The organism is Streptomyces sp. NPDC057010, from assembly GCF_042673805.1.
Lineage (GTDB): Bacteria > Actinomycetota > Actinomycetes > Streptomycetales > Streptomycetaceae > Streptomyces.
The window spans coordinates 111911-157432 of sequence record NZ_JBHUSC010000012.1; the positions used below are offsets into that span (position 1 = coordinate 111911).

41 protein-coding genes and 1 riboswitch (1 of these 42 running past the window's edge) are annotated in these 45522 nt (G+C 72.7%); of the genes, 22 read left to right on the forward strand and 19 right to left on the reverse strand.

The features are described from left to right. A protein-coding gene (locus tag ACFTXQ_RS14775; RefSeq protein WP_382640516.1) for a bifunctional 5,10-methylenetetrahydrofolate dehydrogenase/5,10-methenyltetrahydrofolate cyclohydrolase crosses the window boundary here: on the reverse strand, positions 1-493 show its 5' portion. It extends 353 nt beyond the left edge of the window; only the first 493 of its 846 coding nucleotides appear in the window; it begins with the start codon at positions 491-493; the stop codon falls past the left edge of the window. A gap of 60 nt (positions 494-553) precedes the next feature. Then, positions 554-656, reverse strand: a riboswitch (ZMP/ZTP riboswitch). 66 nt (positions 657-722) lie between these two features. Here ACFTXQ_RS14775 and ACFTXQ_RS14780 point away from each other — a divergent pair. Together ACFTXQ_RS14780 and ACFTXQ_RS14785 are read left to right on the forward strand one after the other, a co-directional pair. Beyond that, positions 723-1484, forward strand: a complete 762-nt coding sequence (locus ACFTXQ_RS14780; protein ID WP_382640408.1) for a methyltransferase domain-containing protein — start codon at positions 723-725, stop codon at positions 1482-1484. Between the two features lie 214 nt (positions 1485-1698). Beyond that, positions 1699-3300, forward strand: coding sequence for an RNA polymerase sigma factor (locus ACFTXQ_RS14785; protein WP_382640410.1), 1602 nt, complete (start codon positions 1699-1701; stop codon positions 3298-3300). A gap of 4 nt (positions 3301-3304) precedes the next feature. Here ACFTXQ_RS14785 and ACFTXQ_RS14790 read toward each other — a convergent pair whose 3' ends face one another. The 6 genes from ACFTXQ_RS14790 to ACFTXQ_RS14815 all read right to left on the reverse strand — a co-directional run bounded on the left by ACFTXQ_RS14790 (position 3305) and on the right by ACFTXQ_RS14815 (position 10971). Then, entirely contained in the window at positions 3305-5116 is a 1812-nt protein-coding gene (locus ACFTXQ_RS14790) for a hypothetical protein (protein ID WP_382640413.1), read from the reverse strand. Positions 5117-5147: 31 nt separating this feature from the next. Then, the gene (locus ACFTXQ_RS14795) at positions 5148-6209 is read right to left on the reverse strand and encodes an ATP-binding protein (protein WP_382640416.1); all 1062 of its coding nucleotides are present in this window, start codon (positions 6207-6209) and stop codon (positions 5148-5150) included. Between the two features lie 96 nt (positions 6210-6305). Beyond that, positions 6306-6755 carry an SRPBCC family protein gene (locus ACFTXQ_RS14800; RefSeq protein ID WP_382640419.1) on the reverse strand — a complete coding sequence of 150 codons (450 nt, stop codon included), beginning with the start codon at positions 6753-6755 and terminating at the stop codon, positions 6306-6308. A gap of 42 nt (positions 6756-6797) precedes the next feature. Beyond that, positions 6798-8225 carry an amino acid permease gene (locus ACFTXQ_RS14805; RefSeq protein WP_382640422.1) on the reverse strand — a complete coding sequence of 476 codons (1428 nt, stop codon included), beginning with the start codon at positions 8223-8225 and terminating at the stop codon, positions 6798-6800. Positions 8226-8300: 75 nt separating this feature from the next. Continuing rightward, positions 8301-10415: a phage holin family protein gene (locus ACFTXQ_RS14810; RefSeq protein WP_382640425.1), complete on the reverse strand. Its 2115-nt coding sequence runs from the start codon at positions 10413-10415 to the stop codon at positions 8301-8303. A gap of 151 nt (positions 10416-10566) precedes the next feature. Further along, positions 10567-10971, reverse strand: a complete 405-nt coding sequence (locus tag ACFTXQ_RS14815; RefSeq protein WP_382640427.1) for a hypothetical protein — start codon at positions 10969-10971, stop codon at positions 10567-10569. A gap of 116 nt (positions 10972-11087) precedes the next feature. On the opposite strand from ACFTXQ_RS14815, the gene ACFTXQ_RS14820 reads away from it, so the two are divergent. Both ACFTXQ_RS14820 and ACFTXQ_RS14825 read left to right on the forward strand, forming a co-directional pair. Further along, positions 11088-11876, forward strand: a complete 789-nt coding sequence (locus ACFTXQ_RS14820) for an MBL fold metallo-hydrolase (RefSeq protein WP_382640518.1) — start codon at positions 11088-11090, stop codon at positions 11874-11876. Further along, complete coding sequence (locus ACFTXQ_RS14825; RefSeq protein ID WP_382640430.1) at positions 11873-12523, forward strand: DedA family protein; 651 nt, start codon at positions 11873-11875, stop codon at positions 12521-12523. Before ACFTXQ_RS14820 ends, ACFTXQ_RS14825 begins: the two co-directional genes overlap by 4 nt. Before the next feature lie 26 nt (positions 12524-12549). Here the strand turns inward: ACFTXQ_RS14825 and ACFTXQ_RS14830 are convergent, their stop codons facing one another. Next, positions 12550-13455: a LysR family transcriptional regulator gene (locus ACFTXQ_RS14830; RefSeq protein WP_382640433.1), complete on the reverse strand. Its 906-nt coding sequence runs from the start codon at positions 13453-13455 to the stop codon at positions 12550-12552. Positions 13456-13611: 156 nt separating this feature from the next. Here ACFTXQ_RS14830 and ACFTXQ_RS14835 point away from each other — a divergent pair, with 156 nt between their 5' ends. Then, positions 13612-14157 carry a dihydrofolate reductase family protein gene (locus ACFTXQ_RS14835; RefSeq protein WP_382640435.1) on the forward strand — a complete coding sequence of 182 codons (546 nt, stop codon included), beginning with the start codon at positions 13612-13614 and terminating at the stop codon, positions 14155-14157. A 15-nt stretch (positions 14158-14172) separates the two neighbouring features. Here ACFTXQ_RS14835 and ACFTXQ_RS14840 read toward each other — a convergent pair whose 3' ends face one another. Beyond that, positions 14173-15399: a serine hydrolase domain-containing protein gene (locus ACFTXQ_RS14840; RefSeq protein WP_382640438.1), complete on the reverse strand. Its 1227-nt coding sequence runs from the start codon at positions 15397-15399 to the stop codon at positions 14173-14175. Positions 15400-15613: 214 nt separating this feature from the next. Here ACFTXQ_RS14840 and ACFTXQ_RS14845 point away from each other — a divergent pair, with 214 nt between their 5' ends. Further along, positions 15614-16390, forward strand: coding sequence for a MerR family transcriptional regulator (locus tag ACFTXQ_RS14845; RefSeq protein ID WP_382640441.1), 777 nt, complete (start codon positions 15614-15616; stop codon positions 16388-16390). Positions 16391-16426: 36 nt separating this feature from the next. Here ACFTXQ_RS14845 and ACFTXQ_RS14850 read toward each other — a convergent pair whose 3' ends face one another. The 3 genes from ACFTXQ_RS14850 to ACFTXQ_RS14860 all read right to left on the reverse strand — a co-directional run bounded on the left by ACFTXQ_RS14850 (position 16427) and on the right by ACFTXQ_RS14860 (position 19560). Continuing rightward, the gene (locus ACFTXQ_RS14850) at positions 16427-17608 is read right to left on the reverse strand and encodes an MBL fold metallo-hydrolase (protein WP_382640444.1); all 1182 of its coding nucleotides are present in this window, start codon (positions 17606-17608) and stop codon (positions 16427-16429) included. Between the two features lie 29 nt (positions 17609-17637). Further along, on the reverse strand, positions 17638-18855 hold the full coding sequence (locus ACFTXQ_RS14855) for an aminotransferase class I/II-fold pyridoxal phosphate-dependent enzyme (RefSeq protein ID WP_382640447.1): 1218 nt from the start codon (positions 18853-18855) through the stop codon (positions 17638-17640). A 132-nt stretch (positions 18856-18987) separates the two neighbouring features. Then, complete coding sequence (locus tag ACFTXQ_RS14860) at positions 18988-19560, reverse strand: TIGR03086 family metal-binding protein (protein ID WP_382640450.1); 573 nt, start codon at positions 19558-19560, stop codon at positions 18988-18990. A 210-nt stretch (positions 19561-19770) separates the two neighbouring features. Here ACFTXQ_RS14860 and ACFTXQ_RS14865 point away from each other — a divergent pair, with 210 nt between their 5' ends. Then, positions 19771-20589 carry a class I SAM-dependent methyltransferase gene (locus tag ACFTXQ_RS14865; protein WP_382640453.1) on the forward strand — a complete coding sequence of 273 codons (819 nt, stop codon included), beginning with the start codon at positions 19771-19773 and terminating at the stop codon, positions 20587-20589. A 94-nt stretch (positions 20590-20683) separates the two neighbouring features. After that, positions 20684-21211: a hypothetical protein gene (locus tag ACFTXQ_RS14870; RefSeq protein WP_382640456.1), complete on the forward strand. Its 528-nt coding sequence runs from the start codon at positions 20684-20686 to the stop codon at positions 21209-21211. 31 nt (positions 21212-21242) lie between these two features. Here ACFTXQ_RS14870 and ACFTXQ_RS14875 read toward each other — a convergent pair whose 3' ends face one another. After that, on the reverse strand, positions 21243-23210 hold the full coding sequence (locus tag ACFTXQ_RS14875; RefSeq protein ID WP_382640458.1) for a DUF5107 domain-containing protein: 1968 nt from the start codon (positions 23208-23210) through the stop codon (positions 21243-21245). Between the two features lie 85 nt (positions 23211-23295). After that, entirely contained in the window at positions 23296-23853 is a 558-nt protein-coding gene (locus tag ACFTXQ_RS14880; protein WP_382640461.1) for a GNAT family N-acetyltransferase, read from the reverse strand. Between the two features lie 35 nt (positions 23854-23888). On the opposite strand from ACFTXQ_RS14880, the gene ACFTXQ_RS14885 reads away from it, so the two are divergent. Further along, positions 23889-24671: a hypothetical protein gene (locus ACFTXQ_RS14885; protein WP_382640463.1), complete on the forward strand. Its 783-nt coding sequence runs from the start codon at positions 23889-23891 to the stop codon at positions 24669-24671. A 61-nt stretch (positions 24672-24732) separates the two neighbouring features. Then, positions 24733-25275, forward strand: a complete 543-nt coding sequence (locus ACFTXQ_RS14890) for a hypothetical protein (protein ID WP_382640465.1) — start codon at positions 24733-24735, stop codon at positions 25273-25275. A 6-nt stretch (positions 25276-25281) separates the two neighbouring features. Here ACFTXQ_RS14890 and ACFTXQ_RS14895 read toward each other — a convergent pair whose 3' ends face one another. The 4 genes from ACFTXQ_RS14895 to ACFTXQ_RS14910 all read right to left on the reverse strand — a co-directional run bounded on the left by ACFTXQ_RS14895 (position 25282) and on the right by ACFTXQ_RS14910 (position 30099). Further along, positions 25282-27267: a prolyl oligopeptidase family serine peptidase gene (locus ACFTXQ_RS14895; protein ID WP_382640467.1), complete on the reverse strand. Its 1986-nt coding sequence runs from the start codon at positions 27265-27267 to the stop codon at positions 25282-25284. A 13-nt stretch (positions 27268-27280) separates the two neighbouring features. Beyond that, a complete protein-coding gene (locus tag ACFTXQ_RS14900; RefSeq protein WP_382640470.1) occupies positions 27281-28642 on the reverse strand; it encodes a M20/M25/M40 family metallo-hydrolase in 1362 nt (453 codons plus the stop codon). A gap of 1 nt (position 28643) precedes the next feature. After that, a complete protein-coding gene (locus ACFTXQ_RS14905; RefSeq protein ID WP_382640473.1) occupies positions 28644-29477 on the reverse strand; it encodes a M55 family metallopeptidase in 834 nt (277 codons plus the stop codon). Between the two features lie 178 nt (positions 29478-29655). After that, positions 29656-30099 (reverse strand): SRPBCC family protein, encoded by a 444-nt coding sequence (locus ACFTXQ_RS14910; protein ID WP_382640475.1) that lies wholly within the window; start codon positions 30097-30099, stop codon positions 29656-29658. Between the two features lie 159 nt (positions 30100-30258). On the opposite strand from ACFTXQ_RS14910, the gene ACFTXQ_RS14915 reads away from it, so the two are divergent. The 3 genes from ACFTXQ_RS14915 to ACFTXQ_RS14925 all read left to right on the forward strand — a co-directional run bounded on the left by ACFTXQ_RS14915 (position 30259) and on the right by ACFTXQ_RS14925 (position 33427). After that, positions 30259-31290 (forward strand): Rv2578c family radical SAM protein, encoded by a 1032-nt coding sequence (locus tag ACFTXQ_RS14915; RefSeq protein WP_382640478.1) that lies wholly within the window; start codon positions 30259-30261, stop codon positions 31288-31290. A 112-nt stretch (positions 31291-31402) separates the two neighbouring features. Beyond that, positions 31403-32971: an alpha/beta hydrolase gene (locus ACFTXQ_RS14920; protein WP_382640481.1), complete on the forward strand. Its 1569-nt coding sequence runs from the start codon at positions 31403-31405 to the stop codon at positions 32969-32971. A 24-nt stretch (positions 32972-32995) separates the two neighbouring features. Further along, entirely contained in the window at positions 32996-33427 is a 432-nt protein-coding gene (locus ACFTXQ_RS14925) for a RidA family protein (RefSeq protein ID WP_382640484.1), read from the forward strand. Here the strand turns inward: ACFTXQ_RS14925 and ACFTXQ_RS14930 are convergent. Continuing rightward, complete coding sequence (locus ACFTXQ_RS14930; RefSeq protein WP_382640487.1) at positions 33424-33987, reverse strand: adenylosuccinate lyase; 564 nt, start codon at positions 33985-33987, stop codon at positions 33424-33426. The two genes, ACFTXQ_RS14925 and ACFTXQ_RS14930, sit on opposite strands and share 4 nt — an antisense overlap. A 392-nt stretch (positions 33988-34379) precedes the next feature. Between ACFTXQ_RS14930 and ACFTXQ_RS14935 the strand changes: the two genes are divergently transcribed. The 9 genes from ACFTXQ_RS14935 to pssA all read left to right on the forward strand — a co-directional run bounded on the left by ACFTXQ_RS14935 (position 34380) and on the right by pssA (position 45488). Continuing rightward, on the forward strand, positions 34380-36176 hold the full coding sequence (locus tag ACFTXQ_RS14935) for a 3-hydroxyacyl-CoA dehydrogenase family protein (protein WP_382640490.1): 1797 nt from the start codon (positions 34380-34382) through the stop codon (positions 36174-36176). Positions 36177-36369: 193 nt separating this feature from the next. Further along, complete coding sequence (locus ACFTXQ_RS14940) at positions 36370-37185, forward strand: TetR family transcriptional regulator (protein WP_382640493.1); 816 nt, start codon at positions 36370-36372, stop codon at positions 37183-37185. 411 nt (positions 37186-37596) lie between these two features. Then, positions 37597-38934 carry a crotonyl-CoA carboxylase/reductase gene (ccrA, locus tag ACFTXQ_RS14945; protein ID WP_382640496.1) on the forward strand — a complete coding sequence of 446 codons (1338 nt, stop codon included), beginning with the start codon at positions 37597-37599 and terminating at the stop codon, positions 38932-38934. A gap of 22 nt (positions 38935-38956) precedes the next feature. Further along, positions 38957-41026 carry a protein meaA gene (locus ACFTXQ_RS14950; RefSeq protein WP_382640497.1) on the forward strand — a complete coding sequence of 690 codons (2070 nt, stop codon included), beginning with the start codon at positions 38957-38959 and terminating at the stop codon, positions 41024-41026. Beyond that, on the forward strand, positions 41023-41997 hold the full coding sequence (locus tag ACFTXQ_RS14955) for an HpcH/HpaI aldolase/citrate lyase family protein (RefSeq protein WP_382640500.1): 975 nt from the start codon (positions 41023-41025) through the stop codon (positions 41995-41997). Before ACFTXQ_RS14950 ends, ACFTXQ_RS14955 begins: the two co-directional genes overlap by 4 nt. Positions 41998-42077: 80 nt before the next feature. Then, on the forward strand, positions 42078-42590 hold the full coding sequence (locus tag ACFTXQ_RS14960; RefSeq protein ID WP_382640502.1) for a MaoC family dehydratase: 513 nt from the start codon (positions 42078-42080) through the stop codon (positions 42588-42590). A 2-nt stretch (positions 42591-42592) separates the two neighbouring features. After that, positions 42593-43798, forward strand: a complete 1206-nt coding sequence (locus ACFTXQ_RS14965; protein ID WP_382640504.1) for an acyl-CoA dehydrogenase family protein — start codon at positions 42593-42595, stop codon at positions 43796-43798. A 186-nt stretch (positions 43799-43984) separates the two neighbouring features. Next, a complete protein-coding gene (locus ACFTXQ_RS14970) occupies positions 43985-44641 on the forward strand; it encodes a phosphatidylserine decarboxylase (protein ID WP_179176697.1) in 657 nt (218 codons plus the stop codon). Between the two features lie 64 nt (positions 44642-44705). Next, a complete protein-coding gene (gene pssA, locus ACFTXQ_RS14975) occupies positions 44706-45488 on the forward strand; it encodes a CDP-diacylglycerol--serine O-phosphatidyltransferase (protein WP_382640521.1) in 783 nt (260 codons plus the stop codon). The last annotated feature ends 34 nt before the right edge of the window (positions 45489-45522 follow it).

Consider the following 45522-nt stretch of genomic DNA (forward strand, 5'->3'; position numbering starts at 1 on the left):
TCGCGCTGCGGCCGACGACCACGGCGTGCTTGCCGGTCAGGTCCACGTCGTACTCCTCCAGCAGGCGCATGATGCCGCCGGGGGTGCAGGAGACGAAGCCCGGCAGGCCGAAGCCCATGGCGGCGAAGGAGTGCATGGTGACCCCGTCGACGTCCTTGCCGGGGGCGATGGCCTCGAAGGCGGCGCGCTCGTCGATGTGGTGCGGGACGGGGTGCTGGAGCAGGATGCCGCTGATCTCCGGGTCCTCGGAGAGCGCCGTGAGGGCGGCCACCAGTTCCTCGGTGGTGGTCTCGGCGGGGAGCTCCACGTGGCGGGAGGTGATGCCGGCCTTGGCGCAACGGTTCTGCTTCATGCGTACGTACGTGACGGACGCGGGGTCCTCGCCGACCAGCACGGTCGCGAGGCAGGGCGCGGTGCCGGTGCGCTCGGTGATCTTCGCCGCGTGGGCGGCGGTCTGCTCCGAGATGCGGCGGGCGAGGGCGGTGCCGTCCATGAGCTGGGCGGAGGCAGTCTGGGCAGTCGTCACGGAATCTCCTGAACGTCGCTGCGGATCGCGGTTCGCCCAGGCGCGCGGCAGTCGACGTACCGGAGGTGCGCGGGTACGCCGGGCCGCTCCCCGGTGGTGATCCACCCGAACGCCAGTCACGGCCCGGCGTCCACTGTAGTCGACGCGGTCGGCTTATCCGGTGGATGACCGGAGCCCGGCCTGGGACGATCCAGGTATGACGCGTACTTTCGACCACCTCGTAGCCGAGGCCGAATCCGTGTCCGTGGACGGCTGGGACTTCTCCTGGCTCGACGGCCGGGCGACCGAGCAGCGCCCCTCCTGGGGCTATCAGGGCCTGCTCCGTGATCGCCTGGCCACGGTCCGTTCCGCCCTCGACATCCAGACCGGCGGCGGCGAGGTCCTCGCCGGGGCCGGCCCCCTGCCCCCGCTGACGGCGGCCACCGAGTCCTGGCCGCCCAACATCGACAAGGCGACCCGGCTGCTGCACCCGCTCGGCGCGGTGGTGGTCGCGGACTCCGACGAGCCGCCGCTGCCCTTCGGGGACGAGGCCTTCGAGCTGGTCGCCAGCCGGCATCCGGTGACCATCTGGTGGGACGAGATCGCCCGGGTGCTGACCCCGGGGGGCACCTACCTGTCCCAGCAGGTCGGCCCGGCGAGCGTCTTCGAGCTCGTCGAGTACTTCCTCGGCCCCCAGCCGGAGGAGGTCCGGCGCGGCCGGCACCCCGACGACGCGGTCGCCGACGCCACCAAGGCCGGCCTCGAAGTCGTCGATCTGCGGTCCGAGCGGCTGCGTACGGAGTTCCACGACATCGGAGCCGTGATCTACTTTCTCCGGAAGGTGATCTGGATGGTGCCCGGCTTCACGGTCGGGCAGTACCGGGACCGGTTGCGCGAGCTGCACGAACGCATCGAACGCGAAGGCCCGTTCGTCGCACACACCGCCCGCTTCCTCATCGAAGCCCGCAAAACGGGCTGACGGGGAGGCGGACGGATCCGGCCCGGATCGGGTTGCGCGGCCACAGCGTGGCGCAGGTCACTCAATTCAGCGCGTAACGAATCGACTCGGGCATGCGATGAACCGACAGGTGTCCTCGCGCGGCCCGGAATACAGACCCCCCTCGGGTCTGTTTCCCGAGTTCGCGCGATGATGTCCCGCCCACCCCTTATCTGTTCGCAACGAGAGGCTCCTTGTGTCGCTCAGCCCGTCCCGTACGTTCCCTCCGGAGATCGCCGAATCCGAGGCCCTCGTCGCGCTCGTCGAGCGCGGCCGCGAGCAGGGTCACATCAACGGTGACGACGTGCGCCAGGCCTTCGAGGCCGGCCGCATCCCGGTGGACCAGTGGAAGCGGGTCCTGCGCAGCCTGAACCAGGTCCTGGACGAGGAGGGTGTCGCCCTCCACGTCAGCGCCGCTCCCGCCACGAAGGCTGCCGCCAAGAAGCCCCGCAAGGCGGCCGCCGCCCCCGCCCGCACCGTGGCCAAGAAGGCCGCCGCCGCGCCGCGCCCCATCGGTGCGCGCAAGACGGCCGCCACGGCCGTGACGACGACCACGACCACGGCCACCGCTGCGGCGATATCCGCACCGCAGGCCGGCGCCGTCGAGGACGAGGCGACGGCCGAGGCCGCCGCCGAGCCGAAGAAGCGCACGGTCAAGAAGACCGCCACCGCGAAGAAGACCGCCACGAAGAAGACGGCGGCGAAGAAGACCACCGCCAAGGACGCCGACGACGCCGAGGCCCCCGTGGCCGAGGGCGAGGACTGGGCTGCCGAGGACCTCGTCGACGAGGCCGAGGAGGAGACCCCCAAGGCCGGCGGCACGCAGGGCTTCGTCCTGTCCGACGACGACGAGGACGACGCGCCGGCGCAGACGGTCATGGTGGCCGGCGCCACCGCCGACCCCGTCAAGGACTACCTGAAGCTGATCGGCAAGGTGCCGCTCCTCAACGCCGAGCAGGAGGTCGAGCTCGCCAAGCGCATCGAGGCGGGCCTGTTCTCCGAGTACAAGCTCGAAGAGGAGGAGGACCACAAGCCCGCGTTCAAGCGCGAGCTGGAGATCCTCGTCGAGGACGGCCGCCGGGCGAAGAACCACCTGCTGGAGGCCAACCTCCGCCTCGTGGTCTCCCTCGCCAAGCGCTACACCGGCCGCGGCATGCTCTTCCTGGACCTGATCCAGGAGGGCAACGTCGGTCTGATCCGCGCCGTGGAGAAGTTCGACTACACCAAGGGCTTCAAGTTCTCCACGTACGCGACGTGGTGGATCCGGCAGGCGATCACGCGCGCCATGGCCGACCAGTCGCGCACGATCCGCATCCCCGTCCACATGGTCGAGATCATCAACAAGCTCGCCCGCGTGCAGCGCCAGATGCTCCAGGACCTCGGCCGGGAGCCCACTCCGGAGGAGCTGGGCAAGGAGCTCGACATGACCCCGGAGAAGGTCATCGAGGTCCAGAAGTACGGCCGCGAGCCGATCTCCCTGCACACCCCCCTGGGTGAGGAGGGCGACAGCGAGTTCGGTGACCTCATCGAGGACTCCGAGGCCGTCGTGCCCGCGGACGCGGTCTCCTTCACCTTCCTCCAGGAGCAGCTCCAGTCCATCCTGGGCACGCTCTCCGAGCGCGAGGCGGGCGTGGTCTCCATGCGCTACGGCCTCAACGACGGCCAGCCGAAGACCCTGGACGAGATCGGCCGCGTGTACGGGGTCACCCGCGAGCGCATCCGCCAGATCGAGTCCAAGACCATGTCGAAGCTGCGCCACCCGTCGCGTTCCCAGGTCCTGCGCGACTACCTCGACTAAGAGCTCAGGCCAGGCGGAAGACCGGCCCCCGGGGTGTGAACGGCAGGGAGGCACCCTGCGGAATCAGGAAGGCGTGCTCGCGCCGGATCCGCAGGGTGTCGCACCACCCGTCCGTGATCACCAGCACCGGGGCTCCGGGCGGGAAGTCCTCCGCCCGCTGGAGCAGGTCGATGCCCGGCTGCAGCTCGGTGCCGCCCCGGCCCCGCACCTTCACCCGGCCGGCGATCTCGGTCGGCGGCAGATAGCCCGCGTCGTACGGCGCCGCGTCGCAGAACACGACGCGGGCGGCCGGTACGTCGCGGGCTTCCGCGTACGAGGCGATGGCGCCCAGCGCCTTGCCGAGCAGGGCGGAGTCCATCGATCCGGAGGTGTCGAGCACCACCCCGAAGGTGCAGCGGGCGACCTCCTCGGGCGGGTGGTACCGGCCCGCGCGCGGGATGTCGGGGGTGGAGGCCTGGCGGCGTGCGGGGCGCGCGAAGGACCGTACGGGCTCGGGGCGCGGTACGTACTCGTCGAACCAGCGGGCGAGGCGGGCGTCCCAGGGCACGGGAGGGTGGGCCAGGGCCCGGATCTCCTCGACCAGTCCGGCGGGCAGCAGCCCTCTGTCCCCGCCCGCGTGCAGGTCGAAGCCCTGGAGCAGACCGCGCCGGTAGAACTCGTCCAGATCCGCGTACGGGCGCCCCGCGCCGTGTGCGAGCGGCTCGCCCAGGATGTCGCCCGCGCCCTTGCCGCGCAGGGTGGCGAGGCGGCGCATCCGGCGCAGGTCGGTGGCGATGCGGTCGTAGACCTCCTCGACGGAGAGCCCCATGAGCGCCGGGTCGTACAGCAGTCCCCCGGGCATGCTGCCGACCCCCATCTCCACGAGCCAGCCGTTGACCACGTAGTCCGCGGCGACGTTGTGCAGGTACGGGTCGCGGCCGCCGCGGCGCTCGCCGTGGCGCAGGGCGGCGTGCAGCATCTCGTGGGCGAGGATGAACCGCCACTCCTCGTCCTCGAAGGTGCGCAGCGGGTTGATGTAGATCTCCCCGGCGGTGGCGCTGACGGCGGCGATGGAGATGGCCTGGGCGCGGGCCAGCTCGGCGTCGGCGACGAGGGTCAGACCCGCGGCCAGCCCGCCGAGCAGCGGGTAGGAGGAGACGAACCAGCTCAGCGCCCGGTCCCAGGGGCGCTGCGCCACGCGCTCGCCGGTGATCCGGTCGCGGCGGCCGCCCGCCACGTCCATGGCGGCGGAGACGCTGCGGGTGAGGGCGGCGGCGAAGGCCGTCTCCCAGTCGGGGACCCGGTGGATGCGCGAGCGGTTCCACTTCAGCAGCCACTGGTCGGACTCCCGGCCTGCCGTGCCGCAGAGGTCGAGGGCGGGCGGGATGCCGTCGCGGCGCCAGCGGGCGGCGAGCTGCTCCTCGTCCCCTCCGGGGTACTCGGCGGGGAGGTGGTCGGGGGCCCGGCCGGCCGGGAAGGTCAGCAGGAAGCGGTTGACGACGGTGCAGCGCGCGGCCCGGTCGTAGGGGTCGGGCTGGGTGCGGTCGTCGTCCTCGGCGGCCGGGACGTGGCCGAAGCCGAGGTGCAGGAGGCAGTGGGCGAGTGCCCAGGCCCACTCGGCGGGCTCGGCCCGGCGGGTGGGGTGGGCGTGGACGTGGCCGTTGGAGTCGACGGCGGCCAGGCCTTCGGTCGGGCACAGCCGGCAGTTCGGGCGGCGGCAGAACTCGACCTCCAGGGCAGCGAAGGCCGGGTTCCGCTTGACCAGGGCAAGCCCTTCGGCGAAGGCCTCGGTGGCGGGATCGGGCTTGGCTTCCTTGCCACGCGCCCCCCGGCTCACGCGCCGACCCCCGCGCGGCAGCACAGGCGGTTCATCGGCGGGCCTCGACCAGGCGCGGCATGTCCCGGGCAGCCTCCACGAGGAACCAGCCGGGCAGCACGGGCAGGCCGTCGGCGTCGTCGGCGATGACGGTCTGGGCCACCTCGACGGAGATCTCGGCGAGCTGCACGAGCAGCGATTTGAAGCGGTACGCGGACTGCCGCATCGCGGGCGAGACGTGTTCCTTCTGCGCCGGGAGCTCCTTGAGCAGGCGGCCGCGGAAGGCCTCGGCGAGGTAGTACAGCAGGTCCCGGTCCTCCGGGCGGGGCGGCCAGTTCGCGTCGCCCTTCATGATCGCCTCGATGCCGAAGGTGTGCCGGACGATCTTGGCGTAGCCGCAGAAGGAGACGGCGTGCGCGGGGGTGAGGGTGCCGTGCGCGATCACCTTGAGGGTCTGCTCGTCCAGGTCGGGCCCGAAGGAGTGCAGGGCGTCGGAGAGCATGTGCCAGGAGCGCGGGGTGGAGAACGCCTCCTCGGTCTTGGGCGGCTGCGACCAGAGGTGGTCGGGGCGGTCGGTGAGGTAGTCGGTGATCCAGGGGTGGATGCCGTGTTCGCCGGCCCAGACCAGCCAGTCCTCGGCGGACGCCTGGAGGTGGACGTGGGTCAGCCGGTTCACGAGGGCCGAGGCGATGGGCCGGGCCAGCGCGTTGTCCGTGGCCCGGTTGCCGGCGCCGATCACGATGGAGCCGGCGGGCAGCTCGTAGGAGCCGATGCGCCGGTCCAGGATCAGGGAGTAGAAGGCCTTCTGGACGTCCGGGCTCGCGGCGTTGAGCTCGTCGAGGAAGAGGCAGTACGGCTCGTCGCGGGCGATGGCCTCGGGCGGGCAGAAGACGGAGCGGCCGTCACGGATCTGCGGGACGCCGATCAGGTCCTCGGGGGCGAGCTGCGTACCGAGGAGGCTCACGCACTCCAGGCCGAGCGAGTCGGCGAACTTCCGGACGAGCGAGGACTTGCCGATGCCGGGCGCCCCCCACAGGAACACGGGCCGCACGGTGGCGAGTCCGAGGAGCAGTTCGGGGATCCGGGCGGGGGTGACGGTGACGGCAGCCTGCACGAGCGTGGATGTCCTCGGGAGTTCGGGTACGTGGTGCGCCCAGTGTGGGCGCACCACCGGTTCGAGGCATCCGGTTTTCCCCGGGCCCGCCGCCCGTCAGCCCGCGGAGTGCTCCAGCAGGTGCTTCAGTTTCTCCTCGCTGCGGGGCATCTCCTTGCGGAGCATGGGCTTGACCGCGAGGGGGACGAGGGCCCTGCCCAGGCCGTGGCCCTCGAAGTCGACGGACAGGGTGACGCGGGAGCGGGTGCCGTTGTCGAGGGGTTCGATCCTGCCCCGTACGTCCGGCCGGACCGGGCCGTCGACGCCCTGGACGTGCCAGCTGCGCGGCGCGTCGAGTTCCGTGTACTCCACGGTGGTGGGGATGCGCCGCTTGCCGACCTGCCGGGTGACGAGGACCCGCGAGCCGACGTGGACGGGGAGGTCGCCCATGGGAACGGCGGACACGGCGCTGTCCTGCCACTCGGGCAGGTGCGTGGGGTCCGTCACGTAGGCGTAGACGTCCTCGGGGCGGCGGTCGATGTCGATGGTGTTGCTGATCGCGGACATGGCGACCCCTTAGAGCCCCCCTGGCTGGCGTCTCCTTCCAAATTACCCCGCGGGTGAAACGGTCGCGCGCTGCCTGCGGGCGGCCATCACGGCGTACACGAGGACGCCCGCGAAGAGGAACAGCACGCCCTGGTAGACGGCCGCGTAGCCGGAGCCGGCGACCAGCCACATCGAGAAGGCGAAGGCCAGGCAGGCGAGGGCGGCGTCGCGGACGAGGCGGGCGCGGTGGACCCGCTCCGCCCGGCCCGAGAGCAGGAAGTAGATCTGCGCGGCGGTGGAGAGCAGGTAGGGGACGGTCGCCGTGAAGGTGGTGACCAGGACCAGGATCTCGAAGACGCCCGCCGAGCCGGCGCCCTTGCCGGGAAACGCGCTGTTGTAGACGGTCAGCGCCGAGGCGAGCAGGACGGTGACGATGACGCCGGCCACCGGGACGCCGCGCTTCTTCGTCTCGAAGGCCTTCGGGAAGAGTCCGTCCTTGGCGGCCGCGTACGGGGTCTGCGCGCTGAGCAGGGTCCAGCCGTTGAGGGCGCCGACCATCGAGACCACGGCGGCGCAGGCGACCAGCGTGCCGCCCCAGCTTCCGCCGAACATCGCGTTGACGGCGTCGGTGAAGGGGGCCTCGGAGGAGACCAGCTTCTCGTGGGCGACCAGGCCGAAGACGGAGAGGGTGCCGAGCAGGTAGACGGTGGCGGCGCCGACGGTGCCCAGGATGGTGGCCCGGCCGACGTTGCGGGCGGGGTCGCGGACCTCGCCGGCGCTGACGGCGGCGGATTCGACGCCCAGGTAGCTGAAGAGCAGGATCGCGGCGGAGGCGGAGACGGCGCCGACCGCGCTCTGGTCGGTGGCGCGGAAGGGCCCGAGGTTGGCCGGGTCGAAGAAGAAGAGCCCGCCGACGGCCACGAGCAGCAGCGGGGCGAACTTCAGGACGGTGGAGACGAGTTGGACGGCGCCGACGTAGCGGGTGCCGGCCAGGTTGGCGAGCGCCGGGAGCCACTGCACGGCGAGGGCGGCCAGGCACGTGGACCACGTGTGGGCGCCGATGGCCGGAAAGAGCACGGAGAGGTAGCCGACGGCCGCCACGGCCAGGGCGGCGTTGGAGACCCAGGTCGTGATCCAGTAGCTCCAGGCGGCGAGGAATCCGGCGAAGTCGCCGAAGGCGGCGCGGGCGTAGACGTACGGGCCGCCGGTCTGCGGGTGCCGTCGGGCGAGGCGGCCGAAGACGAGGGCGAGGGCGACCGCGCCGAGGGTGAGCACGGCGAAGGCGACGAGGCTGATCGTGCCGTAGGGGGCCACCGCGGCGGGGAGCAGGAAGATCCCGCCGCCGATGATGTTGCCCATGACCAGGCAGGTGGCGATCGGCAGGCCGAACCGCCGGTCGCGCTGCGGGGCGGCTCCGCCGGGTGCGGTGGGCGCGCCGGTCGCGGGGGTCCGGCTGCCGGTCGCGAGGGGCGGGGCTTCGGTGCTGGTCATCGGTGGTGCGCCTCGGGTCGTCTCACATGGTGGGCAGGTCAACCCATGGTTGACCACCGCGAAGTCCGCACCAAATCAACGGGTTTCGTCCCGTACGGATCCCCTCACGGAAGGAAGGCTTCCGCCATGCGCCCGCTCCGGCCGGGGATTCTCCTGCGGCCGTGGCTGCGGGCCCACCGGAACCTGGGGGCCGTCCGCCTCCCGCAGCCAGCGCCGCAGTACGCCGTGCACCGCCTCTGCGCCCACCAGCCGTTCGCCCGGCTCCGACAGCTCCGTCGGCCACATCAGGAACGGGTGCCCCTGCTCCCCGCCCAGCCCGCCGTGCGAGCCGATCTGCTCCTCGAAGGCGTGCACGGAGCCGGTCGCCGGGTCGTACGCCGAGTTCACCATGACGTCGGCCACGTGCGGGAAGCCGTCGGTCCGCCGGACCGCCCCGGCCGCGCCGGGCCCGAACGGAGCCAGCAGTTCCTCCGCCTCCCCGGGGACGTCGAGGCGGGCCTGCGCCCCGCCCGGGCCCAGCACCACCCCGTCGACCAGCAGGAAGCCCACGCCCGGGTGGTTGGCCAGGGTCGCCAGCAGGGCCGGGTGCGTGCGGTCGATCCACTCGCGCGAGGCCCGGCCGGGAACGTCCGGGAAGGAGACCAGCCCGAGGTTTCCCGAGGCCAGCACCACCGGGTCGGACCCGGGCCGCGGGTGGGCCTCCTCGTCCTCCTCCACCGGCCGGTGGAGCGCCGCCAGGACGGCGGTCCGCGCCTCGGCGCCGCTGCGCGTGCGGCCGGCCCGGCGCGGGACCGGCAGCCCGCAGCCCGCCCGGACCAGGTCCTTCAGCGTCAGCCCGTACCGGGCGAGGAAGGTCTCGCCCGGGCTCTGGCCGTGGTCGGAGAGCAGCACGATCCGGTAGTCGCGCGGCGCGTGGTCGGCGACCCTGGCGATCAGGGCGAGGCTCCGGTCCAGGCGGGCCAGCACCTGGTCGGTGTCCCGGCCGCGCGGGCCGGAGTGGTGGGCCACCTCGTCGTAGGCGACGAGGTCGGCGTAGACCGCGGCGCGGCCGGCCAGCATGTCCCCGATCACCGCCGCGACGACCACGTCCCGTTCCACGACGGTAGCGAAGGCGCGGATCAGCGGGTACAGCCCGCCGCGGGCCACGCGCGGCCGGTCCCCGCGGATCCGCGCGCGCAGCGACTGGCCGATCTCCCGGCCGGCCTCGGCGACGAAGGACAGGGCGGTGCGGACGGCGTTGGCCGGATCGGAGAAGTACGCGAAGTAGCCCGCGCGGGAGCGGTTCGCCCGGCCCCGGCGGGCGGAGACCGACAGGACGAGGGCCAGCTGGTCCGCGCCCCCGCTGAACAGGTTGCCCCGGCTGGCCCCGTCGAGGGTGAGCAGCCCGCCGTCCCCGGTGCGCGCGATGGCGCGCCGCTGGAGTTCGGCGGCGCTGGTGGGCCGGTTGCAGACCATCACCTCGCCGGTGTCCTTCTCGTACCAGCGGAAGGCGGGCACGTCGAAGGTGGAACCGTGGAGGATGCCGAGCTGGCTGGCGCCGGTCTGGCTCGACCAGTCGGTGTACCAGGCGGTGAGGCGGTGGCTGCGGTCCAGCCAGCCGGCGGCGGTCGGCATCAGGCCGCCGGCGCAGGCGTGGCGCAGCACCTCGTGGCCGACCCCGTCGAGCTGGATGAAGACCAGCCCGGGCGCTGCCTCGCCGGCGCCGGGCGCCCCGGCCCGCAGCCGGCGTCGGCGCCGCCGGTCGGCGAGCCGGTAGAGGCGCCGCCGGTAGGCGTCGTCGTCGCGGACCGCGAGCGCGGTGGAGGTCGCCGAGGCCACGGCGGACATCACGGCGGCCACGACCACGGCGGTCTCGGGGGCCACCTGGCCGCCGCCGGAGGGGATCAGGTCGAGGGCCATGAGCAGCAGCGAGCCGTTGAGGAAGAAGACGAGCAGTCCGAGCACGAGCGCGGGCACGAGCAGCAGGGCCCGTACGAGCAGGGGCCAGACCAGCGCGCTCAGCAGGCCGAAGGCTCCGGCGCCCCAGGCGGCGGTGAGGCCGATCCGGGTGATGCTGTCGCCGTCGCCGGACTGGAGCCGGAAGTCCGGCAGGATGCCGGCCAGCGCGAGCATGGTCAGCGTCGACGCCGCCCAGACGAGGACCACGCGTATGAGGGCGCCGCCCGCGGTCCGCCACCGTCCTCGCAACACGCCGCACCCGCCTCACCGATCCGGCCCACGACGCGCCCGCGAGCCCCCGTCCCGCCTCCCAGGCTCGCACAGCCGGGGCGGTGGGGCGGGGCGACACGGGTGGCGCACGGGCGCGCGGCCGGGGGCGGAAAGCAGGCGTCGGCGCTGAGCGTCAGGTGCCGTCGTAGCCGGCGGTCGGCATGGACAGCCGGCGGTGCACCTCGGCCTTCATCGCGGGGGTGTAGCGGGGCTCCTCGTGCCCGGCGGTCTCCAGCCGTACGCCGCGCCGCTCGCACTCGGCGGTGAACTCCTCTACGGAGCGCAGCGCGCGGGCCAGCACCCGGTGGTTGGCGGCGACGAACAGGTCGACCTGCCCTGCGTCGATGTCGGACCACAGCCCGCAGTGGTCGGGGCGCAGCCCGTAGACGAGCAGGTGGCGCGTCACGACGTAGCCGCGGTCGGCGGCCCAGCGCGCGCACATGGCGTGCTGGCTGCGGGTGTCCACGGCGAAGGGGTCGGCATCGAGGTCTTCGAGCGGGGCCAGGCTGGCGATCGCGGCCACGCGCAGCTCTTCCATGCCGCCCGACCCTACTCCGATCCGCCGCCGGGGAGGAGGGGGCGGTGGGCACCGGTTCCGGGCGGCTGGGCGGGGCAGGATCTAGGCTCGTGGCGAGGCGTGTGGAGGGAGGGCCGGTGCCGGTGGAGATCACCTGGTGGGGGCATGCCACGTGCACGGTGGAGGACTCCGGGGTGCGGGTGCTGACGGACCCGCTGTTCGCCCGGCGGCTCGCGCACCTGCGGCGGCGGCGCGGGGCGGTGCCCCCGCCGGAGGCGGCGGTGGCGGACGTGGTGCTGGTGTCGCACCTGCACGCCGACCACATGCACCTGCCGTCGCTGGCCGCGCTGGCGCCCGGGACGCGGCTGCTGGTGCCGCGGGGCGCGCGCCGGGCGGTGCCGGGGCTGGCCCGGCTCGCGGGGGTGCGGGGGCTGTCGGTGACGGAGGTCGCGCCGGGCGAGGAGGTCGCCGTGCGGGGCGGTGCGCGCGGTGGCGTACGGGTACGGGCGGTCAGTGCCCGGCACGACGGTCGGCGGCTGCCGTTCGGGCCGCAGCTCGCACCCGCCCTCGGGTACGTGGTCCGGGGCGCGGCGCGGACGTACTTCGCCGGGGACACCGGGCTGTTCGACGCCATGGCCGAGGAGGTGGGGCCGGTGGACGTGGCCCTGCTGCCGGTGGGCGGCTGGGGCCCGTACCTGGGGCCGGGCCACCTTGACGCGGGGCGGGCGGCGCGGGCGCTGGCCGATCTGGCTCCGGCGGCGGCGCTCCCGGTGCACTACGGGACGTACTGGCCGATCGGGCTGAACGCGGTGCGGCCGCACGAATTCCACGCGCCGGGCGAGGAGTTCGTACGGTACGCGCGGCGGCTCGCGCCGAAGGTGACGGTCCGGGTCCCCGGCCACGGCGAGCGGGTGCGGCTGCCGTGACGTGGCGGGACATCGCGGCGGCGGCCGGGCAGGTCCCGCCGGAGACCACCCAGCAGGCGGTGGGCTACCCGGCGTTGTTCGTGCTGGTGGCGCTGGGCGCGCTGGTGCCGGTGATCCCGACGGGGGCGCTGGTGAGTTCGGCGGCGGTGGTGGCGTTCCATCACCGGTCCTTGCCGTTCGGGGTGTTGCTGGTCTTCGCGGTGGCGGCGCTGGCGGCGTTCACGGGGGACATCGCGCTGTACTGGCTGGGCCGGCGCGGGGTGCGCTCGCGCAACGGTTCGCGGTGGCTGGAGGCGTTGCGCGGCCGGGCCACGCCCGAGCGGCTGGAGCAGGCGCAGACGAAGCTGGACGAGCACGGGGTGCTGGTCCTGGTGGTGTCCCGGCTGGTCCCGGCCGGGCGGATCCCGGTGATGCTGGCCTGCCTGCTGGCGCAGTGGCCGCTGCGCCGCTTCGCCCGGGGCGACGCCCCGGCCTGCCTCGCCTGGGCGGCGACGTACGGCCTGATCGGCATCCTCGGCGGTTCCCTCTTCGCGGAGCCGTGGAAGGGGGTGGCCCTGGCGGTCGGCCTGACACTGCTCATCAGCGCGGGCCCCGCGCTGTGGCGCCGGATCCGGTCCCCTCGGACGGAGAGCCGGAACCCTCTGTGAACCCGGGTTACTTCGGGCGCCGGCGGTCAGCGGACGGGGGTGGCGAGCTCGTGCACGACGTCGAGGTAGGCCGAGGCGGCGGGGCTCAGGCCGGTGCGCGGCCACAGGAAGCCGTATTCGATCGGTGGGGCGTCGCGCAGCGGGACGAAGGACAGGCCGGGGCGGGAGTGGAAGTCCTTGGCGCGCAGCGCCACCGTGCTGACGCCGGCGCCCATGCTGACGTGGACCAGCACCTCGGGCCAGAACTGGGTCGCCGGTCCCTGTTTGATCGGCCGGCCCGACGGGGTTCTTCGCGGGAAGTAGTGGTCCATCCAGTACTCGGGGACGTGTTCCGAGGCGATCGTGACCAGCGTTGCGTCGCCGAGGTCTTCCAGCGAGACGGCCTCCATGCCGGCGAAGGGGTGGTCCACGGGCACCATCAGCCCGCGCGGCTCGGCGAACATCAGCGGCCCCTGGACGATGTCGGGCTCCTCGATGGGGAACTCGGTGAGCTGCAGGTCCACCTCGTCGGCCCGCATGCGGCCGAGCGGGTCGACGAGCTGGATCTCCTCGATCTCCACCACGCTGTCCGGATGGCGCGCGCGGAACAGGTCGGCGGCCTTGACGACCAGGTTGCCGCACCACGGCGCGCTGAAGCCGACACGCACCACGCCCTTGATGCGCACTCCGCCGGTCGTCGCGATCGCCTGCGCCAGCCCGGCGGCGATCCGGTCGTACGCGGGGCGCAGGTCATCGCGCAGCTGCTTGCCCAGCGCGGTCAGCGTCACCTTGCGACTGTTGCGTTCGAACAGTCGTCCGCCGACGCGGCGTTCGAGCCTGCGGATGATCTGGCTGATCCGGCCGGTCGTGACGTGCAGACGCTCGGCGGTGCGCCCGAAGTGCAGCTCCTCGGCGAGTGTGAGGAACGCTTCGAGCTCCACCCTTTCCAGCATGCCCACCCCTTGATCGTTGAGCCGCGCTCAACCGAGCGTGGCGCCGTTGTGTCTTGTTGCACCGCTTGCGGATCTCGCACGCTGAAGAGGTCGCGTCCGACGGCCACCCGGGACCTCGGAGCGGATTCCCCCCTGCTGCGAAACGGAGACTTCCGCATGAGCAAGGTCGTTGTGGTCATGTACATCACGATGGACGGCGTGGTCGAGGACCCCGCCTGGACCGGCCCGTTCTGGAACGACGAGCACGCCAAGTATCAGAACGGCCAACTGCGCGCGAGCCGCGCCCTGCTGCTGGGGCGAGCGACCTACGAGAGCTTCGCCGAGGCGTGGGCTCCGCGCGACGAGTCGGACGAGTTCACCGCGCGGATGAACAGCATCCCCAAGTACGTCGCCACCACCACGCTGCGGACGGCGGCCTGGAACGCGGCGGTCATCGACGGCGACGTCATCGAACAGGTGGCCAAGCTCAAGGCCGAGCCGGGCGCCGACCTGCTGGTCTACGGCAGCGTCACGCTCGTCAACAAGCTCATCGAGCACGACCTGGTCGACGAGCTCAAGTTGTTCCTCCACCCGGTGACCCTCGGCACCGGCAAGCGCCTGTTCGCGGACGGCCTCACCCCGAAGACCTGGACGCTCGCGGGCGCCCAGTCCTTCAGCTCGGGCGCGCTCGTCCTCGACTACCGCCCGGCACAGCCGGCCTGACGGTCGAGCTCGTTTTCAGTCGATGGCCTGGTAGAGCGTGGTCCAGAAGTCGTTCATGGCACGCGGGGAATCCGGGGTGGACAGTCCGACCTGGGTGAGCAGGACTCCGGTGACCTGGTTGGTCCTGTCTGCGTAGGCGCTGGTGCCGGTACCGCCGAACCAGCCGAACTGGCCGATGGGCGCGTAGTCGCCGCGGTAGGTGCGCACCGCCATCCCGAAGCCCCAGCCGCCGTGCGACCCCTGGCCGGACGACAGGTGGGCGACGTTGCCGAACATGGTCTCCCGGGCGACCAGTTGCCCGTGCGAGAGACGGTTGGTGGTCATCAGCTCGACGGCGGCCCGGGACAGGATCCGTTCACTCCCGTGCATCCCGTGGTTCAGCAGCATCCGGAAGTAGGCGTGGTAGTCGTCGGCGGTGGAGACCAGCCCGCCGCCGGCGCCCTGGAACGCGGGAGGCACACTGGACCTCCCCCCTGCCGCCTCGTCCCACACGATGAACTCGCCGGTCTGCGGGTCGGGCCCGTACAGGGGCGGCAGTCGGTCGATCTTGTCGGCGGGCACGTGGAAGGCGGTGTCGTTCATCCCCAGCGGATCGAGGACGCGTTCGCGCAGGAACGCCTCCAACGGCCGTCCCGTGACCCTGGAGACCAGCACACCGACCACCTCGTTGCTGAGGTCGTACTGCCACCGCACTCCGGGCTGGTACTGCAGCGGCAGCTCGCCGAGGCGGCGCATCCACTCGTCCGGCTCGGGCGCGGGCCCGGATGCCACGCTGTAGTCGAGACGCTCGAAGGTCGCGGCCCTGATCGGGGAAGCCATCGATTCGAAGTCCACTCCGAGCCCGAACGTGGAGGTCAGCAGGTCCCGTACGGTGATCGGCCGCTGCGCCGGCACGGTGTCGTCCAGCGGTCCGTCAGGCCGCCTCAACACCCGGCGGTCGGCGAGTTCGGGCAGCCACTGGTCCACCGGCTCGTCCAGCCGCAGCCGGCACTCGTCGAGCAGGATCATCGCCGCCGCCATCGTGACCGGTTTGGACGTGGACGCCATCCGGAAGATCGTGTCCCGGCGCATCGGCAAGCCACCGTCATGACGCATCGTCCCGATCGCTTCGACGTGCGTCCGGCCGCCGCGGCTGACCAGCGCGACGAGGCCGGGGATCTTCTTGGACTCGACATGCCGTGCCAGCACCTCGCGCAGTCGGCGCAGCCCTGCGTCGGAGAAGCCGCTGCTGCTCGTTCCCATGATGAATCTCCTGTTCACGGTGGTGGTTCCGACGGCGGCCCCGGAGGCCGCCTGGCCCTTCGAGCGGCCACGTGAACAGCCTGCAACCTTGACCCAAGGTCAAGGTCAACCCCCTGCGGTGCGGGCTATCCTCGGTCCTGTGATCGTCCGGACTTCCCGGCCGACGCGGTGCGCGAGACCGCAGCCGCCCACGATCTGGAGGTGCCCTGACCCGATGGCAGACGGGCTCACGATCGGTCAGGCGGCGGCCTTCGTCGGTGTCACGATCAAGACCGTGCGGCACTATCACCGGCTCGGCCTGGTCGCCGAGCCGGATCGCGACGGTTCCGGCTACCGCCGTTACCGGTCGGGCGAGCTGTTCCAGCTGGTCCAGGTCCGGACCCTGGCCGCGGCCGGCGTGCCGCTGGGCGAGATCGGTGACCTGCTCGACGCCGATCCCAAGACGTTCGCCGCCACCCTGGACGAGGTCCATCACCAGCTCACCGAACGGATCGAAGACCTGATCGCGCGCCGCGACAGGCTGCACCGACTCGACCACGGCGACCGGGCCCTGCTGCCCGACCGGGCCTGCAGGGTCCTGGACCGGCTCGCCGGACTCGACTTCAGTGCCGACTACGTGGCTGGTCAACGGGAGGCTCTGGTGCTGGCCCGGGCGCTGGTCCCGGAGCTCTTCGACAGCTTCCTGACCCGGCTCGAACATTCGCTTGACGATCCCGAGTCCGTCGAGCTGACCAAGCGCGGTTGGGATGCGAGGGCTTGGGATCCGGACGACCCCCGGATCGAGGAACTGGCGTCCGCGCTGGCCGACAAGCTGCTGACCAACCGCGCGCTGCTGGTGATGCCGGCCGGGTTTCGGAACCAGTCCGACGCCGTCTCCCGGTACGGAATGGTCAACCACCACCGGGAGGACCAGTCGCCGTCCATCGCCCGGTTGAACGCGCTGGTCGAGGCGAACCTGCGCGCAGCCGGCATCGCCGTTCCGCATCAGTGACGGCTGCCGTACCGGTCCTGCGCCTCGGCCTCGTGGTCAGTCCAGGGTGCGGGAGGCGCCGATCGGGAGGTCCCAGAGGGCGTCGCGGGGCAGGCCGGCGCGGGACCAGGCGGCCCGGACGCGGCTGAGGGGTTCCATGACGGGCTCGGCGGAGAGGACGAAGGTGGCCCAGTGCATGGGGGCCATGCGGCGCGCGCCGAGGTCGAGGCAGGCCCGGACGGCCTCTTCGGGGTCGGCGTGGACGTCGCTGAGCCACCAGCGCGGGGCGTAGGCCCCGATCGGCAGGAGGGCGAGGTCAATGCCGGGGTGTCGGCGGCCGATCTCGGCGAACCAGTGGCCGTAGCCGGTGTCGCCCGCGAAGTAGAGCCGCTTCGGTTCGGGGCTCCGGGTGTCGGTGAGGATCCAGCCGCCCCACAGGGACCGGCAGGTGTCGATCAGGGACCGCTTCGACCAGTGGTGCGCCGGAACGAACTCGAAGCGTACGCCGTCCAGTTCGGCCGCCTCCCACCAGTCGAGCTCGGTGACCTCGGTGAAGCCGCGGCGGCGGAACCAGCCGGCCAGGCCGGCCGGGACGAAGAGGGCGGTGTGCCGGGGCAGCCGCTTGAGGGTGGGGGCGTCGAGGTGGTCGTAGTGGTTGTGGCTGATGACCACCGCGTCCACCGGCGGCAGATCCGCCCAGCGCACCCCGACGGGGGTCATCCGGCTCGGCGTGCCGAGGATCCGCCGCGACCAGACGGGGTCGGTCAGCACGGTCAGCCCTCCGGTCCGCAGCACCCAGCTGGCGTGGCCGGCCCAGGTGACGGAGACGGTGCCGGGCGCTGCCGCGGGCAGCGGGGCGGGCGCGTACGGCAGGTCGGGGATCCCCCGCAGCCCCTCGGGACCGGGCCGGAAGGCGCCCTCCCGGGCGAGCCGGGCGAAGGCGCGGACGCCGGGCAGCGGCGTGGTGAGCCGGTCCGCGAAGGACCGCGGCCAGCGCCGGTGCTCCCCGAGCGGCCGGACAGGGGCGGGGGCCGGGGAGGCCGGGGCCGGGGAGGTCACGGCCGGGGAGGTCACGGCCGGCGGGTGCGGTTCCGTGGGGCTCGGGACGGGTGACGGGTGGGCGGCGGGGTCGCGGGCGACGGCCGGGCGTGGTGGGGCCGCGGCGGCGGAGCCCGGCGGGACCGGGTCCGCGGGGCGTGGCGGGGCCGGGGAGGCGGGGGCTTGGGTCCCATCCCTCATCAGGAAGTCTCCGTTCACCGGGTCGGGCATCAGGCCAGCCCGGCCAGGACTGATCCCAGGAGGTCCAGGGAGCTCCGTACGTGCGGCAGCGCGAGCGGATCGGCGGCGGTGAGCGCGGCCAGCCGCTGCTCCGGGGTGGCGCCCAGCAGCGGCCCGGTGGACAACCTCACCCGCAGGGCGCCCAGTTCGTCCGCGAACCGCTGTCCGCCGGGGGTGGGCGCGCCGAGCCGGGCGCCGAGCCAGTCCTCCAGCTCCATGGCGTCGCCGACACCGTGCCGGGCGAGTCCGGCGCGCAGCGGGGTCAGGTCGGCGTAGAGGTGGCGGCCGGCCTGCGGGGGCCGGGCCAGCGCCCCGGCGGCGAGGAGCTCGTGGTGCGCGGCGGCCGCGACCGCGCCGTGCAGGCGGGCGGCCGCGCGGGCCCGCCCGGCGACGGCGCCGGGTTCGTCGAGGGCGTGTGCGGCGGCCCCGGCGACGGGGCCGGCGACCAGCGCGCCGGTGGCCGTCAGGACGTCGAGGGTGCGGGCGCGCAGCCAGGTCCCGCGCGGGGTGTCGGGGAAGCGGACGACGGCGGCGGGCCAGCCGGCGGGCAGCAGCGCGCCGGACAGGTCGACGAGGACGGCGGCCCGCTCGGGGAGCATCTCGGCGGGGCTCAGCACCAGCGTGTCGTGCGGCCGGTGGACGGTGTCGCGCCAGCTCTCGTCGCTGACGACGAACAGCCCGGCGGCTTCCGCGGCCTCGCAGGCCTCCCGCAGCATCTCGGGCGGCGGCACGGTCGCGGTCGGGTCGTCGGCGACGGACAGGAGCAGCACGCGCGGGTCGCCGCCCTCGGCGCGCACCCTCCGTACGGTCTCCAGCAGCGCGTACGGGTCCGGTACGCCGCCGCACTCGGCCGGTGTCGGCACGTGGTAGGCCCGCCGTCCCAGCAGCCGGACCTGCGGGGTCCACCAGGCGGGACAGGGCCGGGGCAGCATGACGTCGCCCCCGTACGCCCCGAGCAGCGCGAGCAGCAGCGCGGGCGCGCCGGGGCCGGCGGCCACGTCCTCGGGGGCGGTGGGGAGCCCGCGCCGCGCCCAGTGCCGGCAGGCTGCCTCGCGTACGGGCTCGCCGCCGCCCGGGGGTTCGGGGGCGGAGCGGCCGGCGGCCGCGGCGAGGACGGAGAGCAGCTCGGGCAGGACGGGCAGGCCCGGCTGGGGCGCGGGTGGGCCGTACCGGACCGGACCGCGGCCTTCCGCCGCCGTGCGCTGCATCGCCGCCACCCCTTCCCGCCTTCCGGCCGTCGCCTTCGCACTCACCGCCTCGCTGACCCTTTATACGATTATTCGGCCCGACATGCCCGTTATCGACCGTTATCGGCCGGGCTGTCGCCCAGCCCCCGCCGCTCAGCCCCGCCTCCCCAACAGCGCGAGCAGCCTGGTCTGCGCGTTCGCACCCGCCGGCACCTCCAGCGGCTCGGCGTACATCCCGCTCGCGGCCAGTCCGTCGGCGTACGGCATGACCTCCTTGATGGAGAACTCGACGAGGTCGTCCGGCAGCCTGTCGTCGGCTCCGATGCCACGGGAGAGGTCCCAGGTGTGCACGATGCAGTCGGCGGTCAGTTCGGAGCAGTACGCCGACCCGAGCGCAGGCCCGTACGAGAGCCGGACGGTCCGCTCCAGCGCGGCGGGCGCGGCGAAGGCGGCGTGCGCGGCGGCCGAGGCCTTGTCCCACGCGGCGACCGGGTCCTCGCCGAGCACGTCGCCGGAGAAGGCGTCGCCCATCTCCTCGACCGTGCGCCCGTCGGCGACCAGCGGCGGGATCCAGAGCTGCTCGCCGGTGACGTGGTTGACCAGGTCCCGCACGGTCCACTCCGTGCACGGGGTCGGCGCGTCCCACTGGTCGTCCGCGACGGCGCGCAGCCGCTCGCCGAAGAGCCGCAGCGCGGCGGCGTGCTGTTCGAGCAGCGTGTCCGGCATGGCTCTCACCGTCCTGTTGCCGTGGGGGTTCCCTCTGAAGCCCACTGTCCTCGCCCCCGCATTTCCCTGCCACCGACCCGCCCAACCTCCTTGGCCCGCAAGGCTCGTGTCCACATGTCAAAACACCCATCTCAGAACTCGAACTGATCATTTACGCTGGGGCAACGCTTCGAGACGCTTCGGAACGCTTCGACGAGGAGGGGTCAGACCATGAACGCCGCCAAGGAGACCGCCGTCTACACCCACGGCCACCACGAGTCCGTCCTGCGCTCGCACCGCTGGCGCACGGCCGCGAACTCCGCCGCGTACCTGATCGGTGAACTGCGCCCCGGGATGTCCGTCCTGGACGTGGGCTGCGGTCCGGGCACGATCACCGCCGACCTGGCGGAGCTGGTCGCGCCGGGCGGCCGGGTCACCGCCGTCGACGCGTCCGCGGACGTGGTCGAGCAGGCACGGGCCCACGCGGCGGAACGCGGGGTGAGCGGTGTCGAGTTCGGCACGGCGGACGTCCACGCGCTGGACTTCCCGGACGACTCCTTCGACGTGGTCCACGCCCACCAGGTGCTGCAGCACGTGGGCGACCCGGTGCAGGCGCTGCGCGAGATGCGCCGCGTGTGCCGGCCGGGCGGGATCGTGGCCGCGCGGGACGCCGACTACGCGGCGATGACCTGGTATCCGGCCGCGCCCGGCCTGGACGCCTGGCAGAGCCTGTACCGCCGGGTCGCCCGCGCCAACGGCGGCGAACCGGACGCGGGCCGCCGCCTGCGGGCCTGGGCCCGCGCCGCGGGCTTCACGGACGTGACCTCGACCGCGACGTCCTGGTGCTACGCCACCGAGGAGGAGACCGCCTGGTGGTCGGCCCTGTGGGCGGACCGCACCACGTCCTCCGCCTACGCCGAGACCGCCGCCGCGGACGGCCACGCCACGAAGGCCGATCTGGACTCCATGGCCGAGGCCTGGCACACCTGGGGCGCCGACCCGGACGCCTGGTTCTCGGTCCTGCACGGGGAAATCCTGTGCCGCGCCTGAACCCGCCCCGCGGACGCGGTTCGAGGGGTGCCGATCGATTGATATAGCGTGCGCACGTCAAGACAGCATAAGCACGCCACTGGGGGACTCCCTTATGACCTACCCGCCGCAGCAGCAGGGCCCCGGCCCCTACCCCGGCCAGCCCGGCCCGTACGGACAGCAGCCGCCGCAGGGATACCCGCCCCAGCAGGGCATGGGGTACCCCCAGCAGCAGGGCCAGCCCCCGTACGGCGGCGCACCGCAGCAGTGGTCCGCTCCGCCGCCGCCGGCGCCGCCGTCGCGGACCGGGGGCCTGGGCGTCATGAAGATCCTGAAGATCATCGGTGTCGTGATCGCCCTCATCGTCGTCGCGGTCGGCTACTTCCTGAGCCAGGACGACGCCGACCACGCCGAGGTCGGGGACTGCCTCAAGAACAACGGGACCACGATCAGCCCGGACCTCCAGGTCGTGAAGTGCGGTGAGGCCACCGCCAAGTACAAGGTGGTCGAGGTGATCGCCGACACCCTGGACAGCTCGAAGTGCGAGGGCAAGGCCGACATGGGCTACTACGAGCAGACCAGGGGCGGCCGGCGCAGCTCGGGCAAGCAGTTCGTACTCTGCCTCAACGAGATCAAGAAGTAGCCGGTCCCGCGCCGCGGCCCGCGCCCGCCCCCTAACCCGGCGGGCGCATGCGGAAGTCGTAGCGCGGTGGCAGGGGGCGGTCGGTGAGGGTCGACCAGACCTCCGCCAGGACCTCTTCGCCCTCCCGGAGGTCCGGGAGGGCGAAACCGTCCTCGAAGACCCGGCGGGCCGCGGCCACATGGCCCTCCGCGGCCAGTAGCCGGGCCGCCAGCAGCCGGAAGCGGCCCTGTTCCCGCAGGGCGGGCCGCAGCCGGTCCCAGACGCGGCGGGCCTCCGGGAGGCGGCCGGCGGCCAGCAGGGCCGTCATCGCCTCCCGGCCCAGCGCGGATTCCGCCGCCGTCCACGCCTCGCCGCCCCGGCTCTCCGCCAACAGGTCGTCGAAGGCCGCCGCGAAGCCGTCGGCCGCCCGCGCCGGATCACCGGCCAGTTCGTCCGCCGCCGCCAGGCACCGCAGCAGCGGCCACCGTGACGGGGCCAGCGCCAGCCCGCGCTCCCAGCTCCGTACCGCCTGTGCGACGTCGCCCGCGTGCCACTGGGCCACCCCGAGGTGGTACTCCGTCAGCGGTTCCGCCGGCGCCGTCTCCAGCATGTCCCGCCAGTGCGCCGCGACCAGGCTCGGCCCCGGCGGCGCCACCCGGCGCGGCGCCGGGAAGACGCCCGTGCGCCACAGCTCCAGCCACGGCTCCTGCTCCTCGCCGAGCGTGGATTCCCCGAAGGGGGTGCCCGGAAGCTTGAAGCCCCCGCACAGCACCTCCAGCGCCCCCCAGCCCGAGCCGGCCGCCAGCCGCTCCCCCGGCTCGGTGTCGGCGCAGCCGCGCCACGCCCCGTACGCCGCGTCCACCCGCTCGGCGGGCAGCGCCCGCTCCAGGGCGTCCTCCGCGGCGCCCCGGGCAGCCGCCCAGTCGGCGCCGTGCACCGCTCCCGGGTCCGCGGCCAGCGGACCGTAGGCCTCCAGCCAGCTGAACTCCGCCCCGGCGTCCAGCCGTACGTGCTCCAGCTGGGTCCGGGCCAGCCCGGCCTGGATCTCCGCGTAGCCGCCGGTGCCGGGCTCGGTGAGCCACTCCTGCCAGCGCCGGCCGCCGCCGCCCGCGCCCCACACGAACAGCTTGCGCCCGCGCAGCAGCCGCGTGGAGGTCTGGACGAGCCCCTGCCCGGCCGCGTCCAGTGAGGCGATCCAGGGCCGGACCCCGTCGCGGACCTCGTAGAAGTAGTCGGCCGGATACTCGCTGCGCGGCGGGTACGTGCGGTCGGCGCCCTCCCACTCCGGCACGGGGATGCGGCGCAGCGAGCGCTCGTAGCCGAAGTGCCAGGCCTCGTCGGCGGGGGCCAGGACGCGGCTGCCCGCGTCCTCGGGGACGGCGATGTTGGACCACCAGTACACGGGCGCGGGCCGCTCGTGCGGATTGCGCACGCGCACGCCGACGTAGAGAAACTCCGAGTCCTCGGGCAGCCACAGGTCCACCTGGAAGGGCAGGTCGCGCAGCCGCTCCCACTCCCACAGCCGCACCATCACCCCGCCGTCCGGGGCGGGCACGAGCGCGGCGTGCAGGGGGGCGCAGGACAGGGTGGTGTGCCCGGTCGCGCCGGTGTTCCACTCGATGCCGCCGGAGAACCAGGCGCCGTTCAGGGCGAAGTTGGCGGGCTGGAACACCGGGTTGCGGTAGAGCAGTTCGCGCCCGGTGGGCAGGTGGACGAGGGAGTGCACGCGCCCGCCCAGCCCCGGCAGCACGGTGACCCGCAGGTGGTCGTTCTCGATGACGACCGACTCGAACTCCCGCTCCGTGCGCTGCCGTCCGTACCCGTCGCGGATGCGGACGGGCAGCAGCGAGCGCAGCGGCTCGTAGCCGATCTGCCGCGCCATGTCGCGCGGCAGCCCGTCGCGCGCCCGCTCGTCGAGTTCGTGCACCCCGTCGGGCGAGCGCAGGGCGGGCAGCGGGTTGTCGGGCCCCAACGGGGCGGCGGGAAGGGTCAGTACGGCGCGTCGGACGGTGGTGGCCATGAGGGAAATGGAACACGCCACGACGGCCGGTGCACAGGGGTTCCGCGGATCACCACCGGTCAGGATTACGCAAAGCCCGTACGTGCTACGGGCGGGGCATATCGGCGGTGACCGCCCAGCGTTCGTGGTCGCGCCAGGCCCCGTCGACGTACAGGAAGTCCGGGGAGAACCCCTCCAGCCGGAAGCCGGCGCCGCGCACCAGGGCGATCGAGGCGGTGTTGCCCGGCTGGACGTTGGCCTCCAGGCGGTGCAGCCCGAGGCCGCCCTCCGCGGACGGGGCGAAGGCGTGCGCGAGGACCAGGCCGAGGGCCTCGCGCAGCAGCCCGCGCCCGGCGGCGTGCGCGAAGGCCCCGTAGCCGAGGGCCCCGCAGCGGAAGGCCCCGTGCACGATGTTGTTGACGTTGACGAAGCCGGCGATGGCCCCGGTCTCCCGCTCGCACACGAGGAACCCGGCCCGGGCCGCGTCCCCGATGAGCCGGGTCGCGTAGGGCTCGTACTCCTCGACGGTGACGGGCGGGAAGAGCCACGGGTGGTGGAGTTCGCGGCTCTCGTGGGCGCGGGCGGTGAACTCGGGGCCGTCGGCGAGCCGGAAGGGCCGCAGGCCGACCCGCGCGCCCTGGCCGATGTACGGGGAAAAGGTCATCCGCCCAGGCTAGGAGGTGTGGCACGATCCCCGGTGTGATCATCGACGACGACACCCGGGAACTCCTGCTCGCAGCGGCGCGCAACAACGCCGAATGGTGCGACGCGGTCTGCCGGGGCCACGGCCCGGGCGGCGCGTTCAGCCCCGGCGCGTGGACGAGCGCGCACCGGACCCCGCCGCTGTACCCGGACGCGGTGACCCTCACCCCCGAGGCCTCGGCGGAGGCGCTGCTGGCGGGGATCGACACCGGCTCCCCCGGCGGCTGCTCGGTGAAGGACAGCTTCGCCGTGCTCGACCTGGTCCCGGCGGGCTTCGAGGTGCTGTTCGAGGCCCGGTGGATCCACCACCCGGCCCCGGCGGCGGCCCCGTCGCGCCTGGAGTGGTCCGAGGTGGCCACGGCCGGGGAACTGGAGGCGTGGGAGGCCGCGTGGGACGGCGAGGAGAGCACCGGGCTGTTCCATCCGGCCCTGCTCGGCGGCGACAGCCGCGGGAACACGGGCGGGAACACGGGCGGGAACACGGACGGGGACACCGGCGCGGGCAGCGGTCGGGACATCGTCTTCCTCGCGGGCCGCGCCGGGGACCGGATCGTGGCCGGGGCGGTCGCGAACCGCACCGGCTCCGTCGTCGGCGTCTCCAACCTCTTCGCGCACGACGACGCGGATGCCGACGCCGCCTGGGCCGGTGCCCTGAGCGGGATCGCGGCCCGCTGGCCGGGCCTGCCCGTCGTGGGCTACGAGCACGGCGACGACCTGGACGCCGCCCTCCGCAACGGGTTCACCGACCTCGGCCCGCTGCGGGTCTGGCTGCGCACCTGAGCCTTCCCGCTGAGGCCGGCGGTGTTTTTGCGGTGTGATCGACTTCGGTGAGACTGGCGCCGTGACATCGAACCAGACGGCTCGCCTCATCGGCGCCATATTCGGACTCGTCTTCGTGCAGGCCAACGCCGGCGCCCTGCCCCCGGCCGCGGGCATGCCCCTGCGCGTGCTGGCGATCGCAGTGTTCCTCTGGCTGTGCAACGCGCTGCGCCGGGCCCGCGTGCCCGAGGGCGCCGCCGCCGGGGCGCCGAGGACCTTCGGGCGGGGCTACCGCTACGTGGTGGCCGCCGAGGTAGTCCTGCTGGCGGCCGGCCTCTTCGTCATCGCCCGCCTGCTGCACACCCCGCAGGCCGCGGTCGGCTGGATCGCCCTCGTCGTCGGCCTGCACTTCTTCGGCCTGGCGGCCGTCTGGCGCATGGCATCGGTACGGCTGCTGGCGGCCGCGATGTCCGCGTGCGGCGCCGCGGGCCTGGTCCTGGCCGCCCTCGGCTCCTCCCCCGCCGTCATCGCGGTGGTCGCGGGCATCGTCCCGGGCGCGCTGCTGTTCGGCTCCGTGTGGTGGAGCCTGCGCGCCGGGCGCCCGCAGGTCGCCGCCGGCGCCTGATCCCGCTCAGACCTCCAGGTCCAGCCGGGGCACGTCCGTACGCTCGATCCCGAAGACCTGGGTGTAAAGGGAGAGTTCCGCTTCCAGCGCCCGGACCATCGTCTCCGCGCGCCGGAAGCCGTGGCCCTCGCCCTCGAAGGCCACGTACGCGTGCGGTACGGACCGGCCCCGCATCGCGGCCAGGAAGCGCTCCGCCTGGGCCGGCGGGCAGACCGCGTCGTCCAGCCCCTGGAGCAGGACGAACGGCGCCGTGATCCGGTCGGCGCGGGCCACCGGCGAGCGCTCCCGGCAGCGTACGGCCAGGACCTGAGGCGGCCCCGCCAGGGCGTCGACGTAGCGGGATTCCAGGTCGTGGGTCTCCTCGGCGAAGCCGAGCAGGTCCAGCACCGGATAGATGATCGCCGCGCAGGCGTAGAGGTCGGTGGCGGCCAGCGAGGCCGCCGCCGTCCAGCCGCCCGCGCTGCCGCCGCGGATGGCGAGCCGGGCCGGGTCGGCGGTGCCCTCGGCGGCCAGCGCCCGGGCCACCGCCGCGCAGTCCTCCACGTCCACCACGCCCCACTGTTCGCGCAGCCGCTCCCGGTAGGCGCGGCCGTATCCGGTGGAGCCGCCGTAGTTCACCTCGACCACGCCGATGCCGCGGGAGGTGAAGTAGGCGATGTGCAGGTCGAGTACGGGCGGCACGTGGTCGGTGGGGCCGCCGTGCGCCCACACCACGTACGGCGGCAGCTCGTCGGCGGCGGCCCGTACGGCCGGGTGGTGCGGGGGGTAGACGTGGGCGTGGATCTCCCGGTCGTCGGGGCCGAGGAAGGTGCGGCTCTGGGGTTCCGGGTAGTGGGCCGGGTCCACCGGGTCCACGCCCTGCGCGCCGACCACCCGGGCGTGCCCGCTCGCGGTGTCCAGCTCGACCAGCTCGTACGCGCTGCGCGGGCTGGCGGCGACGCCGTAGACGCGGGTCCCGCTGACCGCGAGGGTCGGCTGCCAGGCGGTCCACGGCCCCGCGGCGTCGACGAGGTCCCCGGTCTCGGGGTCGAGGACGCCGAGCACCGAAGAGCCCTGGCCGTGCAGGACGGCGACGAGCCCGTCGGGGAGCGGGGCGAGCCAGCGCAGCCCCGGCTTCCACAGCGGGCCGCCGAACTCCTCTTCCCGGGGGCACAGGTTGACGGCCGCGCCCGTCTCCGGGTCCACCCGGTACGGGTTCCACCAGCCGCTGCGGTCGCTCACCGCGAGGAGGGTTCCGCCGGCCGTCCACTCCACCTGGGCGACGGCCTCGTCGGGGCCGCCGAGCACGGTGCGCGGCGCGGTGAGGGTCCCGTCCGCGGTGATCCCGGCCAGCACGAGTTCGGTGCCGTCCCAGGGCATCCGGGGGTGGTCCCACACCAGCCAGGCGGCCTGCCGCCCGTCGGGGGAGATCCGCGGGCCCGTGCTGAACCGGTGCCGGTCGTCCGTCAACTCCCGTACGACAGAGCGGTCTTCGGCCGCCGAGCCGTCGAGCGGTACGGCGGCCAGGACGCGGCGCACATCGGTCGGCGCCGGTCCGGTGAACTCCTCCAGTACGCACCAGACTTCGGCGCCGCGCAGCACCGGGTCGGCCCAGCGCAGCCCGCCGCCGACGGCGGAGAGGGGGGTGAGGGGGCGCGGTCCCGGGGCGCCGGGCGCGTCGGGCTCGTAGGCGTAGAGCCGCTGGTCGGCGAAGTGGACGAAGACCACCAGGGGCCCGCCGGCGGCCCGTTCGGCTCCGGCCCAGGGGCTGCCGCCGTACTCGGTGAGCCGGCTGCGGACGTTCCAGGGCTCGGGCAGCACGGTGCGCCCCGGGCCCCCGCCGGCCGGGCGGCGCACCAGGGCCCGGCGGCCGCCCTCCTGCGGCCGGGGCTCGGTCCACCACACCTCGGGGCCGACCGTGCCGACGTACTCGGGGCGCCCGTCGAGGGAGGCGGCGAGCCCCGCGCCGATGGGCGAGGGCCAGCCTCCGTAGGGCACGGTCACCGCCGCCATCACCGGGCCCCGCTCACAGCGTGCGCAGGGCGTGGTCGAGGACGCGGACGCCGAAGTGCAGCGCCTCGACGGGGACCCGCTCGTCCACGCCGTGGAAGAGGGCCCAGTAGTCGAAGCCGGGCGGCAGCTTCAGGGGGGAGAAGCCGTAGCCGGTGACGCCGAGGCGGGAGAACTGCTTGGCGTCGGTGCCGCCCGCCATGCAGAAGGGCACCACGTGGCCGTCCGGGTCGAACCGCTCGACGGACTCGCGCAGGATCGCGTACGTCCGCCCGTCCACGGGGGCCTGGAGGGCCACCTCCCTGTGGTGGAACTCCCAGTGCACGTCCGGGCCGGTGAGTTCGTCGAGGGTGGCGATGAACTCGGCCTCGCCGCCCGGCAGCATCCGGCCGTCCACGTAGGCGGTGGCCTGGCCGGGGATCACGTTCAGCTTGTAACCGGCGTTGAGCATGGTGGGGTTGGCGCTGTTGCGCACGGTCGCCTCGACGAGGACGGCGGCCGGGCCGAGTTCGGCGAGGACCGCGTCGAGGTCGAAGCCGGGGGCGCGCGGGTCGACGGACATGCCGTGGATGGCGGCGAGTTCGGTGATGCAGGCGGTGACGGTGTCGGTGAGCCGGACCGGCCAGTCGTACTCCCCGATCCGGGCCACGGCGGCGGCGAGGCGGCTGACCGCGTTGGCCTTGTTGGGCTTGGAGCCGTGGCCGGCGGTGCCGTGCGCGGTCAGCTTCAGCCAGGCGGTGCCGCGTTCGCCGGCGGCGATGGGGTAGAGGGTCCGGCCGGGGCCGGTGTGCACGGTGAAGGCGCCGGATTCGCTGATGCCCTCCGTACAGCCCTCGAAGAGGTGGGGGTGGTGGTCGGCGAGGAAGCCGGAGCCGTCGACCGCGCTGTCCTCCTCGTCGGCGGTGAAGGCGATCACGATGTCCCGGCGGGGCTTCACCCCCGCGCGCGCCCAGGCCCGTACGACGGCGAGCACCATCGCGTCCATGTCCTTCATGTCGACGGCGCCGCGGCCCCAGACCACGCCGTCGCGGACCTCCCCGGAGAAGGGGTCGACGCTCCAGTCTGCGGCTTCGGCCGGGACCACGTCGAGGTGCCCGTGGACGAGCAGCGCCTCGGCGTCGCGGTCGGTGCCCTCGATGCGGGCGACGACGTTGGTGCGGCCGGGGGTGCGTTCCAGCAGTACCGGCTCCAGGCCTGCGGCGGCGAGGCGTTCGGCGGCGTACTCGGCGGCGGGGCGCTCGCGGCAGTCGCCGCCGCCCCGGTTGGTGGTGTCGATCCTGATGAGGTCCGAGGTGAACCGGACGACCTCGTCGAGGGCGGTCGCGTCCACGGTGTCGGCCGGGTTGTCGGCCGGGGCCTCGGTTGTCACGGTGTGCATGTCAGCCATACTGCTCCTCCACGGCCGCCGAGACGACCGTCGTAACCGCCTTGAACGTCCGGATCCCCTCGTACATGGTGTCGCAGCCGTACGAGACCCTGCGCTCCCCGGACCGCTCCGTGCCCGGGACGAGGGTGGCGGCCAGGGCCAGGTGCTCGGCGTCGAACTCCAGCTCCACGGTGAAGGGACCGCGGTGCACGGGATCGCGGCGGACCGCCAGGGCGGTGGCCTCCTTGGCCGCGGCCCGGATGTCGGCGGCGGTGCGGGCGGGGGTCCGGCACACGGCGGCGTAGCGCGAGACGTGGTCCTTCACGGCGACGGTCACCGCGTCGGGAGCGTAGCCCTCGGCGTCGACGCAGGTCAGGTCGTCGCCCGTGACCAGGATGACGGGGACCCCGAACTCGGCGACGACGTGGGCGTTGAGCAGCCCCTCGCTGGCGCGGACCCCGTTGACCCAGACGCCGGTGATGGAGTTGGCGAGGTAGGTGTGGGCGAGGACCCCTTCGGAGCCGGCCCCCGTGTGGTAGCCGACGAAGGCGATGCCGTCGACGTCCCCGTGCTGGACGCCCTCGACCATGGAGAGCGTCTTGTGGCGGCCGGTGAGCATCTCGACGCGGGCGTCGAGCCGCTCAAGCAGCAGGTTGCGCATGGTCATGTGGGCCTCGTTGACGAGGACCCGGTCGGCGCCGCCGTCGTAGAAGCCGAGGACGGCGGCGTTGACGTCGGAGGTGAACATCGACCGGCAGCGCTCCCACTGCGGGGTCCCCGGCAGCACGTCTGCGGGCCAGGTGACGCCGGTGGCGCCTTCCATGTCGGCGGAGATGAGGATCTTCATCGGGCCCCCGGGCGGTCGGTGGCGCGCGCCACGGGCGGTCGGCACGCGCAGGGCCCCACCCTAGCCGTCCGGCCCCCTGCGGGCCCGGGGCCACGCCCCGCAGGACCTCGCTGCCGGGTCCGCCGGTTCACCCGATCCGGTGAGGCCGCGTGCCCGGCCCCACCGTCAACGACCGGGCTCAGGCCTCGACTTCGTCGGCCAGCTTGGCCAGCACGGTGTCGTAGATCCGGCCGAGGCCCTTGGGCGCGAAGGTGCGCTCGAAGAAGCCGCCGATGCCGCCGGCGCCGTTCCAGACGGTGGTGACGACGGCCCTGGACTTGCCCTCGCCGGCCGGGGTGACCACCCAGGTGGTGACCATGGAGGAGTTGCGGTCCTTCTCGACCAGCTGGCCGTCGGTGGGCTCGGTCACCTCCAGCAGGCAGTCCCGCACGCGCTTGCTGGTGGCCTGGAGCTTCCAGTGCACCAGCGTCCCCTCGCCGTCGCCGCCCTCGCGCACCTCGTACTCGCTGAAGTGCTCGGGCAGGAGCTTCTGCCGGGTCCCGGCGTAGTCCGCCAGCGCGTCGAACACGGTCTCCGCGTCGGCCGCGATGATCCGCTCCGTGGTGGCCTCGACCTGCGCCATAGCTGTTCCTCCAGTTGTGTTCGCTCGTCACGGCGAAGCCAACCACCTCCGGGGCGGCTGCCCAAATCCGGGTCGGGCGTGAGCCGCGGGTCCCCGTCGCGCACGATCATGGGAACGTTTGTTCTATTCTCTGGCGCAGAGCTACCAAGGGAGAGGCCCATGCGCTGGGACAACCTGACCGAGGGCGCCACCGGCCCGGCCGCGCTCTTCGGGGCCGACGCCGTCGTCACCCGTACCTTCGACACCCCCGAGTTCCGGGGGATCACCTTCCACGAGGTGCGGGCCCGTTCGATCGTCAACCGGGTGCCCGGCGCCTCGCGCATGCCGTTCGAATGGACGGTCAACCCGTACCGGGGGTGCAGCCACGCCTGTGTCTACTGCTTCGCCCGCAAGACCCACAGCTATCTCGACCTCGACACGGGCCTCGGCTTCGACTCCCAGATCGTCGTCAAGACCAACGCCCCCGAGCTGCTGCGCCGCGAGCTCGCGGCGCCCCGCTGGACCGGCGCGCACATCGCCATGGGCACCAACGTCGACTGCTACCAGCGCGCCGAGGGCCGCTACCGGCTGATGCCCGGGATCATCGGGGCGCTGCGCGACCGCGCCAATCCCTTCTCGATCCTCACCAAGGGCACGCTGATCCTGCGCGACCTCCCCCTCCTCCAGGAGGCCGCCGCGGTCGCCGAGGTCGGGATCTCCGTCTCCGTCGGCTTCACCGACACCGCCCTGTGGCGGACCGTGGAGCCCGGCACGCCCTCCCCCGCCGCCCGGCTGGCGGCCGTACGGGCGCTGACCGACGCCGGGATCGAGTGCGGGGTGCTGATGGCCCCGGTCATCCCCTTCCTCGGCGACTCCCCCGAGCAGCTGCGGGACACCGTCCGCGCCGTCGCAGAGTCCGGCGCCACCTCGGTGACACCCCTCGTACTCCATCTGCGGCCCGGGGCGCGCGAGTGGTTCACCGCCTGGCTGGGCGAGCACCACCCGCACCTCGTGGAGCGGTACGAGCGGATGTACGCGGGCGGCTCGTACGCGCCCACCTGGTACCAGCGCCAGATCACCCGCCAAGTCCACCGGCTGGCCGCCGAATTCGGCATCGGTCCCGGCGGCCGGGGCGCGGCCCGCCGGGCCGTCACCCCGGAGCGGCCGGAGGCGGGCGCGCCCGCCGAACCGACGCAGCTGAGCCTCCTGTGACGCGCGCGACCCGCTGAAGGGTCATCACATCGGGCCAATAGGCAGCCCAATCCCGTCTTCCAGGCGCGGTTTCCGGGACGATTCCGCCCAGAACCCTCGGCTGGGAGGCCCCATGCTGCACCCCTTGAAGAAGCGCGCCGCTGTCCTGCTGTCGATCTCCACCGCCGTCGCCGCCACCGCGCTGGCGAGCCCGGTCACGGCCGCCCCGACCGCCCCGGCGCCGTCGAAGGCGGCCCTGCGCTGGACGAACTGCGCGACGCCCCGCTACCCGACGCTCCAGTGCGCCTCCCTCAAGGTCCCCCTCGACCACGCCCGGCCCACCGGCCGGCAGATCACCCTCGCCCTGACCCGGGTGCCCCACACCGCCGCCACCTCCCAGGGCCCGCTGCTGGTCAACCCGGGCGGGCCGGGCGGCAGCGGCCGCACCCTGGCCGGGTTCGTCGCCTCCGCGCTGCCCAAGGACGTGGCCGCCCAGTACGACGTGATCGGCTTCGACCCGCGGGGCGTGGGCAAGAGCGAGCCGGCCCTCGACTGCGGCGCCGGGCACTTCAGCCCCGTCCGGCCCGACTCCGTACCGCGCGACGAAGCCACCGAGCAGGCCAACCTGGAGCGGGTGCGCTCCTTCGCCGAGTCCTGCCGGACCAAGTACGCGGACGTGCTGCCGCACATCGACACCGTCTCGGCCGCCCGCGACCTCGAGGTGCTGCGGGGCGCGCTCGGAACCGAGCGGATCAGCTACTTCGGCTACTCGTACGGGACCTACCTGGGCGCGGTGTACGCCAAGCTGCACCCCGGCCGGGTGCACCGGCTGGTCCTGGACTCCGTGGTCGACCCGGGCGGGGTCTGGTACGAGGACAACCTCTCCCAGGACCTGGCCTTCGACGCCCGCCACAAGGCCTTCCTGTCCTGGGTGGCGGCGCACGACGAGACCTACCGGCTCGGCACCGGTCCGGCGGAGGTCGAGGAGCGCTGGTACGCGATGCGCGAGGCCCTGCGCGAGACGCCGGCGGGCGGCAAAGTGGGCCCGGCCGAGCTGGAGGACACCTTCATGCCGGGCGGCTACTTCAACGGCTACTGGCCCAACCTCGCCGAGGCTTTCGCGGCGTACGCGGTGAAGGCGGACCCGAAGCCGCTGGTGGCCGCGTACGAGCGGTTCGGCGCGGTGGAGCCCTCCGCGGGCAACGGCTACAGCGTCTACACGGCGGTGCAGTGCCGGGACTCGGCCTGGCCGAAGGACTGGGACCAGTGGCGCGCGGACATGTGGCGCACGCACGCCCGGGCGCCCTTCATGACCTGGAACAACGCCTGGTACAACGCCCCGTGCGCGTTCTGGCCGGCGGAGCCGCTCCAGGCGCCGGACGTGACCAACGCGGACCTGCCCCCGGCCCTCCTCCTCCAGGCGACCGAGGACGCCGCGACCCCGTTCGCGGGGGCGCTCAGCATGCGGGAGAAGCTGAAGGGCTCGGCGCTGGTGGTCGAGGAGGGCGGCGGCAACCACGGCATCTCGCTCAGCGGCAACAAGTGCCTGGACGAGAAGGTGTCGGCGTACCTGAAGACGGGGACGGCCGCGGACGCGACCTGCCCCGCGCAGGCGGCCCCCAAGCCGGCCGCGGCGACCCGCGCGGTCCCGCCCTCGGCGGGCGGCGCGGCCCTGCACGGCCTGTTGGGCTTCCGCGGCTGATCTTCACCGGGCAGGATCCTGCCCATGACCACCACTCCCGGCAGCAGCCACCTCACCCGCGTCCACGCCCCGGAGGGCGTCAGTCCCGGTACCGGATACAGCCATGTCGTCTGGGGCACCGGGCGGTTCGTCGCCGTTTCCGGCCAGTGCGCGTTCGACGAGCTGGGCGAGGTGGTCGGCGAGGGCGACCCGGCCGCCCAGGCCCGGCAGGTGTTCGAGAACCTGCGCCGGTGCCTGGCGGCGGCCGGGGCCGGCTTCGACGACGTCGTGAAGCTGACGTACTTCGTCACGGACGTGGCCCACCTCCCGGCGGTACGGGCGGCCCGCGACGCCGTGATCCCGGCGGACCGCCTGCCCGCCTCCTCGGCGGTCCAGGTCTCGGCGCTGTTCCGCCCCGACCTCCTGCTGGAGGTGGAGGCCTTCGCGGTCGTCCCGGCCGACCGGAACGCCCCCTAGCCGGGCAGCGCCCGCAGGGCTGCCGTGGCCGCCACCGCCAGGCGGGGGTGGGACTGGGCGCGGACGAGGAGCTCGCGGGCCCTGGGGTCGCCTAGGGAGCCGAGGCCCTCGACGCAGGCCAGGGCCACCCGCCAGTACGGGTCGTGCGGGGACAGCAGCCGGGACAGCGTCGTCATCAGCGCGGGGGCCGATTCCGGGGCGCGCAGGGCGGTGAGCAGCCGGACGGGCTGGAGGGCGTAGGCCGTGCGCAGGCCGTTGGTGGCGAGGGCGGCGGCCGCGCGGGCGGTGCGGGGGTCGCCGAGGACGGCCAGTGCCTCGGCGGCGGCCGCGCAGCGCGGCGGATCCCGGTGGTTGAGCAGCAGCACCAGGGACTCGAAGGCGCGGCGGTCACCCGCCAGTCCCAGCCGGTACGCGGCGAGTTCGCGGGCCCACAGGGGCAGCCCGGCCGAGGTCAGGGAGGCCGCCAGCGCGTCGGGGTCCGCCGCGAGGAGGACCTCGTACCGCGCACGCTCCGGCGAGCCGGCGGCTTCCGCCCGCAGTCGCTCCAGCACGTCGTTCACGCGGCCACCCTAGGCGGCCGGGGCCGCCGCCAGGGCCCGTTCGAAGCGATTGATGATCGATGATCGATGATCGGTACATTTGGGCGGTACAGGTCACATCTCCGCACTCTGGCGCGACAGTTACCGACGGGTTACTGTCCTGCTAACACGCACGGGGACGGCCTGGTGACGCAGCCGCCTCGTGCCAGTCGGTTCTGTACGACGTTCACGGCGTGACCCCGGGACAGGGTTCCGCCGCTTCCGCCTCCGGGCCCACCCCTACCGGGTCCCGCCCCTCGGCTCTCTCCGCACCGGTTTCCCGCCCCGCCCCGCGCGCGCCGGGACACGGCATCCGTGCGCGCTGTGCGGCGCGCGCGCCCCCAGTCGTCACCCTCTTCCACTGGAGTCCCTCGATGGACCGTCAGTCCAGTCACCCCACCCTCCAGACCATCGCCGTCGTCGGCCTCGGCACGATGGGCACCGGCATCGCCGAGGTCCTCGCCCGGGCCGGCCGCGAGGTCATCGGCATCGACGTCAGCGAGACCGCCACCCGCCGGGCCGCGGCCTCCCTCGCCGCGGCCACCGCCCGCTCCGTCACCCGGGAGCAGCTCACGGAGCAGGAGCGGGCGGACGTGCTCGCCCGCTTCCGCACCTACGGCGACCTCGCCGCCGCCGCCGAGGCGGACCTCGTCATCGAGGTCGTGCCGGAGTCGTACGAGCTCAAGCAGCAGGTGTTCCGCGAGCTCGACGCGATCGTCCGCCCGGACACGATCCTGGCCACCGGCACCAACGCCCTGTCGGTGACCCGGCTCGCCGCCGAGTCCCAGCGCCCGGAGCGCGTGCTGGGCCTGCACTTCTTCAACCCGGCGCCGGTGATGCAGCTGGTCGAGGTCGTCTCCAGCGTGCTGACCGCCCCGCCGGCCGTCGAGGCGGTCACCGAGCTCGCCCGCGAGCTCGGCAAGGAGCCCGTCGCGGTCGGCGACCGCCCCGGTTTCGTCGCCGACGGCCTGCTGTTCGGCTACCTCAACCAGGCCGCCGCGATGTACGAGGCCAAGTACGCCTCCCGCGAGGACATCGACGCGGCGATGCGGCTGGGCTGCGGCCTGCCCATGGGCCCGCTCGCGCTGCTCGACCTGATCGGCGTGGACACCGCCCGCACCGTCCTGGAGGCCATGTACGCCTCCTCCGGCGACCGGCTGCACGCCCCGGCGCCGATCCTCGGGCAGCTCGCCGAGGCCGGGCTGACCGGGCAGAAGTCCGGGCGCGGCTTCTACACGTACGAGGCCCCGGGCAGCTCGGTGATCGTCCGCGACCTGCAGACACCGCCGGACGGGGCCCTGCTCGGCGCGGGCCGCCCCGTCGCCTCGGTCGGCGTGGCCGGCTCGGGCACCATGGCGAGCGGCATCGCGCAGGTCTTCGCGCAGGCCGGCTTCGCGGTGGTGCTGGCCGCCCGCAGCCAGGAGAAGGCGGAGGCGGCGAAGGCCGCGATCGGCAAGTCGCTCGGCCGTGCGGTGGCCAAGGGCCGGCTGACGGACGAGGCCGCGACGCGGACCCTGGACCTGATCACCCCGGCCGGTTCGCTGGAGGCCTTCGCCGAGGTGGACCTGGCCGTGGAGGCGGTGGCCGAGGACCTGGCCGTCAAGCAGGAGCTGTTCGCGGCCCTGGACAAGGTCTGCAAGCCGGGCGCCGTGCTGGCGACGACCACCTCCTCGCTGCCGGTGATCGCGGTTGCCCGCGTGACCTCGCGCCCGCAGGACGTGATCGGCATGCACTTCTTCAACCCGGCGCCGGCGATGAAGCTGGTCGAGGTGGTCCGCACGGTCCTGACGGCCGACGACGTGCACGCCACGGTCCGCGAGATCTGCCTCAAGGTGCGCAAGCACCCGGTGGACTGCGGGGACCGGGCCGGCTTCATCGTGAACGCGCTGCTGTTCCCGTACCTCAACAACGCGATCAAGATGGTCGAGCAGCACTACGCGAGCCTCGACCAGATCGACGCGGCGATGAAGCTGGGCGGCGGCTACCCGATGGGGCCCTTCGAGCTCCTCGACGTGGTCGGCCTCGATGTCTCGCTGGCCATCGAGAAGGTCCTCCACAAGGAGTTCCGCGACCCGGGCCTGGCCCCCTCCCCGCTGCTGGAGCACCTGGTCGCGGCCGGCTGCCTGGGCCGGAAGACCGGCCGCGGATTCCGTGAGTACGCCCGCCGGTAACCCCCGGCCGGGCCATGAGCCGGATGCGTGGGGAGGGCTCCTCGGGCCCGCCGGACCCTCACCGCGGGCAAACCCTCCCGACGAGCACTGTGTGCCCAGTGCCTGCCCTCCCCCGCATCCACCCACCCCTCATCCACCCCTGTCCCACCCCCCTCCGGCGCGCTCACCCGCGCGAATGAAGTACTTTCGCTCTATGTCCCAGCCCGCCAAGACCTCGACCCGCGCCTCCTCGGCCGCCGACGCACCGGAGAGTGCGGCCGGCACCCGGGCCGCCGCCCAGCGGCTCAAGATGCGCCGCGAGCTCGCCGCGGCCGCCATGGAGCTGTTCGCGACCAAGGGGTACGAGGCGACGACGGTCGACGAGATCGCCGCGACCGCCGGGGTGGCGCGCCGGACCTTCTTCCGGCACTTCCGGTCCAAGGAAGAGGCGATCTTCCCCGACCACGACGACACCCTGACCCGCGCCGAGGCCGTCCTCGACGTGGCTCCGGCGCACGAGCACCCGCTCGACACGGTGTGCCGGGGGATCAAGGAAGTCATGAAGATGTACGCCGCCTCGCCGGCGGTGTCGGTGGAGCGCTACCGGCTGACCCGCGAGGTGCCGGCGCTGCGGGAGCGGGAGATCGCCTCGGTCGCCCGCTACGAGCGGCTGTTCACCCGCTACCTGCTGGCCCACTTCGACGAGACCGACCACCACGACGGCAACGACGACCCGCTGCTGGCCGAGGTGGCCGCCTCCGCGGTGGTGACGGCCCACAACCACGTACTGCGGCGCTGGCTGCGGGCGGGCGGCCAGGGGGACGTGGAGGCGCAGCTGGACCACGCCTTCTCGATCGTCCGCAAGACCTTCGGTACGGGCATCGGCGCGGGCCGCACCCTGAACCCGGCGGCGCCGGCCGCCCCGGCGGCGGTCCGCACGGAGGGCGAGGTGCTGGTGGCGGTGGCCCGTACGGACGCCCCGCTGGACGAGGTCATGCGGACCATCGAAGAGGCACTCCGCAACAAGTAGTCGACCGAGGCAGCACGCGAAGGCAGCGCGCGCGACACGCGTCACACCGGCCGCCCCCGGCAACGGGGGCGGCCGTTTGCTTTGTCCGGCTTGCCCCTACTCGCGGGTAACTCTGATCGATCATCGCTCATCTGCGCAGGTCAATAGGCAAATGAGAGAAAGTTTTGGCACGCGGTGCCTTGCTAGGTGACACGGGGTGCCATACGTTGAATCCCGTCCGGACGTCCCCGCGGTCCACGCCCCACACGGTGCTGACCGCGCCCCGGATGCCTGCGTCACCAGGCCCCGCACGCCCCACCACAGGCGTGCCGCACCACCGCTTCGCCGAACCGACGGCACACACCACACCCGCTCCACGCACCTGCGTACCCCTCAGCGCACCCTCATACCGCGCTAGCCGGAGGCTCTACCGTGAAGGACATCCTGGACGCGATCCAGTCGCAGGCCGCTACGGCCGCCGACTTCGCCGCCCTGCCGCTCCCCGACTCGTACCGCGCGATCACCGTGCACAAGGACGAGGCGGAGATGTTCGACGGGCTCACCACCCGCGAGAAGGACCCGCGCAAGTCCCTCCACCTCGACCAGGTCCCGCTGCCCGAACTGGGCCCGGGCGAGGCACTGGTGGCCGTCATGGCCTCCTCGGTCAACTACAACTCCGTGTGGACCTCGATCTTCGAGCCGGTGTCCACCTTCAGCTTCCTGGAGCGCTACGGGCGCCTCTCGGAGCTCACCAAGCGCCACGACCTCCCGTACCACATCATCGGCTCCGACCTCGCGGGCGTCGTGCTGCGCACCGGCCCCGGCGTCAACGCCTGGAAGCCGGGCGACGAGGTCGTCGCGCACTGCCTCTCGGTCGAGCTGGAGTCCTCGGACGGCCACAACGACACGATGCTCGACCCCGAGCAGCGCATCTGGGGCTTCGAGACCAACTTCGGCGGCCTGGCGGAGATCGCGCTCGTCAAGTCGAACCAGCTGATGCCCAAGCCCGACCACCTCAGCTGGGAGGAGGCCGCCTCCCCCGGCCTGGTCAACTCCACCGCCTACCGCCAGCTGGTCTCCCGCAACGGCGCCGGCATGAAGCAGGGCGACAACGTCCTGATCTGGGGCGCCAGCGGCGGACTCGGCTCCTACGCCACCCAGTTCGCGCTGGCCGGCGGCGCCAACCCGATCTGTGTCGTCTCCTCCCCCGAGAAGGCCGACATCTGCCGGGCCATGGGCGCGGAGGCGGTCATCGACCGCAACGCCGAGGGCTACCGGTTCTGGAAGGACGAGCACACCCAGGACCCCAAGGAGTGGAAGCGCTTCGGCAAGCGCATCCGCGAGCTGACCGGCGGCGAGGACATCGACATCGTCTTCGAGCACCCCGGCCGCGAGACCTTCGGCGCCTCCGTCTACGTCACCCGCAAGGGCGGCACGATCACCACCTGCGCCTCGACCTCGGGCTACATGCACGAGTACGACAACCGCTACCTGTGGATGTCGCTCAAGCGGATCATCGGCTCGCACTTCGCCAACTACCGCGAGGCGTGGGAGGCCAACCGCCTGATCGCCAAGGGCAAGATCCACCCCACCCTCTCGAAGGTCTACTCCCTGGAGGAAACCGGCCAGGCCGCCTACGACGTCCACCGCAACCTCCACCAGGGCAAGGTCGGCGTCCTGGCGCTGGCTCCCGAGGAGGGCCTCGGCGTCCGTGACCACGAGCTGCGCGCCCAGCACATCGACGCCATCAACCGGTTCCGCAACATCTGAAGTCCGCAGAGGATCGCCTGAGATGACAGAGCGCCAGAAGGACAGGCCGTGGCTCATGCGGACGTACGCCGGCCACTCCACGGCCGAGGCGTCCAACGAGCTGTACCGCCGCAACCTCGCCAAGGGCCAGACCGGCCTGTCGGTCGCGTTCGACCTGCCGACGCAGACCGGCTACGACCCCGACCACATCCTCGCCCGCGGCGAGGTGGGCCGGGTCGGGGTCCCGGTCTCCCATCTGGGCGACATGCGGCGGCTGTTCCAGGACATACCCCTGGAGCAGATGAACACCTCGATGACGATCAACGCCACCGCCATGTGGCTGCTGGCGCTCTACCAGGTGGCCGCCGAGGAGCAGGGGGCGGACATCTCCCAGCTCCAGGGCACCACCCAGAACGACATCGTCAAGGAGTACCTCTCGCGCGGGACGCACGTCTTCCCGCCCGGGCCGTCCCTCCGCCTGACGACGGACATGATCGCGTACACGGTCAACCACATCCCGAAGTGGAACCCGATCAACATCTGCAGCTACCACCTGCAGGAGGCCGGGGCCACCCCGGTCCAGGAGATCTCGTACGCGATGTCCACCGCAATCGCCGTCCTGGACTCGGTGCGCGACTCGGGCCAGGTGCCCGAGGAGCGCTTCGGCGAGGTGGTCGCCCGTATCTCCTTCTTCGTGAACGCGGGCGTCCGCTTCATCGAGGAGATGTGCAAGATGCGCGCCTTCGGCCGTATCTGGGACCAGGTCACCCGTGAGCGCTACGGCATCGAGAACCCCAAGCAGCGCCGCTTCCGCTACGGCGTCCAGGTCAACTCCCTCGGCCTGACCGAGGCGCAGCCGGAGAACAACGTCCAGCGGATCGTCCTGGAGATGCTGGCGGTCACCCTCTCCAAGGACGCCCGCGCCCGTGCGGTGCAGCTGCCGGCCTGGAACGAGGCGCTGGGCCTGCCGCGGCCCTGGGACCAGCAGTGGTCGCTGCGCATCCAGCAGGTCCTGGCGCACGAGAGCGACCTGCTGGAGTACGACGACATCTTCGCCGGCTCCCACGTCATCGAGGCCAAGGTCGAGTCCCTGGTCGCCGAGTGCCTGGCCGAGATCGACCGGATCCAGGAGATGGGCGGCGCGATGGCCGCCGTGGAGTCCGGCTACCTGAAGTCCCAGCTGGTCTCCTCGCACGCGGAGCGCCGCGCCCGGATCGAGGCCGGCGAGGACAAGATCGTCGGCGTGAACTGCTTCGAGCAGACCGAGCCGAACCCGCTCACCGCCGACCTGGACGGCGCCATCATGACGGTGGACGGGGCGGTGGAGGCGCTGACGGTCGAGCGCATCGGCCGCTGGCGCGCCGAGCGCGAGGAGTCCTCCGAGCGGCAGGGCGGCGGCGACCCGTTCGTCTTCCCCACCACCCGGCAGGCCCTGGAGCGCCTCAAGGAGGCCGCGGCCGGCACCGAGAACCTGATGGAGGCCACCCTGGAGTGCGCCCGGGCCGGTGTCACCACCGGCGAGTGGGCGAGTGCGCTCCGCGAGGTCTTCGGCGAGTTCCGCGCCCCGACCGGGGTCTCCTCGGCCCCGGTGGCGGTCACCGCCGAACCGGGCACGCCGATGCACGAGGTCCGCGAGAAGGTGTCCCGTACGGCCGACGAGCTCGGCTCGGGGCGGCTGCGCCTGCTGGTCGGCAAGCCCGGCCTGGACGGGCACTCCAACGGCGCCGAGCAGATCGCGGTCCGGGCCCGCGACGCCGGCTTCGAGGTGGTCTACCAGGGCATCCGGCTGACGCCGGAGGAGATCTCCTCGGCGGCGCTGGCCGAGGACGTGCACTGCGTGGGACTGTCCATCCTGTCCGGCTCGCACAGCGCGCTCGTCCCGGACGTCCTCGAACGCCTCCGTCTGGCGGGGGCGGGTGACATCCCCGTCATCGTCGGGGGCATCATTCCGAACGCCGACGCCGTGGCGCTCAAGGCGGCGGGAGTCGCCGCCGTCTTCACGCCGAAGGACTTCGGCATCACGGAGATCATCGGCCGTATCGTCGATGAGATCCGCAAGGCGAACAAGCTCCACCCTCTCGACATCGTTGCAAGCACGGAGGTCCCCGCATGACCACGCCAGTCCACCCGGTGAACCGCCTTCGCCCGCGTCGCTCCTGCCTCGCGGTGCCCGGCTCGAACCCGCGGTTCCTTGAGAAGGCCCAGGGCCTGCCGGCCGACCAGGTCTTCCTCGACCTGGAGGACGCCTGCGCGCCACTCGCCAAGGAAGGCGCCCGCCACACGATCGTGGACGCGCTGAACAACGGCGACTGGACGGGCAAGACCCGGGTCGTGCGCGTCAACGACTGGACGACGCACTGGACGTACCGCGACGTCATCACGGTCGTCGAGGGCGCCGGGCAGAACCTCGACTGCATCATGCTGCCGAAGGTCCAGGACGCCCAGCAGGTCGTGGCCCTCGACCTCCTCCTGACCCAGATCGAGAAGACGATGGGCTTCGAGGTCGGCAAGATCGGCATCGAGGCGCAGATCGAGAACGCCAAGGGCCTGGTGAACGTCGACGAGATCGCCGCCGCCTCCCCCCGGCTGGAGACCATCATCTTCGGCCCGGCCGACTTCATGGCCTCGATCAACATGAAGTCCCTGGTCGTGGGCATGCAGCCGCCCGGCTACGGCGCGGACGCCTACCACTACATCCTGATGCGGATCCTGATGGCGGCCCGCACGCACAACCTCCAGGCGATCGACGGCCCCTTCCTCCAGATCCGCGACGTGGACGCCTACCGCGAGGTGGCCGGCCGCGCCGCCGCGCTCGGCTTCGACGGCAAGTGGGTGCTGCACCCCGGCCAGGTCGACGCCGCCAACGAGGTCTTCTCGCCCTCGCAGGAGGACTACGACCACGCCGAGCTGATCCTCGACGCGTACGACTGGTGCACCTCGGAGGCCGGCGGCAAGAAGGGCTCGGCGATGCTCGGCGACGAGATGATCGACGAGGCCAGCCGCAAGATGGCCCTGGTCATCGCGGGCAAGGGCCGCGCCGCCGGCATGCAGAGGACGTCGAAGTTCGAGGTCCCCACCGCCTGAGGCGATCCCGCAGTGTCGGGCGCACCCATCCCCAGCCCCAGGCCCCGCAGGGCCTGGGCAAGCACCCCGGAGGGGGCACCATGCAGTTTGGCCGCACCTACGAAGAGTTCACCATCGGCGACGTCTACCGGCACTGGCCCGGGAAGACGGTCACCGAGTACGACGACCACCTCTTCTGTCTGCTCACGATGAACCACCACCCGCTCCACATGGACGTGAACTACGCGGAGAACACGACCGACTTCGGCAAGAACGTCGTCGTGGGCAACTACATCTACTCGCTGCTGCTGGGCATGTCCGTGCCGGACGTCTCCGGGAAGGCCATCGCCAACCTGGAGATCGAGTCCCTGCGGCACGTGGCGCCGACCTTCCACGGCGACACCATCTACGGCGAGACCACGGTCCTCGACAAGACCCCGTCGAAGTCGAAGAACGACCGCGGCATCGTCTACGTCGAGACCAAGGGCTACAAGCAGGACGGCACCCTCGTCTGCGTGTTCCGGCGCAAGGTGATGGTCCCGACCGAGACGTACATCAAGGAGCGCGGCGGCGAGCAGCCCGGCCGCCCCGAGCTCAAGGAACAGGGGAAGTAGCCATGGCACGTCTCGCCCGGACCGCCGGCCTGACCGACGTCCAGCAGGAGATCCTCAAGACCGTCCGCGAATTCGTGGACAAGGAGATCATCCCGGTCGCGACCGAGCTGGAGCACCGCGACGAGTACCCGCAGCAGATCGTCGACGGCCTCAAGGAGCTCGGCCTCTTCGGGCTGATGATCCCGGAGGAGTACGGCGGCCTGGGTGAGTCGCTCCTCACCTACGCCCTGTGCGTCGAGGAGATAGCGCGGGGCTGGATGTCCGTCTCGGGCATCATCAACACGCACTTCATCGTGGCGTACATGCTCAAGCAGCACGGCACGCAGGAGCAGAAGGACCACTTCCTGCCCCGCATGGCGCTGGGCGAGGTCCGGGGCGCGTTCTCGATGTCCGAGCCGGCGCTCGGCTCCGATGTGTCGGCCATCACGTCGAAGGCGGTGAAGGACGGCGACGAGTACGTCCTGAACGGCCAGAAGATGTGGCTGACGAACGGCGGCAGCTCCACGCTGGTGGCGGTCCTCGTGCGAAGTGACGAAGGACACCCCGAGGGCACGGCCCCGCACAAGTCGATGACGACCTTCCTCGTGGAGAAGGAGCCCGGATTCGGCGAGGTCCGTCCGGGCCTGACCATCCCGGGCAAGATCGACAAGATGGGCTACAAGGGCGTCGACACGACCGAGCTCATCATGGACGGACTGCGCATTCCGGCCAATCGCGTCCTCGGCGGCGAGACCGGCCGAGGGTTTTACCAAATGATGGACGGGGTCGAGGTCGGCCGCGTCAACGTGGCGGCCCGTGGCTGCGGCGTCGCTCAGCGTGCGTTCGAGCTGGGTGTCTCGTATGCCCAGCAACGTCACACTTTCGGCAAGCCGATCGCGGAACACCAGGCCATCCAGTTCAAGCTGGCCGAGATGGCTACCAAGGTCGAAGCCGCCCATGCCATGATGGTCAATGCAGCACGCAAAAAGGACTCCGGGGAACGAAACGACCTCGAAGCAGGGATGGCGAAGTACCTCGCCTCCGAGCACTGCAAGGAGGTGGTGGAGGACGCCTTCCGTATCCATGGCGGCTACGGGTTCTCCAAGGAGTACGAGATCGAGCGCCTCTACCGCGAGGCTCCGATGCTGCTGATCGGTGAAGGTACCGCCGAGATTCAGAAAATGATCATCGGGCGACGCCTGCTTGAGGAGTACCGACTCCAGGGCTGAAAGTCCCTTTTGCGACGGATCATCCACTGATCCGTCGCGGAAGGGTAACTGCCAGTCACTGGCCGACGGCCATCGACTCGGCTTCTGGCTTGCCCAGTTGTTGCGTGCAACCGATAGCATTCCAGTAAAGCCGCCGTCCCGTCCCCCTGTTTGCGGCGCGGCAATCACCCGCTACGAAGGTCATCCATGCCCCACAGCCAAACCTCTGCACCTCGCGACAGCCTCCTTGGCGTACGCCTCGCGCGCGGAGCATCGCCGTGGCTTCTGCCGACCGTCGCCACCGCGGCACTCAGCCTCGCCCGGGCCCGCAAGTCCGGACGCTGGGCCGCGGCGGCCGTGCCCGCCACCGCTCTCGCGGCGGGCATGCTGTGGTTCTTCCGCGACCCCGAGCGTGAGATCGCCCAGGGCCGTGTCATCTCGCCCGCCGACGGTGTGGTGCAGAGCATCATGCCGTGGAAGGACGGACGGACCCGGGTCGCGATCTTCATGAGCCCGCTGAACGTCCACGTCAACCGCGCGCCCCTCGCGGGCACGGTGACGTCCGTGGAGCACGTTCCCGGCGGATTCGTCCCGGCGTTCAACAAGGAGAGCGAGAACAACGAGCGCGTTGTCTGGCACTTCGACACCGAGCTCGGTGACATCGAGATGGTGCAGATCGCCGGCGCCGTCGCCCGCCGCATCGTCCCGTACCTGCCGGCCGGCACCAAGGTGGAGCAGGGCGAACGCATCGGTCTGATCCGCTTCGGTTCGCGCGTCGACATCTACCTCCCCGAGGGCGTCGAGGTCGCGGTCGAGGTCGGTCAGGCCACCACCGCGGGGGTGACCCGAATTGACCGTGACTGACCCTGAGACTCCCGCCGCAGGCTGGGTTCCGGAGTCCGCCGAGGAGGAGTCCGCCGAGGACGACATGCCGCTTTCGCTGCGGCTGTCGATAGCGGACACCCTCACCCTCGGCAACGCGACGTGCGGATTCATGGCGGTGTACTTCACCACCACCGGGATCCTCATCCCGCACCTCACCGGCAGCGGCGAGTCGGGCATGGCCCGCAGCAGCGCCGCCACGGCCGTGATACTGATGCTGCTCGCCGCGGTCTTCGACCTCTTCGACGGCATCGTGGCCCGCAAGCTGCGCAGCTCGCCGATGGGTGCCGAGCTGGACAACCTGTCGGACCTGATCAGCTTCGGGCTGGCGCCCGCGTACTTCGTGCTCGTCTACGGCATGGTCGCCGTCGACGCGCACCAGAAGATGTCGGCGCTGGCGGCGATCGTGGTGCTGCTTGCCGTGGTGCTGCGCCTGGCGAGATTCAGCTGCGTGACGATGAAGGACGGCATGTTCCAGGGCATGCCGAGCCCCTTCGGCGCGCTGACGGTCGTGTCCATCGTCCTGCTGGAGCTGCCGTTCGTGCCGACGCTGCTGGCGATCATCGGGGTGGCCTGGCTGATGGTGAGCCGGGTCGAGTACCCCAAGCCGCGGGGTGTCCTCGCGGTGGCGATGCTCAGCTGGATCGTCGGGGCGATGGGCCTGCTGGCGGCCTGGGCGTTCGACGCCCCCGGCGGCCAGCTGCTCCTGCAGACCGGCTGCGCCCTGCAGATCGCCATGGCGGCGACCATTCCGCTGTTCGCGACGACCCGCCGGGCCAACACCTTCCGGCACAACCGCCGCGAGGCCCGCGCCGCCACGCTGCGCTAGCCGCACCGCCTGCCTGTACGGGAGGGCCCCGGAC

Coding starts and splice junctions, on each gene's coding strand:
- ACFTXQ_RS14780 (WP_382640408.1), top strand. CDS start 723: ATGACGCGTACTTTCGACCACCTCGTAGCCGAGGCCGAATCCGTGTCC.
- ACFTXQ_RS14800 (WP_382640419.1), bottom strand. CDS start 6,755: ATGTCCGCGATCAGCAACACCATCGACATCGACCGCCGCCCCGAGGAC.
- ACFTXQ_RS14805 (WP_382640422.1), bottom strand. CDS start 8,225: ATGACCAGCACCGAAGCCCCGCCCCTCGCGACCGGCAGCCGGACCCCC.
- ACFTXQ_RS14815 (WP_382640427.1), bottom strand. CDS start 10,971: ATGGAAGAGCTGCGCGTGGCCGCGATCGCCAGCCTGGCCCCGCTCGAA.
- ACFTXQ_RS14830 (WP_382640433.1), bottom strand. CDS start 13,455: ATGCTGGAAAGGGTGGAGCTCGAAGCGTTCCTCACACTCGCCGAGGAG.
- ACFTXQ_RS14835 (WP_382640435.1), top strand. CDS start 13,612: ATGAGCAAGGTCGTTGTGGTCATGTACATCACGATGGACGGCGTGGTC.
- ACFTXQ_RS14840 (WP_382640438.1), bottom strand. CDS start 15,399: ATGGGAACGAGCAGCAGCGGCTTCTCCGACGCAGGGCTGCGCCGACTG.
- ACFTXQ_RS14845 (WP_382640441.1), top strand. CDS start 15,614: ATGGCAGACGGGCTCACGATCGGTCAGGCGGCGGCCTTCGTCGGTGTC.
- ACFTXQ_RS14850 (WP_382640444.1), bottom strand. CDS start 17,608: ATGAGGGATGGGACCCAAGCCCCCGCCTCCCCGGCCCCGCCACGCCCC.
- ACFTXQ_RS14855 (WP_382640447.1), bottom strand. CDS start 18,855: ATGCAGCGCACGGCGGCGGAAGGCCGCGGTCCGGTCCGGTACGGCCCA.
- ACFTXQ_RS14860 (WP_382640450.1), bottom strand. CDS start 19,560: ATGCCGGACACGCTGCTCGAACAGCACGCCGCCGCGCTGCGGCTCTTC.
- ACFTXQ_RS14865 (WP_382640453.1), top strand. CDS start 19,771: ATGAACGCCGCCAAGGAGACCGCCGTCTACACCCACGGCCACCACGAG.
- ACFTXQ_RS14870 (WP_382640456.1), top strand. CDS start 20,684: ATGACCTACCCGCCGCAGCAGCAGGGCCCCGGCCCCTACCCCGGCCAG.
- ACFTXQ_RS14875 (WP_382640458.1), bottom strand. CDS start 23,210: ATGGCCACCACCGTCCGACGCGCCGTACTGACCCTTCCCGCCGCCCCG.
- ACFTXQ_RS14880 (WP_382640461.1), bottom strand. CDS start 23,853: ATGACCTTTTCCCCGTACATCGGCCAGGGCGCGCGGGTCGGCCTGCGG.
- ACFTXQ_RS14895 (WP_382640467.1), bottom strand. CDS start 27,267: ATGGCGGCGGTGACCGTGCCCTACGGAGGCTGGCCCTCGCCCATCGGC.
- ACFTXQ_RS14900 (WP_382640470.1), bottom strand. CDS start 28,642: ATGCACACCGTGACAACCGAGGCCCCGGCCGACAACCCGGCCGACACC.
- ACFTXQ_RS14905 (WP_382640473.1), bottom strand. CDS start 29,477: ATGAAGATCCTCATCTCCGCCGACATGGAAGGCGCCACCGGCGTCACC.
- ACFTXQ_RS14910 (WP_382640475.1), bottom strand. CDS start 30,099: ATGGCGCAGGTCGAGGCCACCACGGAGCGGATCATCGCGGCCGACGCG.
- ACFTXQ_RS14915 (WP_382640478.1), top strand. CDS start 30,259: ATGCGCTGGGACAACCTGACCGAGGGCGCCACCGGCCCGGCCGCGCTC.
- ACFTXQ_RS14920 (WP_382640481.1), top strand. CDS start 31,403: ATGCTGCACCCCTTGAAGAAGCGCGCCGCTGTCCTGCTGTCGATCTCC.
- ACFTXQ_RS14925 (WP_382640484.1), top strand. CDS start 32,996: ATGACCACCACTCCCGGCAGCAGCCACCTCACCCGCGTCCACGCCCCG.
- ACFTXQ_RS14935 (WP_382640490.1), top strand. CDS start 34,380: ATGGACCGTCAGTCCAGTCACCCCACCCTCCAGACCATCGCCGTCGTC.
- ACFTXQ_RS14940 (WP_382640493.1), top strand. CDS start 36,370: ATGTCCCAGCCCGCCAAGACCTCGACCCGCGCCTCCTCGGCCGCCGAC.
- ACFTXQ_RS14950 (WP_382640497.1), top strand. CDS start 38,957: ATGACAGAGCGCCAGAAGGACAGGCCGTGGCTCATGCGGACGTACGCC.
- ACFTXQ_RS14955 (WP_382640500.1), top strand. CDS start 41,023: ATGACCACGCCAGTCCACCCGGTGAACCGCCTTCGCCCGCGTCGCTCC.
- ACFTXQ_RS14960 (WP_382640502.1), top strand. CDS start 42,078: ATGCAGTTTGGCCGCACCTACGAAGAGTTCACCATCGGCGACGTCTAC.
- ACFTXQ_RS14965 (WP_382640504.1), top strand. CDS start 42,593: ATGGCACGTCTCGCCCGGACCGCCGGCCTGACCGACGTCCAGCAGGAG.
- ACFTXQ_RS14970 (WP_179176697.1), top strand. CDS start 43,985: ATGCCCCACAGCCAAACCTCTGCACCTCGCGACAGCCTCCTTGGCGTA.
- pssA (WP_382640521.1), top strand. CDS start 44,706: ATGCCGCTTTCGCTGCGGCTGTCGATAGCGGACACCCTCACCCTCGGC.